Annotated in this window: 65 protein-coding genes and 1 pseudogene (2 of these 66 running past the window's edge); 38 read left to right on the top strand and 28 right to left on the bottom strand. The window is 59.2% G+C overall.

Translation table 11 applies throughout. The features are described from left to right. The 3 genes in view from H8F22_RS12335 to H8F22_RS12325 are tightly spaced (at most 59 nt apart) and all read left to right on the top strand, a layout consistent with a single transcriptional unit that may run on beyond the window. Positions 1-175: the 3' portion of an AzlC family ABC transporter permease gene (locus H8F22_RS12335; protein ID WP_194940216.1), read on the top strand. The gene continues 527 nt to the left of window position 1, outside the view; 175 of the gene's 702 nt are visible here — the last part of the coding sequence; the start codon falls outside the window, past its left edge; its stop codon occupies positions 173-175. After that, positions 175-486, top strand: coding sequence for an AzlD domain-containing protein (locus H8F22_RS12330; protein WP_178129422.1), 312 nt, complete (start codon positions 175-177; stop codon positions 484-486). Before H8F22_RS12335 ends, H8F22_RS12330 begins: the two co-directional genes overlap by 1 nt. A 59-nt stretch (positions 487-545) precedes the next feature. Then, positions 546-698, top strand: a complete 153-nt coding sequence (locus H8F22_RS12325) for a hypothetical protein (RefSeq protein WP_194940215.1) — start codon at positions 546-548, stop codon at positions 696-698. 171 nt (positions 699-869) lie between these two features. On the opposite strand, the gene H8F22_RS12320 is transcribed toward H8F22_RS12325, so the two are convergent. The 3 genes from H8F22_RS12320 to H8F22_RS12310 form a co-directional block, all read right to left on the bottom strand. Next, a complete protein-coding gene (locus H8F22_RS12320) occupies positions 870-1097 on the bottom strand; it encodes a DUF6555 family protein (RefSeq protein ID WP_027923615.1) in 228 nt (75 codons plus the stop codon). Between the two features lie 187 nt (positions 1098-1284). Continuing rightward, positions 1285-1557: a hypothetical protein gene (locus tag H8F22_RS12315; RefSeq protein WP_194940214.1), complete on the bottom strand. Its 273-nt coding sequence runs from the start codon at positions 1555-1557 to the stop codon at positions 1285-1287. 271 nt (positions 1558-1828) lie between these two features. Next, a complete protein-coding gene (locus H8F22_RS12310; protein ID WP_194940213.1) occupies positions 1829-2515 on the bottom strand; it encodes an SOS response-associated peptidase in 687 nt (228 codons plus the stop codon). 210 nt (positions 2516-2725) lie between these two features. Between H8F22_RS12310 and H8F22_RS12305 the strand changes: the two genes are divergently transcribed. Next, positions 2726-3625: a polysaccharide deacetylase family protein gene (locus H8F22_RS12305; protein WP_194940212.1), complete on the top strand. Its 900-nt coding sequence runs from the start codon at positions 2726-2728 to the stop codon at positions 3623-3625. Between the two features lie 119 nt (positions 3626-3744). Then, positions 3745-3987, top strand: coding sequence for a DUF1652 domain-containing protein (locus H8F22_RS12300; RefSeq protein ID WP_194940211.1), 243 nt, complete (start codon positions 3745-3747; stop codon positions 3985-3987). 3 nt (positions 3988-3990) lie between these two features. Here the strand turns inward: H8F22_RS12300 and H8F22_RS12295 are convergent, their stop codons facing one another. After that, positions 3991-4875 (bottom strand): LysR family transcriptional regulator, encoded by an 885-nt coding sequence (locus H8F22_RS12295; protein ID WP_194940210.1) that lies wholly within the window; start codon positions 4873-4875, stop codon positions 3991-3993. 127 nt (positions 4876-5002) lie between these two features. Between H8F22_RS12295 and H8F22_RS12290 the strand changes: the two genes are divergently transcribed. The 8 genes from H8F22_RS12290 (at position 5003) to H8F22_RS12255 (ending at position 12505) form a co-directional block, all read left to right on the top strand. Next, complete coding sequence (locus H8F22_RS12290) at positions 5003-6151, top strand: muconate cycloisomerase family protein (protein WP_027923621.1); 1149 nt, start codon at positions 5003-5005, stop codon at positions 6149-6151. Positions 6152-6160: 9 nt separating this feature from the next. Further along, positions 6161-6451 carry a muconolactone Delta-isomerase gene (gene catC / locus H8F22_RS12285; RefSeq protein ID WP_027923622.1) on the top strand — a complete coding sequence of 97 codons (291 nt, stop codon included), beginning with the start codon at positions 6161-6163 and terminating at the stop codon, positions 6449-6451. 51 nt (positions 6452-6502) lie between these two features. Next, positions 6503-7432 carry a catechol 1,2-dioxygenase gene (gene catA, locus H8F22_RS12280; protein ID WP_027923623.1) on the top strand — a complete coding sequence of 310 codons (930 nt, stop codon included), beginning with the start codon at positions 6503-6505 and terminating at the stop codon, positions 7430-7432. A gap of 191 nt (positions 7433-7623) precedes the next feature. Continuing rightward, complete coding sequence (locus tag H8F22_RS12275; protein WP_027923624.1) at positions 7624-8577, top strand: AraC family transcriptional regulator; 954 nt, start codon at positions 7624-7626, stop codon at positions 8575-8577. A gap of 174 nt (positions 8578-8751) precedes the next feature. Then, positions 8752-10116 (top strand): benzoate 1,2-dioxygenase large subunit, encoded by a 1365-nt coding sequence (gene benA / locus H8F22_RS12270; RefSeq protein ID WP_194940209.1) that lies wholly within the window; start codon positions 8752-8754, stop codon positions 10114-10116. Then, positions 10113-10601 (top strand): benzoate 1,2-dioxygenase small subunit, encoded by a 489-nt coding sequence (gene benB / locus H8F22_RS12265; RefSeq protein WP_027923626.1) that lies wholly within the window; start codon positions 10113-10115, stop codon positions 10599-10601. The genes benA and benB overlap by 4 nt, the downstream gene beginning before the upstream one ends. Before the next feature lie 10 nt (positions 10602-10611). After that, on the top strand, positions 10612-11625 hold the full coding sequence (gene benC / locus H8F22_RS12260; RefSeq protein ID WP_027923627.1) for a benzoate 1,2-dioxygenase electron transfer component BenC: 1014 nt from the start codon (positions 10612-10614) through the stop codon (positions 11623-11625). Positions 11626-11731: 106 nt separating this feature from the next. Continuing rightward, positions 11732-12505 (top strand): 1,6-dihydroxycyclohexa-2,4-diene-1-carboxylate dehydrogenase, encoded by a 774-nt coding sequence (locus H8F22_RS12255; RefSeq protein ID WP_027923628.1) that lies wholly within the window; start codon positions 11732-11734, stop codon positions 12503-12505. Positions 12506-12545: 40 nt separating this feature from the next. Here the strand turns inward: H8F22_RS12255 and H8F22_RS12250 are convergent, their stop codons facing one another. Continuing rightward, positions 12546-12908 (bottom strand): NUDIX hydrolase, encoded by a 363-nt coding sequence (locus H8F22_RS12250; protein WP_027923629.1) that lies wholly within the window; start codon positions 12906-12908, stop codon positions 12546-12548. A gap of 210 nt (positions 12909-13118) precedes the next feature. On the opposite strand from H8F22_RS12250, the gene H8F22_RS32600 reads away from it, so the two are divergent. Beyond that, the gene (locus H8F22_RS32600) at positions 13119-13316 is read left to right on the top strand and encodes an SPOR domain-containing protein (protein WP_027923630.1); all 198 of its coding nucleotides are present in this window, start codon (positions 13119-13121) and stop codon (positions 13314-13316) included. A 117-nt stretch (positions 13317-13433) separates the two neighbouring features. Further along, on the top strand, positions 13434-13781 hold the full coding sequence (locus tag H8F22_RS12245; RefSeq protein ID WP_027923631.1) for a hypothetical protein: 348 nt from the start codon (positions 13434-13436) through the stop codon (positions 13779-13781). A gap of 5 nt (positions 13782-13786) precedes the next feature. Here the strand turns inward: H8F22_RS12245 and osmE are convergent, their stop codons facing one another. Next, positions 13787-14137: an osmotically-inducible lipoprotein OsmE gene (gene osmE, locus H8F22_RS12240; RefSeq protein WP_194940208.1), complete on the bottom strand. Its 351-nt coding sequence runs from the start codon at positions 14135-14137 to the stop codon at positions 13787-13789. Positions 14138-14150: 13 nt separating this feature from the next. Then, positions 14151-14390 (bottom strand): hypothetical protein, encoded by a 240-nt coding sequence (locus H8F22_RS12235; RefSeq protein ID WP_027923633.1) that lies wholly within the window; start codon positions 14388-14390, stop codon positions 14151-14153. Between the two features lie 179 nt (positions 14391-14569). Between H8F22_RS12235 and H8F22_RS12230 the strand changes: the two genes are divergently transcribed. Together H8F22_RS12230 and H8F22_RS12225 are read left to right on the top strand one after the other, a co-directional pair. Further along, a complete protein-coding gene (locus H8F22_RS12230; protein WP_027923634.1) occupies positions 14570-14788 on the top strand; it encodes a hypothetical protein in 219 nt (72 codons plus the stop codon). 71 nt (positions 14789-14859) lie between these two features. Then, entirely contained in the window at positions 14860-15195 is a 336-nt protein-coding gene (locus H8F22_RS12225) for a hypothetical protein (RefSeq protein ID WP_027923635.1), read from the top strand. Between the two features lie 18 nt (positions 15196-15213). On the opposite strand, the gene H8F22_RS12220 is transcribed toward H8F22_RS12225, so the two are convergent. From H8F22_RS12220 to H8F22_RS12210, 3 genes are all read right to left on the bottom strand, one after another. Continuing rightward, the gene (locus H8F22_RS12220; RefSeq protein ID WP_027923636.1) at positions 15214-15447 is read right to left on the bottom strand and encodes a DUF6555 family protein; all 234 of its coding nucleotides are present in this window, start codon (positions 15445-15447) and stop codon (positions 15214-15216) included. Positions 15448-15563: 116 nt separating this feature from the next. Continuing rightward, complete coding sequence (locus H8F22_RS12215) at positions 15564-15764, bottom strand: hypothetical protein (RefSeq protein WP_027923637.1); 201 nt, start codon at positions 15762-15764, stop codon at positions 15564-15566. A 124-nt stretch (positions 15765-15888) separates the two neighbouring features. Then, a complete protein-coding gene (locus tag H8F22_RS12210) occupies positions 15889-16155 on the bottom strand; it encodes a FecR/PupR family sigma factor regulator (RefSeq protein WP_027923638.1) in 267 nt (88 codons plus the stop codon). Between the two features lie 347 nt (positions 16156-16502). Here H8F22_RS12210 and H8F22_RS12205 point away from each other — a divergent pair, with 347 nt between their 5' ends. Next, positions 16503-17693, top strand: coding sequence for an MFS transporter (locus H8F22_RS12205; RefSeq protein ID WP_194940207.1), 1191 nt, complete (start codon positions 16503-16505; stop codon positions 17691-17693). Positions 17694-17762: 69 nt separating this feature from the next. Here H8F22_RS12205 and H8F22_RS32595 read toward each other — a convergent pair. Both H8F22_RS32595 and H8F22_RS12200 read right to left on the bottom strand, forming a co-directional pair. Next, a pseudogene (locus H8F22_RS32595) lies at positions 17763-17936 on the bottom strand (DUF6691 family protein); the annotation flags it as partial. Between the two features lie 201 nt (positions 17937-18137). After that, the gene (locus tag H8F22_RS12200; RefSeq protein ID WP_027923640.1) at positions 18138-18368 is read right to left on the bottom strand and encodes a hypothetical protein; all 231 of its coding nucleotides are present in this window, start codon (positions 18366-18368) and stop codon (positions 18138-18140) included. 175 nt (positions 18369-18543) lie between these two features. Here H8F22_RS12200 and H8F22_RS12195 point away from each other — a divergent pair, with 175 nt between their 5' ends. Further along, the gene (locus tag H8F22_RS12195) at positions 18544-20205 is read left to right on the top strand and encodes a SulP family inorganic anion transporter (protein WP_194940206.1); all 1662 of its coding nucleotides are present in this window, start codon (positions 18544-18546) and stop codon (positions 20203-20205) included. Positions 20206-20226: 21 nt separating this feature from the next. Here H8F22_RS12195 and H8F22_RS12190 read toward each other — a convergent pair whose 3' ends face one another. Both H8F22_RS12190 and H8F22_RS12185 read right to left on the bottom strand, forming a co-directional pair. Next, a complete protein-coding gene (locus H8F22_RS12190; RefSeq protein WP_027923642.1) occupies positions 20227-20415 on the bottom strand; it encodes a ribbon-helix-helix protein, CopG family in 189 nt (62 codons plus the stop codon). A gap of 93 nt (positions 20416-20508) precedes the next feature. Continuing rightward, positions 20509-20721, bottom strand: coding sequence for a hypothetical protein (locus tag H8F22_RS12185; RefSeq protein WP_027923643.1), 213 nt, complete (start codon positions 20719-20721; stop codon positions 20509-20511). A gap of 268 nt (positions 20722-20989) precedes the next feature. On the opposite strand from H8F22_RS12185, the gene H8F22_RS12180 reads away from it, so the two are divergent. The 10 genes from H8F22_RS12180 to H8F22_RS12135 all read left to right on the top strand — a co-directional run bounded on the left by H8F22_RS12180 (position 20990) and on the right by H8F22_RS12135 (position 33028). Then, entirely contained in the window at positions 20990-21433 is a 444-nt protein-coding gene (locus H8F22_RS12180) for a CopD family copper resistance protein (protein WP_027923644.1), read from the top strand. Between the two features lie 117 nt (positions 21434-21550). Next, positions 21551-22897 carry an oxygen-independent coproporphyrinogen III oxidase gene (locus H8F22_RS12175; RefSeq protein ID WP_059182794.1) on the top strand — a complete coding sequence of 449 codons (1347 nt, stop codon included), beginning with the start codon at positions 21551-21553 and terminating at the stop codon, positions 22895-22897. Positions 22898-22919: 22 nt separating this feature from the next. Next, positions 22920-24308, top strand: coding sequence for an oxygen-independent coproporphyrinogen III oxidase (gene hemN / locus H8F22_RS12170; protein WP_027923646.1), 1389 nt, complete (start codon positions 22920-22922; stop codon positions 24306-24308). Between the two features lie 110 nt (positions 24309-24418). Beyond that, positions 24419-26599 (top strand): transcriptional regulator NosR, encoded by a 2181-nt coding sequence (gene nosR, locus H8F22_RS12165; protein ID WP_228758759.1) that lies wholly within the window; start codon positions 24419-24421, stop codon positions 26597-26599. A gap of 53 nt (positions 26600-26652) precedes the next feature. Further along, entirely contained in the window at positions 26653-28575 is a 1923-nt protein-coding gene (nosZ, locus tag H8F22_RS12160) for a TAT-dependent nitrous-oxide reductase (protein ID WP_371258948.1), read from the top strand. 27 nt (positions 28576-28602) lie between these two features. Then, positions 28603-29892, top strand: coding sequence for a nitrous oxide reductase family maturation protein NosD (locus H8F22_RS12155; RefSeq protein WP_059182796.1), 1290 nt, complete (start codon positions 28603-28605; stop codon positions 29890-29892). Further along, entirely contained in the window at positions 29889-30812 is a 924-nt protein-coding gene (locus H8F22_RS12150) for an ABC transporter ATP-binding protein (protein ID WP_027923650.1), read from the top strand. Before H8F22_RS12155 ends, H8F22_RS12150 begins: the two co-directional genes overlap by 4 nt. Continuing rightward, a complete protein-coding gene (locus tag H8F22_RS12145) occupies positions 30809-31639 on the top strand; it encodes an ABC transporter permease (RefSeq protein ID WP_027923651.1) in 831 nt (276 codons plus the stop codon). Before H8F22_RS12150 ends, H8F22_RS12145 begins: the two co-directional genes overlap by 4 nt. 33 nt (positions 31640-31672) lie before the next feature. Beyond that, positions 31673-32176, top strand: coding sequence for a nitrous oxide reductase accessory protein NosL (locus H8F22_RS12140; RefSeq protein WP_027923652.1), 504 nt, complete (start codon positions 31673-31675; stop codon positions 32174-32176). Between the two features lie 108 nt (positions 32177-32284). After that, positions 32285-33028: an SDR family NAD(P)-dependent oxidoreductase gene (locus tag H8F22_RS12135; protein WP_027923653.1), complete on the top strand. Its 744-nt coding sequence runs from the start codon at positions 32285-32287 to the stop codon at positions 33026-33028. Between the two features lie 184 nt (positions 33029-33212). On the opposite strand, the gene H8F22_RS12130 is transcribed toward H8F22_RS12135, so the two are convergent. The 11 genes from H8F22_RS12130 to H8F22_RS12080 form a co-directional block, all read right to left on the bottom strand. Further along, positions 33213-34706, bottom strand: a complete 1494-nt coding sequence (locus H8F22_RS12130) for a cytochrome D1 domain-containing protein (protein WP_059182798.1) — start codon at positions 34704-34706, stop codon at positions 33213-33215. Continuing rightward, positions 34703-35542 carry a uroporphyrinogen-III C-methyltransferase gene (cobA, locus tag H8F22_RS12125; protein WP_059182799.1) on the bottom strand — a complete coding sequence of 280 codons (840 nt, stop codon included), beginning with the start codon at positions 35540-35542 and terminating at the stop codon, positions 34703-34705. The genes H8F22_RS12130 and cobA overlap by 4 nt, the downstream gene beginning before the upstream one ends. A 70-nt stretch (positions 35543-35612) precedes the next feature. Beyond that, positions 35613-36791 carry a heme d1 biosynthesis radical SAM protein NirJ gene (nirJ, locus tag H8F22_RS12120; protein WP_194940205.1) on the bottom strand — a complete coding sequence of 393 codons (1179 nt, stop codon included), beginning with the start codon at positions 36789-36791 and terminating at the stop codon, positions 35613-35615. A 26-nt stretch (positions 36792-36817) separates the two neighbouring features. Further along, positions 36818-37321: a siroheme decarboxylase subunit beta gene (gene ahbB / locus H8F22_RS12115; protein ID WP_059182801.1), complete on the bottom strand. Its 504-nt coding sequence runs from the start codon at positions 37319-37321 to the stop codon at positions 36818-36820. Beyond that, the gene (locus H8F22_RS12110; protein WP_027923658.1) at positions 37296-37739 is read right to left on the bottom strand and encodes an Lrp/AsnC family transcriptional regulator; all 444 of its coding nucleotides are present in this window, start codon (positions 37737-37739) and stop codon (positions 37296-37298) included. The genes ahbB (H8F22_RS12115) and H8F22_RS12110 overlap by 26 nt, the downstream gene beginning before the upstream one ends. Beyond that, positions 37732-38247, bottom strand: a complete 516-nt coding sequence (gene ahbB / locus H8F22_RS12105; protein ID WP_194940204.1) for a siroheme decarboxylase subunit beta — start codon at positions 38245-38247, stop codon at positions 37732-37734. Before ahbB (H8F22_RS12105) ends, H8F22_RS12110 begins: the two co-directional genes overlap by 8 nt. Then, positions 38244-38702 carry an Lrp/AsnC family transcriptional regulator gene (locus H8F22_RS12100; protein ID WP_059182802.1) on the bottom strand — a complete coding sequence of 153 codons (459 nt, stop codon included), beginning with the start codon at positions 38700-38702 and terminating at the stop codon, positions 38244-38246. The genes ahbB (H8F22_RS12105) and H8F22_RS12100 overlap by 4 nt, the downstream gene beginning before the upstream one ends. A gap of 1 nt (position 38703) precedes the next feature. Next, positions 38704-39882: a cytochrome D1 domain-containing protein gene (locus H8F22_RS12095; protein WP_059182803.1), complete on the bottom strand. Its 1179-nt coding sequence runs from the start codon at positions 39880-39882 to the stop codon at positions 38704-38706. Then, positions 39879-40202: a c-type cytochrome gene (locus H8F22_RS12090; protein WP_059182804.1), complete on the bottom strand. Its 324-nt coding sequence runs from the start codon at positions 40200-40202 to the stop codon at positions 39879-39881. The genes H8F22_RS12095 and H8F22_RS12090 overlap by 4 nt, the downstream gene beginning before the upstream one ends. Before the next feature lie 19 nt (positions 40203-40221). Then, positions 40222-40536, bottom strand: coding sequence for a c-type cytochrome (locus H8F22_RS12085; RefSeq protein WP_027923663.1), 315 nt, complete (start codon positions 40534-40536; stop codon positions 40222-40224). A 24-nt stretch (positions 40537-40560) separates the two neighbouring features. Continuing rightward, positions 40561-42252 carry a nitrite reductase gene (locus tag H8F22_RS12080; protein ID WP_194940203.1) on the bottom strand — a complete coding sequence of 564 codons (1692 nt, stop codon included), beginning with the start codon at positions 42250-42252 and terminating at the stop codon, positions 40561-40563. A 198-nt stretch (positions 42253-42450) separates the two neighbouring features. Between H8F22_RS12080 and H8F22_RS12075 the strand changes: the two genes are divergently transcribed. The 6 genes from H8F22_RS12075 to H8F22_RS12050 all read left to right on the top strand — a co-directional run bounded on the left by H8F22_RS12075 (position 42451) and on the right by H8F22_RS12050 (position 48045). After that, positions 42451-43254: a CbbQ/NirQ/NorQ/GpvN family protein gene (locus H8F22_RS12075; protein ID WP_027923665.1), complete on the top strand. Its 804-nt coding sequence runs from the start codon at positions 42451-42453 to the stop codon at positions 43252-43254. Beyond that, positions 43238-43825 (top strand): cytochrome c oxidase subunit 3 family protein, encoded by a 588-nt coding sequence (locus tag H8F22_RS12070; RefSeq protein WP_027923666.1) that lies wholly within the window; start codon positions 43238-43240, stop codon positions 43823-43825. The genes H8F22_RS12075 and H8F22_RS12070 overlap by 17 nt, the downstream gene beginning before the upstream one ends. Before the next feature lie 10 nt (positions 43826-43835). Next, positions 43836-44093, top strand: a complete 258-nt coding sequence (locus H8F22_RS12065; RefSeq protein ID WP_059182807.1) for a cytochrome C oxidase subunit IV family protein — start codon at positions 43836-43838, stop codon at positions 44091-44093. A gap of 159 nt (positions 44094-44252) precedes the next feature. After that, entirely contained in the window at positions 44253-44693 is a 441-nt protein-coding gene (locus H8F22_RS12060; RefSeq protein WP_010460184.1) for a c-type cytochrome, read from the top strand. 3 nt (positions 44694-44696) lie between these two features. Then, entirely contained in the window at positions 44697-46124 is a 1428-nt protein-coding gene (locus H8F22_RS12055; protein WP_027923669.1) for a cbb3-type cytochrome c oxidase subunit I, read from the top strand. A gap of 79 nt (positions 46125-46203) precedes the next feature. Beyond that, a complete protein-coding gene (locus tag H8F22_RS12050; RefSeq protein ID WP_059183086.1) occupies positions 46204-48045 on the top strand; it encodes a nitric oxide reductase activation protein NorD in 1842 nt (613 codons plus the stop codon). Positions 48046-48060: 15 nt separating this feature from the next. Here the strand turns inward: H8F22_RS12050 and H8F22_RS12045 are convergent, their stop codons facing one another. Further along, positions 48061-48261, bottom strand: coding sequence for a hypothetical protein (locus H8F22_RS12045; protein ID WP_027923671.1), 201 nt, complete (start codon positions 48259-48261; stop codon positions 48061-48063). Further along, positions 48258-48941 (bottom strand): Crp/Fnr family transcriptional regulator, encoded by a 684-nt coding sequence (locus tag H8F22_RS12040; protein WP_059182808.1) that lies wholly within the window; start codon positions 48939-48941, stop codon positions 48258-48260. The genes H8F22_RS12045 and H8F22_RS12040 overlap by 4 nt, the downstream gene beginning before the upstream one ends. Positions 48942-49425: 484 nt before the next feature. Here H8F22_RS12040 and H8F22_RS12035 point away from each other — a divergent pair, with 484 nt between their 5' ends. Continuing rightward, the gene (locus tag H8F22_RS12035; RefSeq protein WP_059182809.1) at positions 49426-50616 is read left to right on the top strand and encodes an NnrS family protein; all 1191 of its coding nucleotides are present in this window, start codon (positions 49426-49428) and stop codon (positions 50614-50616) included. A 28-nt stretch (positions 50617-50644) separates the two neighbouring features. Then, complete coding sequence (locus tag H8F22_RS12030) at positions 50645-51082, top strand: CopD family copper resistance protein (protein ID WP_027923674.1); 438 nt, start codon at positions 50645-50647, stop codon at positions 51080-51082. Positions 51083-51218: 136 nt separating this feature from the next. Here H8F22_RS12030 and ytfE read toward each other — a convergent pair whose 3' ends face one another. After that, positions 51219-51893 (bottom strand): iron-sulfur cluster repair protein YtfE, encoded by a 675-nt coding sequence (ytfE, locus tag H8F22_RS12025; RefSeq protein WP_059182810.1) that lies wholly within the window; start codon positions 51891-51893, stop codon positions 51219-51221. 155 nt (positions 51894-52048) lie between these two features. On the opposite strand from ytfE, the gene norR reads away from it, so the two are divergent. Beyond that, a protein-coding gene (norR, locus tag H8F22_RS12020; RefSeq protein ID WP_059182811.1) for a nitric oxide reductase transcriptional regulator NorR crosses the window boundary here: on the top strand, positions 52049-53145 show its 5' portion. It continues 433 nt past the right edge of the window; only the first 1097 of its 1530 coding nucleotides appear in the window; the start codon lies at positions 52049-52051; its stop codon lies off the right edge, out of view.

Raw genomic sequence — 53145 nt, 5'->3', positions numbered from 1 at the left:
CTTGATTACGCCGGTGGTGCGCAACGCGCCCACGGTAGTGTGCGTCGCGGTGTCGCTGTTCTGTTCGGTGTTGTTCAGCTACTGGCAATGGGGCTCGGCGCTTGTACTGTCCGGGTTGGCGGGTATGACCGCCGGTTTTATCTGCAACAAACTCTACCTGGGGCGAACAGCATGATGGTGTGGGCGGTGATTGTCGGAATGGGTGTGCTGGTGTTTCTCAACCGCTACGTGTTTCTCGAACCCCGGTTGCCGGTGCGCTTGAGCAGCAATGCCCGGCAGTTCCTCGGGTTTGCCGTGCCCGGCATGTTGACCGCGATCTGCGGGCCGATTGTGTTCATGCCCGACAAGCAGCTGAATCTGCAGTGGGACAACCCGTACCTGATCAGTTCGCTGGTGGCGGTGGGGCTGGTGCTTTACACCCGTAACACCTTGCTCAGCATGCTCTTGAGCATGGGGTTTTTCTTTTTGCTGCGTTGGTGGCTCTGAGTCGAACGCTCAAATGTGTTCTACGCTTAATGGGTCCCTTCACTGGAAGAGAGGTGCGCATGGCCAACGATCAAAAACATCCGGATTTTGACGATGAGGATGAACCCACGGAGGAAGAGATCAAGCGGCAGGAACGTTCGCGGCAGGACTGGAAACATGACGACAGTCGGGAGCTGTCAGACCGCGACCAAGAGCGTCCGCTGAAGCCCTGACCCCATGCACCACAACCTTTGTAGCAGCTGACGAGCAGCGCGAGGCTGCGAAGCAGTCGTAAATCCTGCTGACGCGGTCTATCTGAAACACCGCATGCGTCGATTTTACGACGGCTGCGCAGCCGGACGCAGGCTTCGCCAGCTACAGGGTTGTGTTTTTGCTTGGATAAGTTAGATCGCCTCGTTCCAGCGTATTTGGGTAATGCCCAGTTGCGTGGCGGTCAACCGCGCGGCGTCGAGGGTGGCGTGTGCAGCGATCTTTCGCCCAGACTGCGGATAGGCATGGGCGGACGCCGAATGAATCGCGTCGACATCCGAAAACTGTTCGGCCAGTTTGAAGAAGTGCCGACGAACGCCTTCAAACAAGTAGTGCACGGCGTAAGGGACGAGCTCGCTCATGTCTTGCTCCTGAGTTCAGCCTGGGCTGGGGCTCAGCAGTTGAATGGAGAATTCAGGGAGATCTGCGTTACAAGCGGTGTGCAGAAATACAAAGCTGAAAAGAAGGAGGCCCGCAGGCCTCTACTACTGTGAGTGCAACGAAGTCCGGTTCGTTCAGTTCTTGTGCTGAACGGCACCGGGCATCATTTTAAAGGTCTTCCAACGACGGAAAGTCCGGGTGGGAAGCCCGATAACCCAATTTCCTGTCGATCCATGCATTCAGCTCGTTGACCATGACCGGCGGGGTGCCGGCGTAGGTGGCGAGGGTCGAACGCAGGATGTTGTTGATATTGGGGATAGAACGCAGGTTCCGGGTCTTTATGTATTGCCCGATAAAGCAGTCAAGTTGATAGCGTTCTGTCATGGACAGGTACACACACTCCAGGCTGCTGACTTGATTAATTACAAGATCGTCGCGCAACTTAGTTCTCTGCAATGCTTGTTGATTTTATAAGGATTTCCTTCTTTGTTGACTTTTTGGTCAACTTGGCGATGCCATTGGAAATGCGGCGCGCATCCTAACTTTAGTGTTACGGAATGTATGTACGATAAAGACATTGTCGGACAAGCGGTTGAGGGCTGATTTCAAATACACGCAGCATGTGTTTCTGATATGAAACAGTCTGTGTAACGTTCATGCGTTGAAGTCATTGAACGATAACTTTCCTGTCTATACAGGACTGTTCAACTGATCAGTCCTGAACAAGCTGGTCAATCAACGTGCGAGACTGGTTTCTGACGTTACCGACCGCCTTGTCGACCCTGTACCACTCAAACATTTCACTGGGTTCCCCTTGCAGCAGCACCATCTGTTCGGCGCGTTCTTTGGGCGTGGCCGGGTCGAGCCATTCGCGCGCCAGTTCCGGCGACAACACCACCGGCCGCCGGTCATGAATGTCGAGCATGCCACCGACGCTGTCCGCGGTGATGATGACAAAACCGTCGTCGCTGCGTGGTTCATTGCCAGCGCCCGGGAACTGGCCAATGGCGGCGCAGTAACTCGGTGCGCCGTCCTGTCGACGAATCAGCCATGGCAGTCGCGTCGAATCACCCGCGTCGACCCATTCGAACCAATTGTCGATCGGTACAATCGCCCGGTGTGGCCAGATCGCCCGAAAGAATGGACCGTGCGCGACTTTTTCAACCCGCGCGTTGATCGGCGCCGCGCGATCCTTGGCCCAGTGCGGGCGCCAACCCCAGCGCACCGGATCGGCGTGCAGCCCGTCCGGCTCAAGATGGAGCAGGGCGAGTTGAGTGGTGGGTGCCGCGTTATAGCGGGCCAAGGGCTCATCCCCGACGTGATTGATCATTGCGTCGGGAATGCTCAACACGGCAACGAAATCGTGAATGCCACGGTACTGCGACAGACGTCCACACATCGGCTGAACCTGCGGTTGGAAAGCGCTGACGGGAATGTTCAGCTTAGCTTTCGGATCACCCGTGCGTTGGGGGGACGGGTCGCGGAACCAAACACTGTGTACCCTGATCAAACCTCGGCCCGCGTCACTGACGGGGCGGCGAAGGAAGAGCGGGCGAAGGATTTTTGCCATTCATAGTGTTGACCGTCAGGGTCTGGCCCAAGGCAAAACATGAAGCAGCTGTTCAACATATTCTGCGTACTCGCCATTGCCACCGGGCTGGCAGGCTGCATTTCGGCCCCCATCGCACTGACCCCGCAGACGGAACACCGTCTACAGGCCCAGGCGCCGATTCGTTTTCTGCTGACTTTCGACGATGGCCCCAGCGCGTCGAGTTTCTGGAACCCTACCGCTACGGTGCTCGACAGCCTGAAGGACAATCCACTGCAACCCGACATCAAAGCGGTGTTTTTCGTGCAGACCGGTGCGCCGCGCGCCGGCGACAGTGATATCGGGCGCGAGCTGATGCATCGCGAACACGCAGAAGGGCAGGTGCTGGGATTTCACACCGCAACCCACTGGCACACCAATCACCGTTCGCTGAGCCCGGAAGAACTGGAGCAGTCGCTGAGCAAAGGCAGTGCCGACATCGCGGCGATTACCGGTGCGCCGCCGACCCTGGTCCGCCCGCCATTCTGGAACTACGACAAACGCGTCTTCGCGGCGTATCAGCAGCACGGCATGCATGTGCTGCTGACTGATTTGAGTGCCAACGACGGCAAGATCTGGGGCTTCAACGCCAGCCCCCGGCGTCGCTCTCATATGCTGCGTTCAATGTCTGAAGTGCGTGAGCGCATCGCGCAGGGCGAGTTGCCGACCGTGGATGGGGTGATTCCGGTGGTGGTGACCTTCCACGACCTCAACCGCTACACCGCCCGGCATGCCCGGGAATACCTGCAAATCCTGATCGACAGCGCCAAGGCCACCGGCGTGCCATTGGCGCAAAAACCATTTTACGATGATCACGACGCCGTGCTGCGCGCGGCCATGGCGCGCACCGTCAAGGACAGTTCCCAGCCAGTGGAGCTGCCAGGGTTCTGGAACTGGTTCTGGGACCGGAATTCCCATTAAAACCTCGCCAATATGCGAGGCAGGTATCACTTTCAGTGAGCATTGGCTGGGGCGGAAAGTAAAAAGACCATCTATCCTGAACAGGTTGATTTAGACCAACCGCCACGGAGGCGACAGCGATGGTTCCCATTTCAGTCCTTTGCAACATTGTGAAGTCTGGCTTCGAGCCACTTTCCTGCGATTGCACGGAGAGTGCCGACGGACTGCTGTGCATTAAGGTGTTCGAGCCAGCCACCGGGTGCATTCACTTATTGATCAATGGCGTGTCTACCGCTGAATTGACCACAGTGCGCGAAATCTCCGACCTGGTGGGCGAACTGCGTACCGAGATTAGAGCCGGCCGCCGGGCGTTTGCCGGCTGACGGTCAGGCCCGGGGTTGCAGCTCTTCGATCATTTTCAAACAATGATTCAACCCGGGTGACACATCACCCACCCTCCGACTGAGAATAATCGGCGAGGTGGCGTTGTCTTCCAGCAGCGGGGTAAAGCCAATGTCGTCGCGGTGCAGCAATTGCACCGAGGCCGGCACCAGCGTGACGCCGATCCCGGCCCCTACCAGACCGATGGCCGTTTGCAGTTCGTTGGTCCATTGCGCCACGTGAATGCTCACGCCATAGGACTCGAACAGTGCAATCACATGGTCGGCATAGCTCGGGCGCGGATTGCCGGGGTACAGCACAAATGGTTCCTTCGCCAATTCGCGCAGGCTGATCGGCCCGGCCAGCAGGGGATGCCCGGCGGGCAGGGCGGCGACCAGCCGATCTTCGGTCAGCACCGTTTGAATGATCGCCGGGTCGTCGATGCGTATTCGCCCGAAGCCAATATCGATCCGCCCGGCCTTGAGCGCCTGCACTTGTTGCAGCGTGGTCATTTCCGACAGCCCCAGTTCAAGCTCCAGAGGCTCGCCGCTGCGCAGACGGCGGATCAGTTCCGGCAGTACGCCGTACAGGGTCGAAGGCGCGAAGCCGATGCCCAGCCAGGTCTTTTCCCCCAGGCCGATTCGCCGCGTGTTGTCGCAAACCTTGTTCAGTTGTTCGAGCAGGGCGGCGGAGTGTTCATGGAAAAACCGCCCGGCCTCCGTCAGCTTCAGCGGCCGGCCACGCTCCAGCAACAACACCCCGAGTTCGTCTTCCAGTTGCTGGATCTGCCGGCTCAAGGGCGGTTGGGCGATGTGCAGCAGCTCGGCGGCGCGGGTGAAATTGAGGGTTTGAGCCAACACCTGAAAATACCGCAGATGACGCAGTTCCATGGGGCCTCCGAACGTCGGTCGTTTGCATACCTTAAAGGTATCAAGTCAGACCAATTCTATATTGGCATCGCAAAAAAAGCCGTACGAGAATCGGTTCCAGAACTTTAAGAACCTGATGGGTATCGACATGCGTGCAACAGCCATTGAATCGATCGAGACGATCATCGTCGATCTGCCGACCATCCGCCCGCACAAGCTGGCGATGCACACCATGCAGAATCAGACCCTGGTGATCATTCGTGTGCGCTGCGCCGATGGCATCGAAGGGATCGGTGAATCCACCACCATCGGTGGCCTGGCCTATGGCAATGAAAGCCCGGACAGCATCAAGACCAACATCGACAAACACTTTGCGCCGCTGCTGATCGGCCAGGACAGCGGCAATGTGAACGCCGCCATGCTGCGTCTGGAACGCAGCATCCGCGGCAATACCTTTGCCAAGTCCGGAATCGAAACCGCGTTGCTCGACGCTCAGGGCAAGCGCCTCGGCCTGCCGGTCAGCGAGTTGCTCGGCGGGCGTGTTCGCGATGCCTTGCCGGTGGCCTGGACCCTGGCCAGCGGCGACACCGACAAAGACATAGCCGAAGCGGAAAAAATGCTCGACCTGCGTCGTCATCGGATCTTCAAACTGAAAATCGGCGCCGGTGAAGTCAACCGCGACCTGGCCCACGTTATTGCGATCAAAAAAGCCCTGGGTGACCGCGCCAGTGTGCGGGTCGACGTCAATCAGGCCTGGGATGAAGCGGTCGCATTGCGCGCTTGCCGAATCCTTGGCACCAACGGCATCGACCTGATCGAACAGCCGATCTCGCGCAACAACCGCGCCGGCATGGCGCGCCTGAATGCGATGAGCCCGGCGCCGATCATGGCCGACGAATCCATCGAATGCGTGGAAGACGCCTTCAATCTGGCACGCGAAGGCGCTGCGTCGGTGTTTGCCTTGAAGATCGCCAAGAACGGTGGCCCGCGCGCTGTGTTGCGCACTGCCGCGATTGCCGAAGCCGCTGGCATCGCCCTGTACGGCGGCACGATGCTCGAAGGCGGGCTCGGCACGATGGCCTCGGCCCATGCCTTTATCACCCTGAACAAACTGGCTTGGGACACTGAACTGTTTGGCCCTTTGCTGCTGACCGAAGACATTCTCAGCGAGCCGCTGGTGTATCGCGATTTTGAACTGCATGTTCCGCAAACACCGGGCCTGGGCCTGAGCCTCGATGAAGAACGCCTGGCGTTTTTCCGTCGTGACAAAACATCCACTTCCGTTCATCAAGCCTGAGGAGAGATCATGCTATTCCACGTCAAAATGACCGTGAATCTACCGGTCGACATGAACCCCGAAGCCGCCGCCAAGCTGAAGTCTGACGAGAAAGCCCTGGCCCAGCGCCTGCAAGAGCAGGGCACGTGGCGCCACCTGTGGCGCATCGCCGGGCACTATGCCAACTACAGCGTTTTCGATGTCGACAGCGTCCAGCAATTGCACGACCTGCTGATGCAACTGCCGCTGTTTCCCTACATGGCGATCGAGATCGACGCGATGTGCCGGCATCCGTCTTCCATCCGCGAGGATGACCGCTGAACCCAGCCTGTTCAGTTCGCTACGCTAATAATTACAAGATGAGGATCCACCATGAACGTCAAGATTTCCCACACTGCCAGCGCACAGAAGTTTCTCGAAGACGCCAGCGGCCTGCTCAACGACGCCGGCAACCCGCGCGTCAAAGCCCTGATCTACCGCATTCTGCGAGATTCGGTGAACATCATCGAAGACCTGGCGGTGACCCCGGAAGAATTCTGGAAAGCCGTCAACTACCTCAACGTGCTGGGCGCGCGTCAGGAAGCCGGGTTGCTGGTGGCCGGCTTGGGTCTGGAGCATTACCTCGACCTGCTGATGGACGCCGAAGACGAGCAGGCGGGCAAATCCGGCGGCACGCCACGGACCATCGAAGGCCCGCTGTACGTAGCCGGCGCGCCGCTGTCCGAAGGCGAAGCGCGACTCGATGATGGCCTCGATCCGGGTGTGACGCTGTTCATGCAAGGGCGCGTGTTCAACACCGCCGGCGAACCGCTGGCTGGCGCCGTGGTGGACGTTTGGCACGCCAACACTGGCGGCACTTACTCGTACTTCGATACCACGCAATCGGAGTTCAACCTGCGCCGCCGTATCGTCACCGATGCCGAAGGTCGCTACCGTTTCCGCAGCATCGTGCCGTCGGGTTACGGCTGCCCGCCGGACGGTCCGACCCAGCAATTGCTTGATCAACTGGGCCGTCACGGCCAGCGTCCGGCGCACGTGCATTTCTTCATCTCGGCACCGGATCATCGTCACCTGACCACCCAGATCAACCTCGATGGTGATCAGTACCTGCATGACGATTTCGCCTACGCCACCCGCGACGAGTTGATCGCCCACATCAGCTTCAGCGACGATCAACAACGCGCCGCGGCGCATGGTGTGAGCGGGCGGTTTGCTGAAATCGAATTTGATTTCACGCTACAGTCGACCGCCCAACCCGAAGAGCAACAACGCCACGAACGGGTTCGCGCGCTGGAAGATTGATAGCGCGATCAAACCTGTGGGAGCGAGCCTGCTCGCGAAAGCGGAGTGTCAGTCAACGTCGATGTTGAAGCTGACGCCGCCTTCGCGAGCAGGCTCGCTCCCACTGGGGTTTTCAGTCTGCCGACACAATGTTATGCGCGCTGTTCTAGAATGGAACTGACACCGCCAATAACAACAACGAGAGTGACCCGATGATGCACGCGCAACTGTTGAGTCAGCGCAGCAGAATATTCGACCATGCCGACCCTTACGCGGTGTCGGGTTACGTCAATCAGCACGTCGGCAACCATTGTATCCTGATGCCCAATGTCGGCCGGCCGCTGGCCAGCCTCGATCACCGCAAATTCGCCAGCCTGGACCTGTGCCGCATCAGCTACGGCGCCAGCGTGCGGGTGACCTCCGGCGCACTCGACAGCATCTATCACCTGCAAGTGCTGCTGCGGGGCAACTGCCTGTCGCGCGGGCGGGGTCAGGAACATTACTTTGCGCCCGGTGAGTTGCTGCTGATCAACCCCGATGAACCGGTTGACCTGACCTATTCCGACGATTGCGAAAAATTCATCCTCAAGGTTCCGACTCGGTTGTTTGAATCGGTGTGCGATGAACAGCGCTGGCGGTATCCGGGGCAGGGCGTGCGATTCCTGGAGAGTCGTTATCAACTCGATGAGCTGGAGGGTTTCGTCAGCTTGCTCGCGATGATTTGCCAGGAAGCCGAGGCCACCGAGCAGATTCCGCGTGTGCAGGAGCACTATGCACAGATCATCGTCAGCAAAATGCTCAGCCTGATGAAAACCAACGTCATTCGCACAAGTCTGGGTTCGCCCGCTTTCGAGGTGATTGCCGACTACATCGCACGCAACCTCAAGCACGACATCGACAGTGAGGAACTGGCACGCCAGGCGCGAATGAGCCTGCGTTCGCTGTACGGGTTGTTCGAACGCAATGCGGGAACGTCGCCACAAAACTACATCCGGCAGAAAAAACTAGAGCGCATCAACCTGTGCCTCAGCGACCCGACGTGCAACGTGCGCAACGTCACGGAAGTGGCCATGGATTATGGCTTCCTGCACCTGGGGCGGTTCTCCGACAGCTACCGCAAACTGTTCGGCGAATTGCCCTCCGACACCCTCAAACGCCGCCATTGACCGACCACACCTCCCCGTAGCCGCTGCTACACGCAGCCTCGCAGGCTCGACAGCTGCTACAGGTTCCGCGACAACTGCAGTAAACGGATAAACGTCTGCACCCAGCGGATAGTCCGCCTCATCCCTCCGTCCTAGCATGGCCCTGCCTGAATAAAAACAATGGAGGCGGCGGCCATGTCCCTGCGACCCGAATACCTTCACTCCCTGCTTGAAGACGACAAGGAAACCGGCATCTACCGCTGCAAGCGCGAGATGTTCACCGACCCACGGCTGTTCGACCTGGAGATGCAACACATCTTCGAAGGCAACTGGCTGTACCTGGCGCACGAAAGCCAGATCCCCAATGTCAACGATTTCTACACCACCACCATGGGGCGCCAGTCGATCTTCATCGCGCGCAACAAGGACGGTGTGCTCAACGCCTTTATCAACGCCTGCAGCCATCGCGGCGCGACGCTGTGCCGGCACAAGACCGGCAACAAAAGCTCCTACACCTGCCCCTTCCACGGCTGGACCTTCAACAACTCCGGCAAGCTGCTCAAGGTCAAGGATCCGGCCGCGGCCGGTTACCCGGCGAGCTTCAACTGCGAAGGCTCCCATGACCTGACCAAAGTTGCGCGATTCGAGTCCTATCGCGGCTTCCTGTTCGGCAGCCTCAAGGCCGATGTGGTGCCTTTGGTTGAACACCTTGGCGAGTCGGCCAAAATCATCGACATGATCGTCGACCAGTCCGCCGATGGCCTGGAGGTACTGCGCGGGTCTTCGAGCTACATCTACGAAGGCAACTGGAAACTCACCGCCGAAAACGGCGCCGACGGTTACCACGTCAGCTCGGTGCACTGGAACTACGCGGCCACCCAGAACCAGCGCAAACAACGCGATGCCGGCGACAGCAACCCGACCATGAGCGCCGGCACCTGGGCCAAGCAGGGCGGTGGTTTTTATTCTTTCGACAAAGGCCACATGCTGCTCTGGACGCGCTGGTCCAACCCCGAAGATCGCCCGCTGTACGAGCGGCGCGACGAACTGGCCCGGGATTTCGGCAAGGCTCGCGCCGACTGGATGATCGAGAACTCCCGCAACCTGTGCCTGTACCCGAACGTGTACCTGATGGACCAGTTCAGCTCGCAAATCCGCATCGCCCGGCCGATCTCGGTCAACCGCACGGAAATCACCATTTACTGCATCGCCCCCAAAGGCGAAAGCGACCACGCCCGTTCCAGCCGAATTCGTCAATACGAGGATTTCTTCAACGTCAGCGGCATGGCCACCCCGGACGATCTGGAAGAGTTTCGTTCGTGCCAGACCAGCTATCAGGGCAGCGTCACCACCTGGAATGACATGTCCCGGGGCGCCGAACACTGGATCGAGGGCGCTGACGAGGCGGCCAAGGAAATCGACCTGCACCCGCTGCTCAGCGGCGTGCGCACCGAGGACGAAGGCCTGTTCGTGCTGCAACACAAATACTGGCAGCAGACGATGCTCAAGGCACTGGCCGCCGAACAGTCCGAATTGATTGCCGTGGAGGCCGTGCAATGACCATCACCTATGACGCCGTGCGTGATTTTCTGTACCGCGAAGCACGCTACCTCGACGACAAGCAATGGGATGACTGGCTGGAATTGTACGCCGCCGATGCGTCCTTCTGGATGCCGTCCTGGGACGACAACGACGAGTTGACCGAAGACCCGCAGCGGGAAATCTCGCTGATCTGGTACGGCAACCGCACGGGGCTGGAAGACCGCATCTTCCGTATCAAGACCGAGCGTTCCAGCGCGAGCATTCCGGACACCCGCACCTCACACAACCTCAGCAACATCGAGCTGCTCGAACAGGCGGACGGTCTGTGCAAGGTGCGCTTTAACTGGCACACCCTGAGCTTTCGCTACAAGACCGTTGACAGCTATTTCGGCAGCAGTTTCTACACCCTTGATGTGCGCGGTGAAAACCCGCTGATCAAGGCCAAGAAAGTGATCCTGAAGAACGATTACGTTCGCCAGGTCATCGATGTCTACCACTTGTGAGGCGGCTGTCATGACGCATTCCATTGCATTCAATTTTGAAGACGGTGTCACCCGGTTCATCGACGCCAATGCCGGTGAAACAGTGGCCGATGCCGCGTACCGCCAGGGCATCAATATCCCGCTGGACTGCCGCGACGGCGCGTGCGGCACCTGCAAATGCTTCGCCGAGGCCGGTCGTTATGACTTGGGCGAGGAGTACATCGAAGACGCTCTCAGCGCGGAAGAAGCCGAGCAGGGTTTTGTCCTGACTTGCCAGATGCGTGCCCAGAGCGATTGCGTGGTGCGGGTGCCGGCGTCCTCGGAGGTTTGCCGCACGCGGCAGGTGAGTTATGACGCGACGATCAGCGCGGTGCGCCAGTTGTCTGACAGCACCATCGCGCTGTCGATCAAGGGTGAAGCGTTGAGCACCCTGGCGTTTCTGCCGGGGCAATATGTGAACCTCGGGGTTCCGGGCAGCGAGCAGACCCGCGCCTATTCGTTCAGCTCGTTGCAGCGCGACGGCGAAGTCAGTTTCCTGATCCGCAATGTGCCCGGCGGCTTGATGAGCAGCTTTTTGACTGGCATGGCGAAGGCGGGCGACCGCATGAACCTGGCCGGGCCGCTGGGCAGCTTCTATCTGCGCGATATTCGCCGTCCGTTGTTGCTGCTGGCCGGTGGCACGGGGCTGGCGCCGTTCACCGCGATGCTGGAAAAAATTGCCGAGCAGGGCAGCGAACATCCGCTGCATTTGATCTACGGCGTGACCAACGATTTCGACCTGGTGGAACTCGATCGCCTCGAAACCTTCGCCGCACGCATCCCGAACTTCAGCTTCAGCGCCTGTGTGGCCAACCCCGACAGCCAGTATCCACTCAAGGGCTACGTGACCCAGCACATCGAGCCGCGGCATTTGAACGAGGGTGACGTCGACGTCTACCTGTGCGGCCCGCCGCCGATGGTCGAGGCGGTCAGCCAGTTCATCCGTGAGCAAGGCGTCCAGCCTGCGAATTTCTACTACGAAAAATTCGCCGCCAGCGCGGCTTGAGTAGTACACGCGAAGGGGGCGGGACATTCAACGGGGATGTCGCCTGTTAGACCGCTATCGCGAGCAGGCTCGCTCCTGCAGGTCAGGTTTTTTTCACGAGGTGGGTATGAACAGATTTCACGAAAAAGTGGTGCTGATTACCGGGGCTGCGCAAGGCATCGGGCGGCGGGTGGCTGAGCGCATGGCCGCTGAGGGGGCGCGGTTGATTCTGGTCGACCGCTCCGAGCAGGTGTTTGAGGTGCAGCAGCAGTTGGGCCAACGTAATCAGGTGCTGGCCCTGACCGCCGACCTTGAGCAATACAGTGAGTGCAGCCGGGTGATGCGCACCGCCATTGAACGTTTCGGGCGTCTCGACGTGTTGGTCAACAACGTCGGCGGCACGATCTGGACCAAGCCGTTCGAGCACTATGCCGAGGAGCAGATCGAAGCCGAAGTCCGCCGCTCGCTGTTCCCGACGTTGTGGTGCTGTCATGCGGCGCTGCCGTTCATGCTGGAGCAGGGCAGTGGCGCCATCGTCAACGTCTCGTCCATCGCCACGCGCAGTATCAATCGCGTGCCGTATGGCGCGGCGAAGGGCGGGGTGAACGCACTGACCGCTTGCCTGGCCTTCGAAACTGCCGGCCGCGGGGTGCGGGTCAATGCAACCGCACCCGGTGGCACCGAAGCGCCGCCCCGGGTCATTGCGCGCAACACTGCCGAGCAAAGTCCTGAGGAAAAAGTCTGGTATCAGCAGATCGTCGACCAGACGCTCGACAGCAGTTTGATGAAGCGCTACGGCACGCTGGATGAGCAGGCAGGCGCTATCCTGTTTCTGGCCAGCGACGAAGCGTCGTACATCACCGGCATGATCATGCCGGTCGGTGGCGGCGACCAGGGCTGACGCTCACTGAGAACAACCCGTACCTACGTCAAGCAGTCGCTTACAGGCGCCGCCGAAACGCCTTGACGATCTGGCGCGTGGCGTCGCTGGTGCTCAGGTTGTCGACCGTCTCCAGCGGGTGCCAGATGCAGTCGATGATTTCGTTTTGGGGCCGGGCCTGCTCAAGGTTCGGCACCGACGCTTCGTAGACATGGTGGCGGGTGCCGCCCGATTCCAGCTCCATGAGGTACAGCAGGTTGTCGGCGCCCAGGCCGGTTTCTTCTTGAAGCTCACGCAACGCGGCGCCCGCCGTGGTTTCACCGGGTTCGACTTTTCCGCCGGGCAAGCTCCAGCGACACCTGGTTTTGCGCACCAGGAGAACATGTCGGTCCAGTTCGCAAATGACCGTTGCACGTACTTTCATCGGTTACCTAACAATTGCGTGTCATAAAAACGTAATAAAAATGCAACATTCGGGCCGTGATCTCTATTTCAGGTGTTAGAGCGATGTTCTCAGCGAAAAGTGCAATTGAACGCTGGATTACTGACGCGACGTCTGGTCGGCACTTGGGCAAAGGTCGGGTGTAAGGTATTGCAGGCAATCGTCGGTTCCACTACCGAACAGGAGGTGACCATGAGTGTTCCGATACTGAATAAAATGCACATGAACGGTTATGACGTACTGAGCGTAAACAACGGCCCCTGGCGGGTTTGCACCCAAGGTGACCGCTTGGGGTCTTTCAGCAGCAGAGAGGAAGCGCTGGCCTATGCTGCATCGCTTCCCGCCTATAGAGCGAGGACGGTTCGCCCGTTAGCTCAGCAGTCAGAATGACGACACCCTTGAAGCCCCGGAATGCCGGGGCTTTTTTGTTTCAGAAGCGAAGTGCAGAGGATTTTAAACGCGACATTGGAGTGATAGGGTGGCCGTTTTCAATTCAAGGAGGAACCCATGTTGAAAGGGCGCTGGATGTCTCTGGCCTTGGTGTCTGCAATAAGTTGGGCTTGCGCAAGCCCGGCTCAAGCCCAGGCGTTGGGCGAAATTAAAACCAACCCGCAGGTCTGCGAAGCGTTCCGTGTATTGGCCGGATCGATCATGCAGTCTCGTCAAAACGGCGAATCGAAAGCCAGTTTGCTCGCCATAAAATCGGGCAATCCCGACCACGACACGTTGGGGGCAATGTTGATCAACGAAGCGTACAGCCAGCCCGTTCGCGATTCTCAAGCGCAGAAAAGCCAGGCAATCAACACCTTCGCCGATAAATGGCGGGATACCTGCAACAAGCCTGTTGCCGGCTAGGCCGCTCAGTAGCCTCCGCCACCGCTTGAGTGTGAGGGTTCCCTGGCTTTCTGTTGAACGTGACTCCATTGCGCGCAAGTCATGAAGCTTTTGTGGTCGACCTTGCCGTTGCCATCGAAGCTGACGTTGTACGGCTGATGCTGGTCCGCGTGCGTCAATGTGTAGTCAAAACAACTGCCAGGCTGCACCGTGCGGTCGGTGATCGAGACCGGTTGACCGCCGATCTGCTGCACTTGATCCTTGCTCATCCCGGTCTGGACTTTGGTGACCAAGGGCTGGGTACCGTAAATATATTCCTCGGTGCTGCAGCCACCCACCGCCAGCAGGACTGCCAGGGTGAACAGCGACTTGTTCATGACAGTGCTCCCGTTAGTGAGCCTTCTTCCGACTGATCACCTTGGCTTTCACTTCCTCGGCATAGCCCGCCAGGCGTGCTTCATCGCCCTGAAACAACGCGCATAACTTGAGAACGGCTTGCGCATCCACCTCATTACCCGCCTGGCGTAGCTGTTGCTCAATGCGCAGCAACTCGACCGCCGACCACCTCAAATCTGACGCAACGCTTTGCAGGTCACGGCGAAGTGCGTTTTCATCTTCGTTAAGCCACATGACGACCTCCAGCAATCTCTCGATAAGAAAGAGTAGTTCCATTTAGAACGGCGTAACGTTTGTTCGTCAGATTCCCGCGGGATAGAAGGTGCGTCCGTTGGTCGGGAAGTTGAGGGCGAGTGACCTTCGCGGTTGTCGTACGAAGGTCAATGAACTTCGTCAGGACGGGGCCACACTCTATGAGCAATACCGATGACTTCAAATTTCATGCCCATGAGTTGATTGTTGACCTGGATACCGCCACCACAGAGATGATGAAGCTGATTTCAGCGCATCAACTGAGCGGCCCGGAGTGGGAGCGGGTCACGCAATGGCAGCATGAAGCCTATGAGCGGTGGATGGCTTATCTCAACGAAAGAACCTATCCAGAGCCTCCAGGAAACAATGCTCCACATTGAGTTGTATTCAATAGATGGATGTCCGGCCGGCGAAGCGTTACATTTCGCGTTTTACGGGATAAGGATGCGTCATGCGGATGTGGATTGGGGGAGTAACGCTGGCGATGCTGGCAGGTTGTTCGTTGCCGGCGTCTGTGGTGCCGGGTGAACCCAACGTCAGCAAATACAGCGACAAGCCGCCCAAAGAACTGGCGGCGTGTATTTTGCCGGCGTGGCAGAAAGAAATTCCGAAAACCACCCAGGTCGGCATTTCCAATGGCTATCGGCTGAATGCGCCGAGCATCATCACGGCGGATGAAATTCTCGATATCGTCAAGTACAAGGACGGCAGTCGGGTTTCGCTGTATCAGGGGCCACCTTGGGCCAAGTCCGGCGCCATGCGCAAAGCCGTGAAGGATTGTCTGTAAAGAGGCACACCGGCCTTTTCAACTGGGTAATTCTTCCCAGCTGACATCGATCAGGCCGCCTGCTTGCGCGTGACTTCGAAGTGCCTCGTCGTTTTGTTGATCGTGATTTTGCCCATATGAAAGTCCCAGCCCTGAATGCAGGCAAGCGTAATACCATGCGTCTGCGTGACTCATGTGCGTGTCTGGCTGTACGAAAACGTGCCGGTCATCGTTGAAACGGTAGGTGATTTGAAAATAGCGAGTGTGAGTCATCCGATTCTCCAGGTGCTACCGCTACGACATTAATGGCGTAGTGCCAGTTCCTTTGGATTTCGGACATCTGTCTGCATGAGCAAAAGGCAGAATGTGTACCGGTCATCGGACGCGGTTTACTGATGGTTGTCCCGACCCGCGTTGCGCCGCTCACTGCCTGAAGGATTGCCGAGGTTGATCAGTCTTCTTTCTACCAGAATGTTTTCGAGCGCCTGGCGCGCGACGGGGTCCAGTTGGTGTTCTCGCTCCTTGAGCTCCAACAGGATCGGGCTCGACCAGGCGCGATAGGTTTTTTCGACACTGCGAATGGACGGCATTTATCTCTCCTTGATCAGGGGCCCCCACCTATGAGCGGGGGCGTTTGATTGCGTAGAGACCCTAGTTGAGGAAAGCGGTTTTCGCCAACAGATTGCACTGCAATGGTGCGACCGTTTCAGCGCATCACATTTTGTGCGCGCCGTTCTGCTGCGTCGATCTATCAGTCAGCAGCTTTTTCGAGGTGTTTTGATGGTTTGGCAACTGGTCGCTGAGGTCCCAGATTTCCAGCATTTTTGCGTATTCAAAGGCGTGGCGAGGATCCATCTGAATCCACTCCTTAAAGGCCAGTTTTTCCTCCTGCGTGCAGGTGTTTTCTTGTAAACGCATACACCAATGAGCGGCTTGGCTGAGGATGGCTTCGTCCATGTCGCAAGAGCTGGGTGGATTCATTGACTGCTACCTGTTTGGCCGGATAACGCACCTTACGAGGCCGTTTGGGAAAAAAACGTCAAAAAGAAGTCGAGTTGATTTCAATGCTTCGCGGTGTACAACCACACCGATACACACAAACCGCTATTGTTCAGCACGAATAGGGCGCAGGGGAGAAGGTATGGGAGGACACTTGGCGGGGACTGAGGAGGGGAACTGACGACAACGCTCTGGTTCTTGGTGACCAGGCAACGAAGTGGATTGGGGATTTTCAGAAAACCGTTTTAATCGATGCATTTGGGCTATTAATTAGAGGATCTTTGATTTTCGCAGTCTCTCTTCAGTGCTGATGGGCAAAGGACGAAACGATGAGTAGCGAAAGTCCAGGTACTAAAGCTGAGCCTATTCGTATTCCGCGCACGATCTGGGCGCTGGGCTTTGTCAGCCTGTTCATGGATCTATCCTCTGAACTGGTACACAGCTTGCTCCCTGTATTTTTGGTGACGACATTGGGTGCGAGTGCATTGACCGTCGGCGTGATCGAGGGGATTGCAGAGTCGACCGCGATGCTGGTCAAGGTATTCTCTGGCGCTATCAGCGACTTTATGGGGCGGCGCAAAGGGTTGCTGCTGCTTGGATACGGTTTAGCGGCTCTGAGCAAACCACTTTTTCCTCTTGCGCATTCGGTTGAAGTCGTCTTTATCGCACGTTTTCTGGATCGAATCGGCAAAGGCATTCGTGGTGCACCCCGAGATGCCTTGGTTGCAGATGTGTCGCCTGCAGAAATCCGGGGTGCCTGCTTTGGGCTGCGACAGTCGATGGATACCGTGGGTGCTGTTCTTGGCCCCATTCTGGCCATCCTGCTTATGCTATGGCTTGCAGATATCCAGCGTGTGCTGTGGTTTGCAGTGATCCCCGCAACAGTAGCGGTGGTGCTCATTGTCGCTGGAGTAAAAGAATCTACCCAGGCCTCCAGCACACATAGATTCCGTTCTCCAATTCATTGGAGCGTCCTTCACGACTTCTCCTCCGGATATTGGTGGGTCGTCATTATTGGGGGGGTGTTTACACTTGCCCGTTTCAGCGAGGCGTTTCTGGTCTTGCGGGCGCAGCAGATGGGACTGTCGGTCACCTGGGTACCGCTGGTGATGGTGATCATGGCACTTTTTTATGCGTTGTCCGCTTACCCGGCCGGCTGGCTGTCCGATCGTGTCAGTCGCACGAAGCTGCTCTGTGTGGGCATGGGGTTACTCGTCCTGGCGGATCTTGTGCTTGCTCAGTCCAGTTCAGTGATCACGATGATGTTGGGTGTCGCGCTGTGGGGACTCCATATGGGATTTAGCCAAGGCATTCTTGCCTCGCTGGTAGCTGATAAATCACCCAGAGAACTCAAGGGAACCGCCTTCGGCATTTTCAATCTGGTCAGCGGTGTCTGTATGTTGATGGCCAGTGTAATAGCGGGCGGGTTATGGCAAAGCGTTGGATCGGACAGCACATTCCTCATGGGGGCAGTGATTGCCTTCACAGCGCTACTCCTGCTGTTACTCAAGAAACAATAACGCCTCAGGCGAACAGGTACTCAAGAAACAATAACGCCTCAGGCGAACAGGGTTGGCTCCTGGATAAAATCAACTGGATTTATTCTCGGAAATTGGAACCGGTGACTCTGGGCGTCTTTGTCGTTCAAGCCTTTCGAACAGCCCCATACCAGCCAACATGGCCATGACAAACACCACGCCCTTGAGAATGCCTGAGCCCATCAATCCCAACGCGGGGCCAGGACAAATCCCTGCCAATCCCCAACGGGGCTTGGGATCCCTCTCTAGCCTTCATCATGGTGGGCCGGCCATCGGGCGCAACAGCCCGCCGACGATGCCGCTGATGCCGGCTGCGCCCCCAACTGATCGATGGCACAGAGCGGCTAGACCCAAGTGCTCTGCTTTGACTGACTAGCTACTCGATCTTCACCGATATGATCATGTCTGCATGGCGCAATCCAAGGGCTAAAAGTGGATTTCCGCGGTTTTGAGACCCAGGTCTCGAAGCTCAGCGATCAAGTCATCCAGATGCCCGAAAGTCTCGACTTCTTCGTTGTCATCAACCAAGAAATAACTTCTCCCTGCGTCCTTCTTGAAGAACACAATCCACTCCTTGGGGTTAGTCGGGTTTGCGATTACATGGGTGTCAAAAGTCACGCCTTCGGCATGTTTGTCTTTCACATTTTTACGATTCATGTCAGTTACCACGCTACGCGCGTTCTTAAATTCTGTATTGGCAGTGCATGCCCGGCCAGCTCCATCTGAGCTTTCACTGTAAAAAATTACCAGCCGCACGAGGCGGTTGATCAAGGGCATTTAAATTATCACTGGATGTTAATATTATGCACATGCATCCACTGAGGATCTAGCCATGATTGCGATTGCTGAGGCATGGAAGGCGGGGTTGTTGGGGCGAGGACACTGGCTTCGCAACCTAGTGTCCGGTGTGATCGTCGGGGTCGTTGCGCTCCCCCTGGCAATGGCGTTTGCCATTGCGTCTGGCGTCAAACCTGAGCAAGGCATCTACACCGCAATCGTTGGTGGTCTGCTGGTTTCACTCTTTGGGGGAAGCAGCTTGCAGATTGCCGGGCCGACAGGTGCGTTCATCGTGATTCTGGCGGGAGTCACGGCCAAGCATGGCGTTGACGGATTGCAAATCGCCACGATGATGGCGGGGGCCATGTTGTTATTGCTGGGGATGGCACGGCTCGGTTCAGTCATCAAGTTTATCCCTGACCCGGTGATTGTCGGATTCACCGCGGGCATTGGCGTGATTATCTGGGTCGGGCAGTGGAGAGACTTTTTCGGTTTACCGGCTGTCAGTGGAGAGCACTTCCATGACAAGTTCTGGCATTTGCTCCAGGCCCTGCCGGATCTTCATGTCGCCACCACTCTGCTGGCGGTGATTAGCCTTTTCCTGGTCATTACTGCCTCTAAAATTCCCGGACTCAAACGGGTACCTGGCCCGCTAATCGCAATGGCGGTAGCGACAGCGATACAGTCAATCGTTCATTTCGAGGGGGTAGCCACAATTGGCAGCGCATTTGGGGGCATACCTCAAGGCCTTCCAGCGTTGAGCCTGCCTGAAGTTACAATGTCTCGCGTCATCGATTTGATTGGTCCGGCATTCGCTATCGCCATGCTTGGAGCAATCGAATCGCTGTTGTCCGCAGTGGTGGCCGATGGCATGGCGGGCACCAAGCACGATTCCAATCAGGAATTGATCGGTCAGGGAGTGGCTAATTTGGTCTCGCCATTATTTGGCGGCTTCGCCGCTACCGGAGCCATTGCCCGTACTGCAACCAATATCCGCAACGGCGGTACGAGCCCTCTGGCCGGCGTTATGCACGCGGTCACCTTGGTGCTTATTATTCTGTTCCTCGCACCACTAGCCTCAAACATCCCCCTGTGCGCGCTGGCCGCGATTCTTTTCGTGGTCGCGTACAACATGAGCGAGTTGAAGCACTTCAAACGCATGGTCCAGCGGGCCCCACGCGCAGACGTTGCTATCCTGCTCATCACCTTCAGTCTCACTGTGTTTAGTGATCTGGTGATCGCCGTGAATATCGGCGTTATTCTCGCCATGTTGCACTTCATGCGTCGAATGGCCTCATCTGTAGAGGTGCAACAGGTCGTCGAGCACGAGCTAGAACACGAGTTGAGGGCCAACGGGCATGTTCGCCTGCCTCCAGGGACACTGATTTATACAATTGAAGGGCCATTGTTCTTTGGCGCGGCTGAGACCTTCGAGCGTGTCCTGGCACAGACCCATACCGACCCGCGCCTGCTGATTATCCGCTTGAAGCGCGTACCGTTTATGGATATCACTGGATTGCAGGTGCTGGAGGAGGTCATCCAGCAACTGCACAAGCGGAATATCGTCGTGAAACTCTGCGAGGCGAACGCGAAAGTGCTCAACAAGCTTGATAGGGTGGGTATCTTGCAAGAAATCGGCATGGAGCATTACCACGCCGACTTCAACACCGCGCTGGATAAAGCTTTCACTCTCGCAGAGGGTAAGTCGATCCTCTAGCAGCTAACTGCCTGTATTGGGTTATGACTTGGTGCCGGTGGCATGCTTGCTCTTGGTCGAATAGCTGGCACCGTGGGTGTCCAGGTAGTCACGAATCAGTTGACGGACAACCTGCGAAGACGTCAGGTCTTGTGCTGCACAGAGTTCCTCGAACGCTTTTTTCTTGACGGGATCAATGAGCACAGTGAGGCGCGCAGTCTTACTTTCCATGGTGTATTCAATCACTCAAGTCGCTAGATGTTAATCAAATTGTAATGGCCTTGTCCGGTGCTGTCACTGTGCTGCCCGCGCCCTGGACTTTTCTCATGAGAAAATATTTGGCTCTCGCTGTGGGCACTGGCTTGGACGCGTGGCGAAATCCGCCATGCCAAGAGGGGGGCGTTCCCGTGGGTCGTCCGGACGCAGACCGTCGCCGATGTTGTCAAGGCCCAGGGCAAACCGGGTGTGCTTATTGATGAAGTCCTGGTTCACCGTGCCGCTTTCAATGATGTAGTTGGCGATGTGGTTTGCGTTCATCAGCCCGCGATAATGGGGAATCTCCAGCCGAACCTGCGTTCATACCAGGTCACGATGTTTAGACAGGCCTCCAATCAGGTTTTTCTATCGAGCAACGGTGAAATGGTCGCTCCTGTACGCTGATCATGATGAAGCACGGTGAGTGTGGGGTTTGTGGCTTTCTTGATCGATGTCAACCACATGGATCGGACGGCTCTGTAGTCTCCAGAGACCGACATCCCGTACGTTTGTGCCGTAACGGGTTGCCTTGACTCAAGGCGAAACCTCCATGATCTATCCGCTGTTTCTGACGTTGCACCTGTTTGCCGCCCTGATCTTTATCGGCACTGTGTTCTTCGAAGTGCTGTTCCTTGAAAGCATCCGCAAACAGCTACCTGCCAGGGTCATGCTGCTGGTCGAGCAGGGCATCGGCCGGCGAGCGCGCTCGCTGATGCCGTGGGTGCTACTGGTATTGTTTGGTGCGGGGCTTGGCATGGTCGGGCTGCGCTATCTGCCAGTCCTGGCCTCACCATTGGCTTCCTCGTTCGGCACATTGCTGGCCATAAAAATCGCGGTGGCCGTCAGCGTACTGCTGCACTTCCTGGTGGCCATGTTTTTGTTCAAAAGTGGCCGAATGAGCCCGCGATACCTGCAGTTCATCCACGGCAGCCTGTTCTGTCACATGGTCGTTATCGTGCTGCTGGCCAAGGGAATGTTCTATCTGACCTGGTGAACGGCTTTGAACGGTGGCCTGTTCTTCCAAGACGTTGCTTGTGCTTGATGCAAATCAAGGCGTATTGATCGTCTACCCCCGACACTGATGATCCGCAGCCAGCCTCTGAGATCCGTCATGCTCGATTTTTTTCACAACCCCGGCGAGCCGATCGCCCGGTGCGATCAGGGCGTACTCGACCCCAACTGTCATGCCGACACGCAAAAATTCCATGAGGGTATCGGCTCACTGGATCTGCTTCGCGCGTTGCGCGTCAGCCGCCAGAAACGACGTCCGCTGTCCCTGAACGTGCAGTTGCCCTCCAGTCTCAAGCTTTCCCTCTGTTCCCCTCGCGATAGCGCCAACGAGCACCAGGGTATTGAGCCGTACCTCCAGCATCTGGAGCAGGAGATCGACCTCGTCAGTTGCCACCTGGACGCGCAGCAACGGGTAGAACAGTTTCATCTGGGCGGTGGAACACTCTCCACTGCTCACATAGAGCGGCTGATGAGTCATCTGCGTAGCCGTTTCAACTTTCTCGTACATGAGTGCGGTGACTACAGCGTCGAGGTGGACCTCTATCAAACTGATTGGGCCACCATGGGCGTGCTGCGCGACCAGGGTTTCAACCATGTCAGTATCGGCGTTCCGGATTTTGACAGCGACTGTGAAAGGTCGGTGGCCTGTTACCAGAACCCGGCGCCGATCCAGTCGCTCATCGATGCCGCGCGCACCTTTGGCTATCGATCGATAAACGTCGACCTGGGTTTTGGTCACGCGTGGCAGACACCTGAAAGCTTCGCGCTGAAACTGGCGACGATTATCGAACTGGAGCCGGACAGGTTGATGGTGTTTGACTATTCCCGTCCACCAAGACGCTATCGGCCAGTGAGCGCTGATACCGCCAGAGCGCTGTGCAGTCAGGACGCTAAAGGCGCGATGCGTCAGATCTGCTTTGAACAGCTAATTTGCGCGGGTTATCACTACATCGGGCTGGGCCAGTTTGTCCGACCCGACGATGATCTGGCGATTGCTCAGGAACGAGGCCGTTTACGCCGCAGTTGCGAGGGTTTCACCCGCCACGGGTATTGCGATCATATCGGTTTCGGTTTGGGTGCCATCAGCCAGATTGACGATTTGTATACGCAAAATAGCGACGGCATTGACCGTTATCAGCAGCAACTGGACAGGGGGCAATTGCCGACGTGCCGTGGCTGGCGCTTCGAGGCGGGGGAGCAAATCAGGCAGATGGTCATGGAGCGGCTGGCGTGTGATCTGGAACTGGATATCCGCGCCATCGAAAGACGTTATGGGCTGGCTTTTTCCAGGTATTTCTCGTCGGTCTGGCCATTGCTGGAGCAATTGAGTCGAGATGGGTTGATTGAGTTGTCGGACCGTTTCATCAGCATTCTTCCCGCCGGTCGGCCGGAAGTGGATGCCATCTGCAACCTGTTTGAAAAGGATTTGGACGGGGCGAGGCATTAACCCATTTGCGAGTTGATTGATCATGAAGCCTACCTTTGATTTCAATCGCGCCTTGGTCGAAAAGTATGACCGCCCGGGGCCGCGCTATACGTCTTACCCCACCGCGCCGCAGTTCCATCAGGCCTTTGCCGTTGACGACTATCAGAGTGCAGCCCGCGAGAGCAACCAGGCGAGCGCGTCGAAACCGCTGTCGGTGTATATCCACATTCCGTTTTGCAAAAGTCTTTGTTACTACTGCGCCTGCAACAAAATCATTACCCAGAAAACCCATCGCGCCGTCGAGTACCTTCGGTACCTCAAGCTTGAGATTGCGATGCAGGCGGCCTTGTTCGATAGCACCCGTAAACTCACTCAACTGCACCTGGGCGGCGGCACGCCTACGTATTTAACCAGCGAACAGCTCGCGGAGCTGATGGATTGCCTGCACCAGGCGTTCAACATGGATGACAGCGATGACCATGAATTTTCCATCGAAGTCGACCCGCGCACCATCAGCACCAAACAAATTCAGTCGCTGCGCCAGTTGGGCTTCAATCGCCTGAGCTTCGGTGTTCAGGATTTCGACCCCGACGTGCAGGCCGCGGTCAATCGCCAGCAAAGTGAAGAGCAGATTTATGCGCTGGTTGCTGCGGCACGCGAGGCGCAATTCAAGTCGATCAGCGTCGACCTGATCTACGGCCTGCCCCTGCAAACCGTGCAGAGTTTCGACGTCACCCTCAGCAAGATCATCGCGCTGCGTCCGGACCGGATTGCCGCCTACAGCTACGCGCATCTGCCGGAAATGGTTCGTGCACAACGGTTGATTCGTCCCGCCGACATGCCGCCGCCGGAGCGCAAGCTGGAATTGCTTGAACTGACCATCCGCCGTCTGACCGCGGCCGGTTACGTCTATATCGGCATGGATCATTTCGCCTTGCCGGACGACGAGCTGTCGCTGGCCCGCGCCAATGGCACCCTGCAGCGTAACTTCCAGGGCTACTCCACCCACGCCGACTGCGACTTGATCGGCCTCGGCGTGTCCTCGATCGGCAAGGTCGGCGACAGCTATAGCCAGAGCGTCAAGGAGCTGTCCCAGTACTACGCGCGTCTGGACCAAGGCCTGCTACCGGTGCATCGCGGTTACCGCTTGAGCGCAGACGACTTGCTGCGCCGCGAAGTGATCAGCGACCTGATGTGCCATGGCCGTATTACGTTTAGCCGCTATGAAAAGCGTCATTACATTCGCTTCACCGAGTACTTTGCCGATGCCTTGGCCCAACTGGAGGAACATGTTCGCGACGGACTGCTGCAGATCCACTGCGACGAACTGGTGCTGTCACCACAGGGGCACTTGATGATGCGCAGTGCCGCGATGGCGTTTGACGCCTATCTGGGTAGTGAGCAAAAAGGCCTGTTTTCACGCACGGTTTGAGTCATTGGCGCCTGTCCTCATGGGCTAATTTCTCAAGTTGATTTCAATCAAGGGCAGGGGGCGCAACGCTCCCTAACATGACCGAAAGCCCTTTTGAAATCAGCGAGCCCATGACAATCCATCCGCCTTCGATACACGGCAACCTGCGCGCCCGGGGCGTCGGGCTGGTGGTCATGCTAATGCTGATGCTCGCCACCTTTGAGGCGGTGCAAGCCAAGCAATACGGCGACATCGAGCAGCAGCGCATCGAGAAAACTTTCCCTCAGACCGATTCCGTTTCCGCCCCCGAAGGCCGGTTCAAGGTGCGCACGCTGTCCGCCGCCGGCAAGGTGCTCGGCTATGTGTTCCAGAGTCTGGACGTGGTGGACATTCCTGCCTACTCGGGCAAGCCGATCAATACCCAGGTGATCCTCGACACTGCTGGTGCGATTCAGGATGCCTATGTGCTGGAGCACCATGAGCCCATTCTGCTGATCGGCATTCCTGAGGCAAAACTTCACGACTTCAGCGCCAGGTACAAGGGCATCAAGGTCAGCCAGCGGGTGGTCGTCGGCCATTCCAGCGACCCGAAGGCCGTCACCGTCGATGCGATTGCCGGGGCTACCGTCACGGCGATGGTGGTCAACGAGGTCATCATGCGCGCCGCCCACGAAGTGGCCGTATCGCTCAAGCTGATCGAGGACACGGGCGGTGTGGCACGCATGCCTGCCACCGTGCGCCAGGACTTTTTCGAACCCACCACTTGGGAACAACTGACCGGCAACGGCGCGATCCGCCGCTTGAACCTGACCCGTGGCCAGGTCGACGCCGCCTTCAAGGGCACCGACGCCGAAGGCGTGGAAAACGCCGCCGCCGATCAGGTGGATGAGACCTTTATCGAGCTCTACACCGCGGACCTGAATCCGCCGACCATCGGCCGTGCGCTGCTGGGCGACAATCAATATCGCTTACTTATGCAGGACCTCAAACCCGGCGAGCAGGCCATTGTGGTGCTGGGTCGTGGGCTTTTTTCCTATAAAGGCTCGGGGTATGTGCGTGGCGGGATTTTCGATCGGGTGCAATTGCGCCAGTTCGGCAACGTCATCAGTTTTCGCGACATGGACCATCAGCGGCTCTCCGACGTCTTTGCCAAGGGCATGCCGGAATTCACCGAAATGTCGATTTTCATTGTGCGCGAGCCGGCCCGGTTCGACCCGGGATCGCCCTGGTCCCTGGAATTGCTGGTGCGTCGTCAAACCGGGCCGCTCAGTGGCACGTTCAGCAGCTTCGAACTGCCTTATCAACTGCCCGAGCCGTACCTTGAGAGGCCACTGCCCAGCGCCGAAGAATTGGCCGCCCTTGAGGAAGCCGGTCGGCCGATGTGGCTGACCATCTGGTACCAGAAATCCTTTCAGATCACCGTGCTCGGCGGCGCATTACTGCTGCTGATGGCGATCCTGTTCCTGCAGGACTCCTTCACGCGTCGGCCACGTTTTCTGCACTGGCTGCGCCGAGGTTACCTGGTCTTTACCGTGGTGTTTCTCGGCTGGTATGCGCTGGGGCAACTGTCGGTGGTCAATGTGCTGACCTTCGCCCATGCGCTGTTCGATCACTTTCGCTGGGAGCTGTTTCTCACCGACCCGCTGATCTTCATGCTCTGGGTCTTCACCGCTGCGAGCATTCTGCTGTGGGGGCGGGGCGTATTCTGCGGCTGGTTGTGCCCGTTCGGTGCCTTGCAGGAGCTGATCAACGAAGCCGCGCGCAAGCTGAGAATCCCCCAATACGAATTGCCTTTCGCGGTGCATGAACGGCTGTGGGCCATCAAATACATCATTTTGCTGCTGCTGTTCGGCCTCTCCCTTGAGTCGATGTCCACCGCCGAATTGTTCGCCGAGGTGGAACCGTTCAAGACCGCCATCACCCTCAAGTTCGACCGCCAATGGTGGTTCGTCCTCTACGCGGGGGCACTGCTGGTCATCAATCTCTTCACCCGCAAATTCTATTGCCGCTACATCTGCCCGTTGGGTGCCGCGCTGGCAATTCCGAGCAAATTTCGCCTGTTCGACTGGCTCAAACGCCGCAAGGACTGCGGCACACCCTGCCAGCTGTGCGCCAAGGAGTGCGAGATCCAGGCGATTCATCCCGATGGCCGAATCAATGCCAACGAGTGCCACTACTGCCTCGATTGCCAGATGACTTACCACAACGAGAACAAATGCCCGCCGCTGATCAACAAGCGCAAGAAGCGCGGCAAACCGGCACCCACCGCTGTGCAACTGATACCTGTCGTGGAAGTGAACGCTCTGGAATGAACCCCGCGGGCACCTGTACGCAGTGACCGTTTTTATCCCTTCAAGGAATACACCTGATGAATGACACAGAGTCCAAAAAAGCCACTGAAGCGCCGGAATCGACCGGCCTCAGTCGTCGCGGTTTCCTGGGCACCAGTGCGGTGACCGGTGCGGTACTGGCCGGTGCCACGGCCATCGGTGGTGCGGTGTTCACCCGTGAGACCTGGGCGGCAGCGGCCAAGGACGCGCAACTCAAAACCCACGTCGGGCCGGGCGAACTGGACCAGTACTACGGTTTCTGGAGTGGCGGTCATCAGGGTGAAGTGCGGATCATGGGCATTCCGTCGATGCGCGAGCTGTTGCGTGTACCGGTGTTCAACGTCGACTCCGCCACCGGCTGGGGCCTGACCAACGAAAGCAAACGGATCATGGGCGACAGCGCGCATTTCCGGAACGGCGACTGCCATCACCCGCATTTGTCCATGACTGACGGCAAGTACGACGGCAAGTACCTGTTCATCAACGACAAGGCCAACAGCCGCGTTGCGCGTATCCGTCTGGACATCATGAAGTGCGACAAGATGCTCACCGTGCCCAATGTGCAGGCCGTTCACGGGCTGCGCCTGCAAAAAGTGCCGCACACAAAATACGTGTTCGCCAATGCCGAATTCGTGATTCCACACCCCAATGACGGCAGTACCTTCGACCTGCAGGACAAGAACAGCTACACGATGTTTAACGCCATCGATGCCGAGAAAATGGAGATGGCCTTCCAGGTCATTGTCGATGGCAACCTGGACAACACCGACGCCGACTACACCGGCAAATACGCGGCGTCCACCTGCTACAACTCGGAGAAGGCCTACGACCTGGGCGGCATGATGCGCAACGAGCGCGACTGGGTGGTGGTGTTCAACATCCCGCGCATCGAAGCGGCGATCAAGGCTGGCAAGTTCATCACCCTGGACGGCTCGAAAGTGCCGGTGGTCGACGGTCGTAAAAACGAAGGCAAGGACAGCACGTTCACCCGCTACATCCCGGTGCCGAAGAACCCCCACGGGATCAATATGACGCCCGATGGCAAGTACTTCATTGCCGCGGGCAAACTTTCGCCCACCTGCACGATCATCGCCACCGCGAAGCTGGATGATCTGTTCGACGACAAATTGAAGGACCCGCGCGATGCGGTGGTCGGCGAACCGGAACTGGGGCTGGGCCCGCTTCACACCACCTACGACGGCCGCGGCAATGCCTATACCACGCTGTTTATCGACAGCCAGGTGGTGAAGTGGAACGTGGACGAGGCCATTCGCGCGTACACCGGCGAGAAGGTCAACTACATCAAGCAGAAACTCGACGTGCAATACCAGCCGGGCCACAACCATGCCTCGCTGACCGAAACCAGAGACGCCGATGGCCAATGGCTGATGGTGCTCAGCAAGTTCTCCAAGGACCGTTTCCTGCCGACCGGCCCGCTGCACCCGGAAAACGATCAGTTGATCGATATCTCCGGCGAGGAAATGAAGCTGGTGCATGACGGCCCGGCCTTTGCCGAACCCCACGACTGCGTCATGGCCCGCCGCGACCAGATTAAGACCAAGAAGATCTGGGACCGCAACGACCCGTTTTTCGCCGAGACGGTGGCGATCGCCGCCAAAGACGGGATCAAGCTGGAGACCGACAACAAGGTCATCCGCGACGGCAACAAAGTCCGCGTCTACATGACCTCGATGGCCCCGGCCTACGGTTTGCCGGAGTTCACCGTCAAACAAGGCAACGAGGTCACGGTGACCATCACCAACATCGACCAGATTGAAGACGTGACCCACGGCTTCGTGATGACCAACCATGGCGTGAGCATGGAAATCAGCCCGCAGCAGACCTCGTCGATCACCTTCATCGCCGACAAGGCCGGCCTGCACTGGTACTACTGCAGCTGGTTCTGCCATGCGCTGCACATGGAAATGGTCGGCCGCATGAAGGTCGAGAAGGCCTGAGCGTTGCCCATCGACAGGAGCGAAGCAATGACTGATAGCAAGGGAAACCCGGTGACGGTCATTGCATTTGCGCTCCTGCTGATGTCCGGCAGCGCGCTGGCGGTGCAACCCATCACCTCGTTGCCGCTGCGGGTGGACGCCAATCAACGCTGGCACCTGCCGGCGGGGGGATACCGGGGCTCGTTCAGTGTCGATGAACCGATGCAGATTCTCTGCGAGCCCGGCGCGGTATTTCAGGGGGAGGGGCAGGGCAACGGTGTGATCATCAGCGCGCCGGATGTCGCCATCGAAGGCTGCACCTTTCTAAACTGGGGACACGACCTCACCGCCATGAATGCGGCGGTGTTTATCCAGCCCAAAGCCCATGGCGCAGTGATCAAAGGCAATCGCCTGCAAGGCCAGGGTTTCGGTATCTGGGTCGACGGTACGCAGGACGTGAGCCTGATCGACAACCGCATTCAGGGTGATCCGACAATGCGCTCGCAAGATCGCGGCAACGGCATTCACCTGTATGCCGTGCATGGCGCCAAGGTCATTGGCAACCAGGTGCGCGACACCCGCGACGGCATCTACATCGACACCTCCAACGGCAACTTGCTGCAGGGCAATACCCTGGAAGACCTGCGCTACGGCGTGCATTACATGTTCGCCAACGATAACCAACTGATCGGCAACACCACCCGCCGCACCCGCACCGGCTACGCCTTGATGCAAAGCCGCAAGCTCACGGTGATCGGCAATCGCTCCGAACAGGATCAGAACTACGGGATCCTGATGAACTACATCACCTATTCAACCTTGCGTGACAACTTCGTCACTGACGTGCGCGACGGCTCGACCGGCGACAGCATGATCAGCGGCGCCGAGGGCAAGGCGCTGTTCATCTACAACTCGCTGTTCAACAGCATCGAACACAACCACTTCGAGCACAGCGCCGTGGGTATCCATCTCACCGCCGGCTCGGAAGACAACCGCATCGCCGACAACGCGTTTGTCGGAAACCAGCGACAGGTCAAGTACGTCGCCACCCGCTTGCAGGAATGGTCGGCGGATGGCCGCGGCAATTACTGGAGCGATTACCTGGGCTGGGACCGCAACAACGATGGCCTCGGCGATATCGCCTACGAACCCAATGACAACGTCGACCGCCTGCTTTGGCTGTACCCGCAGGTGCGGCTGCTGATGAATAGCCCTGGGATCGAGTTGCTGCGCTGGGTGCAACGGGCCTTTCCGGTGATGAAATCGCCGGGGGTGCTGGACAGCCATCCGCTGATGAAGTCATCCACTCAACCCCTGAACCAGGAGCCCAACTCATGAACGTCATCGACATCGAAGGCGTCAGCCAGCGCTATGGGCATGCCACCGTGTTGCATCAGCTCAACCTCAGCCTGGCGGAAGGTGAAGTGCTGGGTTTGTTCGGTCATAACGGCGCGGGCAAGACCACCAGCATGAAACTGGTGCTGGGCCTGCTCCAGCCCAGCGAAGGGCAGGTCCGGGTGTTCGGTCGCTTGCCCTGCGATCCCCACGTGCGGCGCCTGCTCGGTTATCTGCCGGAAAACGTGACGTTTTACCCGCAGTTGAGCGGTGTTGAGACCTTGCGCCATTTCGCGCGTCTCAAAGGCGCCGCGTCCGCCCAAGTGGACGCACTGCTGGAGGAAGTCGGCCTGGCCAGTGCGGCGCATCGGCGGGTCAAGACCTACTCCAAGGGCATGCGTCAACGCCTCGGGCTGGCGCAAGCGCTGCTTGGTGAGCCGCGTTTGTTGTTGCTTGACGAACCAACAGTCGGCCTCGATCCCATCGCCACTCAGGACTTGTATCGGTTGCTTGATCGCCTGCGCAGCCAAGGCACCAGCATCATTCTGTGTTCCCACGTCTTGCCCGGTGTCGAGGCGCACATCAACCGCGCCGCGATTCTGACCCAGGGGCGTCTGCTGGCACTGGGCAGTCTACGCAGTTTGCGCGAGGAAGCCGGGTTGCCGACGCTGATTCGCGCCAACGGCCTCAAGCACGCAGGGCCCTTGCAGCAACGCTGGAACAACGCCGGGCACATCACCGAGCGGTGGGGTGTCGAAGGCCTTGAAGTGGCCACACTCCATGGCAGCAAGCTCGGGCTGTTGCGCCAGCTGCTCAATGAAGACGAACCGGCCGACGTGGAAATCCATCAACCGTCGCTGGAAGATATTTACCGCTACTACATGAGCCGGGCCGATGCGCCGCCAATCGGGGAGGCCGTATGAACGCTGTCTGGAACATGGCCCGCAAGGAATTCAGTGACGGTTTGCGCAATCGCTGGTTGTTGGCAATCAGTGTGTTGTTCGCGGTGCTGGCCATCGGCATCGCCTGGCTGGGCGCGGCGGCCTCCGGGCAATTGGGTTTTACCTCGGTGCCCGCCACCATTGCCAGCCTCGCCAGTCTGGCAACGTTTTTGATGCCGTTGATTGCGTTGCTGTTGGCTTATGACGCCATCGTCGGCGAGGACGAGAGTGGCACGTTGCTGCTATTGCTGACGTACCCCTTGGGTCGCGGGCAGATTCTGCTCGGCAAGTTTGTCGGCCACGGGTTGATCCTGGCGCTGGCGACGCTGATCGGTTTCGGCTGCGCCATGCTGGCCATCGCCGTGCTGGTGGACGATGTCGAACTGAGCCTGCTGCTCTGGGCCTTTGGCCGGTTCATGGCGTCGTCGATGTTGTTGGGTTGGGGGTTTCTGGGGCTGGCCTATGTGCTGAGCAGTGTGTCGGCCGAGAAATCCACGGCGGCCGGGCTGGCGCTGGGCGTGTGGTTCTTCTTCGTGCTGGTGTTCGACCTGGCACTGCTGGCGCTGTTGGTACTCAGCGAAGGGCAGTTCAACCCGAAAGTGCTGCCCTGGTTGCTGCTGCTCAATCCCGCTGACATCTATCGCCTGATCAACCTCTCCGGCTTTGAGCCCGGCGCCAGTACCGCGGGTGTGCTGACGCTGGGCAGCGATTTGCCGATGCCGGGCTCGATGCTCTGGCTATGCCTGTCGCTGTGGGTGGCGGTGCCATTGGGTTCGGCCTGGTTGTTGTTTCGTCGCCGGGCGACATGAGTTTTCACTTTGATAGTTTTGGAGCAGTTGACGATGAGTACGTTTTATCTGACGACGATGCGCGCGGTGGCGGGGCTGATGATGTGCCTCCTGCTGACGGCCTGTGACAACCCAGTGCAAGCCACTTACAGCGACACCGCCGCAGCCTTTCATCCCAGTGATGAATGCCATGTCTGCGGGATGATCATCAACGGATTCCCCGGGCCCAAGGGCGAAGTTGTCGAGCGGGCCGGGGTCAGGAAGTTCTGCTCCACGGCGGAAATGATCGGCTGGTGGTTGCAGCCGGAAAATCATCATGGCGATGCAAAACTGTATGTCCATGACATGGGCCGCAGCCCGTGGAACGCGCCGGATGACGCCCACCTGATCGATGCCAAAGATGCGTTTTACGTGGTCGGCACCCAACTCAAAGGTGCCATGGGCGTGGTGCTGGCGTCGTTCTCAAGTCGCGAGGCCGCTGAAAAGCTTGCCGCTGAACAGGGCGGTCGCTTGCTGCGCTTCAGCGAGATCACTCCGGCGCTGCTGCAGCAACACTAACATCGTTTGAAAAGCCTGATCGCCGTCAAGTCGTTTTTTCGTCTCCTGCTCAAAGATAGGGCTCGCTACGTCCCCAGTGCTGGCATCCGTGATGCCCAGGAGAACATGATGAAAACCGAGTTTCAAGATCGTTTGGCGGTGGTCACGGGTGCCAGCTCCGGGATCGGCCTGGCGCTGTGCGCCGCCCTGTTACCCCGTGGCGTCAAGGTGCTGGCGATGTCACGGAGCCTCGGTGAATTGCCGGCCTTGCAGCAGATCTACGGCGAGCGGTTGCAGTGGTTTTCCGGGGACGTCACGAGTCAGCACGACCTGAGTGAACTGGCCGAGCGCGCTGCGGCGATGGGCCCCGTGGACTATTTGGTGCCTAACGCGGGTGTCGCCGAGATGGCCGACAGCCTGGATATGCAGGCCTTCCAGCGTCAGTGGGCGGTCAACGGCGCCGGGGCGTTGAACACCCTGGCGGCGTTGCGGGGTGAATTGGCGAACCCGGCTTCGGTGGTGTTTGTCGGGAGCTTCCTGACCGGTTCGAGCTTTCCGGGGTTGGCTGCGTGCATTGCCAGCAAGGCCGCGCTCGCCGCTCAGGCACGCACGCTGGCGGTGGAGTTCGCCAGTTTTGATGTGCGCATCAATCTGGTCTCGCCGGGACCAACCGCCACCTCGATGTGGGACAACCTGGGGTTGAGCGAGGGGGAACTTGACGATGTTGCCGACACGCTTGGTAAACGTCTGTTGCCGGGGCATTTTCTTGATGCGGCGGCGGTGGCCAATGTGATTGTTTTTCAGCTGTCGCAGGGGGCTCGGGGTGTTTACGGCCAGGACTGGAAAGTCGATAACGGATACACCTTGGGTTAAAGGGCGAAGACAAACCTGTGGCGAGGGAGCTTGCTCCCGCTCGGCTGCGTAGCAGTCGTAAAACCAGCGCCTGCGTTTAATCTGAATGTACCCAGTGACGGTTTGTAGGGACGCTGCGCGCCCCAGCGGGAGCAAGCTCCCTCGCCACAAGTGCGATGTATATTTCGGTATTGGGGCACAAGGCCTAATGCGAAGTCCCCTCGGCAAACTCAATCTTGTTCCCCACGTTGTACTTGCCCGAAGGCTTGTTCATCGGAATGCGTTTGATCTCCTGGAGGGTGTTGCTGTCGTAGACGATCAGCGCGCCATCGGTGGCCCAGATGCTCAGCAACAGGTAGCGGCCGTCGTGGGTGAACTCAACGTGAGCGGCAGTTTTTCCGGGCATCGGACGCAAGGTGTGGGCAATCTCCAGCGTCTGTTTGTCGATCAAGTGGATCGCATCGTTATCGGGCCCGAAGAACACGTCGGTCCAGGCATACCGCGAGTTGACATGACTGCGCATGAAAAATCCCGGCCCCAAGGTCGGGATTTCCTTGATCAGTTTCCAGGTCTTGAAGTCGATGACCGAGATCAGCCCCTTGCTGATATTCGGCGTGGCGAACACCCACTCGCCGTTACGTTTCCAATAGGTCCCCGAGCCCAAATGCGGCATGCCCGGCAGCGGTAGGTCGGTGACCACCTGGCCGCTGTCGAGGTCGATCACCTGACCGCCCTGGGCCTTGCGCGACGTGGCCAGCAGCTGTTTGTAATCCGGCGAAAAGGAAAAATCATCGAGAAAATCCCCGGCAGGAATCCGCCGGGGTTCGAAATCCGGTGTGCCCGCCCAGGACAGCTCCCAGACTTCCTTCACGTCCTTGAGTGCGACGATGAAACTGTCGCGCGGCGGGGCGGAGTAAACCGCGCTGACCCGTGACGCGGTACCGTTCTGACCGATGGTCGGGATGGTTTTTACCAGCGACAGATCGCGGGCATCAAGCACCACCAGGTTGCCGGGCAAATAGTTGCCCACCAGCACCCAGCGTCCATCCTTGCTCACCGCCAGATTGCGGGTGTTAAGGCCGGCGCGGACCTCGGCGATCAGCTTCAGGTTGTGCAAGTCATACAGACTGATCCAGCCGTCACGGGAGGCGAAGTAGACGAAGCGCCCGTCGGGCGAGAACTTCGGTCCGCCGTGCACGGCGAAGTGCGAAGCGAACCGCGCGAGCACCTCAAAGCGGTCACCGTCGAGGATGTCGATGTGATGGTCGCCGGCTTCCACCACCACGAACAGGTTCAGCGGGTCGGCGCCGTGCTGGGGCGTGGAGGGCAGTTTGCTGAGGTCCGCGAGCAGCGAGTGACTGTCGAGAATATCGTCATTGCTCCAGGTGGGCGGGGTGGCGGGCGGTTGCTGAAGGTAATCCACCAGCGCGTCGACCTGCGCGGGGCTGAACACGTTGGCATAGCCGGCCATCTGGCTCGCGGGGCGGCCATTCTGGATCACGCTGCGAATTTCATTGGGTTTGATCCGGCTGAGACTCTCCGGCAACAACGCCGGCCCTGCGCCGCCGAGACGGTTGATGCCGTGACAGCTCTGGCAATGCTGCTGATAGAGTTGCTCCGCGTGTTCAAGTGCCGGCACTGCTGCGCCGGCCTGGGCCGCACTGACCCCTAACAGGTGAGCAAGGACCATGCGCCTCATATCGCCACCTTGGCGCGACGTAGCAGGGCTTGGGTCGGGTAGAGTCGCGCCGGGTATTCCAGCTGTTCTGCGTCAAACAGATCGACCACTGAGCCGATTACCGTCAGTGTCGGAATACCCGGTGGACAATCCAGCGCGAGGGTCGGCAATTGGTGCAGCTTGCCGCGGGCGACGTGCTGGTCGGGTCGCGTGCCGTTGCTGATCAGCGCCGCCGGTGTGTCGGCCGACAGCCCGGCTTCGATCAAGCGTTGAGCGATGATCACCAGGTTCGACAAGCCCATGTAAAACACCAGCGTCTGGCTACTGTCGGCGAGGCTGCTCCAGGGCAACGACAACTCGCCATCGCGTTGCAAATGGCCAGTGATGAACCGGCAGGAATTGACCAGGTCGCGGTGGGTCAAGGGGATTCCCGCGTAAGCGCTGCAACCGGAAGCGGCGGTAATGCCCGGTACCACCTGGCAGTCGACACCGCGTTGCAGTAGATACTCCAGCTCCTCGGCGCCGCGACCAAAGATGAAGGGGTCGCCTCCCTTGAGCCGGATCACGCGTTGCCCTTGGTGGGCGAGGTCGGCCAGCAGTTCGTTGATCTGTTCCTGGGGCAGGCTGTGGCAACCGCTGGCCTTGCCGACGTAATGACGGGCGCAGGCGAGGGGAATCAGAGTCAGCAGCTCGGGGCTGATCAGCCGGTCGTACACCACGGCGTCGGCCTGCATCAACAGGCTCCAGGCGCGCAGGGTCAGCAGGCGTGGGTCGCCGGGGCCGGCGCCGACCAGGGCGACTTCACCGGGTCTGAACGGGGACTCAAGTGTGGCCGGTATCGCAATCGATGGAGGCATGGGGCGTCCTTGGTGCTTCATCAGGTTGGCCGGCCCCAGCCTTTGTCAGGTGGTTGGCCGGACGGGCTATTCAGTGGGTAATGCAAGGGATGTTCGTTGACGGCGTAACACCGATTTCGTCATCGCTGAGGTGGCAGCCGGGGTCCTGGCCCCACAAATCACCCTCGGCCCAGGCGCGGGTGCGGGTGTTGCCGTTGCAGATGGGCAACCAGCGGCATTGCGCGCAGCGGCCGCCGACGGCACGGGGATGTTCGCGCAGGCGCGATAGCAGGGCATCCGGCTGATCCAGCCACAACGTGCGGAACGGCGTGCGCCGGACATTGCCTACCGAGTGCTGCCACCAGTAGGTGTCCGGGTGCACTTCGCCGGTGTTGTCGATGTTGGCGATGCCGCTGCCCGACGCGTTACCGCCCCAGGCGCGGAGCATGTTTTCCAGGCGCGGGTAATGTTCGGGTAGGCCCAGGCTTACCCATTGCAGCAGCAGAATGGCGTCGGCATCGTTGTTGCCGCTGACAAAATCAGTGTCGAGACCCTGTTGGATGTCTGCCCAAGCGCGCTCAAAGATCAACGTCATCGCCTCGCGGCTCATTTGCTGGTGCGCGTCGAGTTTGCGACTGCGTTTACCGCGACCGCTGTAGTTGAGGTGTGACAGGTAAAACTTTTGCACGTTGTACTCGCGCATCAGCGCCAGTAACTGGGGCAATTGCCGATGGTTTTCCTGGGTCAGGGTGGTGCGCAGGCCGACGCGAATGCCTTGTTCGCGACAGAGCCGGATCGCCCGCATGGAACGGGCGAAGCTGCCTTTGAGTTGGCGGAAGGCGTCATGGGTGGCTTCCAGTCCATCGATGCTGATGCCGACGTAATCGAAATTCGCTGCGCTGATCTGTTCGATGTTGTGCTCGTCGATCAGCGTGCCGTTGGTGGACAAGGCCACATAGAAACCTTTGGCCCGGGCGTAGGCGCTGAGCACAAACAGATCCTCGCGCAACAGCGGCTCGCCGCCGGAAAGAATCAGCACCTTCACCCCGGCATCGTGCAGGTCGTCGATCACGGTCAGCGCGGCGGCGGTATCCAGTTCGTCGCGAAAAACACTGTCGGCCGAGGTGGCGTAGCAGTGTTTGCAGGTCAGGTTGCAGCGCCTGAGCAGGTTCCAGATAACCACGGGCGGACGGTGAGTGCCCGGTGGGCTGGTTCTGGGCGCAGGCGCCTGGCCGGCCAGCGCACGCAGGTATTGGCTGATCCTCAACATGCAACTCTCCTTGAGTCGGGGCGTGTTCAGCGTAAAACGGGTGGCAAGCGCAAGCCGGTTTTCTTCAGGATGCGGCTGCTCACCAGCATCTCGTCGGCAACACAGGCCTCGCCCAACAAGTAGCGCAGGTGCTCGCGGTAGCTGTTGATCTCATCGCGGCTGCGGCCATGCACCATGGCGAACAGGTTGTAGCGCCATCCGGTTCGGCGCGGGCGGCGATAGCAGTGGCTGACGAAAGGCTGCGCGCCGATCAGTGCGCCGAGGCGCGGTATGTCGGTGTCTCGCACATCCCAGACCGTCATGCCGTTGTGGCGATAGCCCAGTCGGTAGTGATTGGGTACGGCGGCAATGCGCCGAATCGCGCCCTCGGCCTGCAAGCGCTTAAGCAGGTCCAGGGTGGATTGGATGCTTAATTCCAATTGTTCGGCGAGCCACGCCCACGGGTCATCCAGCAACGGCAGACCGGCCTGGGTCAATGCAATCAGACGCTGGGCGAGGGTGTCTTCAGACCGGGAAATACAGACCGACATGGTAGGTCTCCTCTTTAGGCAGGTTGAGCAGGGACAGGCCGGTCAGGGTTTCGATGCGCTGCAGTGTCTCGGCGATGCCTTCTTCGGTCGCGCAGCCAAGTACGAACCACATGTTCCAGGCGTGTTCGCGTCGGTAGTTGTGCGCCACTTCCGGCAGGCCATTGAGCTGTTCGGCGACGTCATCGAAACGTTCTTCCGGCACCGCCAACGCGGCGAGGGTGAAGGCGCCGCCCAGCCGTTCAATGTCGAACATCGGGCCGAAGCGTGTGAGCACGCCATCAGCGAGCAGGGTGTGCAATCGGTCGAGGAGTTCAGTGCTGCTGCTCTGCAGTTCGGCCGCCAATACTCGCCAGGGGTGGCGCACCAGCGGCAAGCCCAATTGCAAACGGTTGATCAGCCGGCGGTCGAGGTCATCCATGGGTCGGTGCTCCGGTGCGCGAGGGCGCAAAACGGCCGCCGCACTGCTTGAAAACCTGGGTGCTGAACAGCAGTTGGTGGGGCAAGTCGCTGAGCAAATGTTCTTCCAGCAGCGCCTGGATGTGCGCCTCCACCTGATCACGTAGCCGCCCGTGCACCATGCAAAACAGGTTGAACCGCCATTGCGGCAAACGCCGGGGCCGTTGATAGCAGAGGTTAATGCCGGGGGCTCGCCCCAGGCGCTGGCCGACTTCGTCGATCAGCGCATCGGGAATATCCAGCACCAGCATGGCGTTGGCGGTAAAGCCCAGCGCTCGATGGTGCAGCACCAGGCCGATACGGCGAAAAAGCCCTTGCTCGCTCCATTCGCGCATTTGTTCGAGTACCTGGTTTTCGTCGGTGTTTATCCGTTCGGCGAGGGCCTGATAGGGGCGCGGCACCAGCGGCAACCCGCCCTCGAGGTGTCGTCGCAGCGCCAGCGCTTGTTGCGGGCTCAAACCTGGCTTCATGGGTGTTCTCCCAGGGCAAAGCCCAGGTCGATGCAATAGGCGGTCAACATCGGCAGGTCCAGCGGCATGAGGCCGGTGTCGTTCTCAAGCGCTTTGAGCACGCGGTCGATGTGTTGGCGATCAGGGCCTGTCAACACAAACCACAGGTTGTAAAAATGCTCCCGTGCGTAGTTGTGATTGACCTCCGGGTACTGACTAACGCGCTCGGCCACCTGTTGCAGGTGTTCGGCGGGCACGGCGAGGGCGGCGAGGGTGCTGGCCCCGGCACGGCTGTGTTCAAACACCGGGCCGATGCGTGAAAGGGTGCCGGCCTGATCCATTTCTTCCAGGCAGGCCATCACCTGGGATTCGCGGCAGCCGAGAATTCTTGCCATCTCTTTGTACGGTGACGGGCACAGTGGCATGCCGTGCTGGAAGCGGTCGATGAGTTGGCGGCTGAGTCGTTCAAGGTCCATTTCAATACCCCATTTTCTGCGCGCGACTGCTGAAGAAGATGCCGCTCGGTGCTCTGGCGGGCAGGGTGCTCAGCAGCTGCAGACGGTACGGATCCCAGACCTGGATCTGATCACCGTCGCGTAATGACAGCCACAATTGGTCGCCGCGTGCGGTGAATTCCATGTGCAGCACCGCTGGCCCGGGGCGCAGGTCGGCGACCACAGCGTGGGTTTCGGTGTCGATAACCTGAACCCGATCGTTGTCCGGGTAGGCGAAGTTGACCCACAGCTGCCGACCGTCCGGGCGCGACGTGACGAACACCGGTTGGCCGGCCACCGGAATCACAGCGGTCTGCTGCCAGGTGCGTGAATCCATCACCAACACTTGATGCCGGCCGACGGCGGGCACGAAGGCCTGGTTGTCAGCGACAGCCCAGCCTTCCAGGTGCGGCATCTTGTAGACCGGGAGTTTCGCCTGGCCGCGTCCGTAGTCGCCGAGTACACGCTGCACGCCGCGCTCCGGGTGCCAGAGGTCGAGTTGGGCCATGCCGTCTTCACCGAACAGGCCGGCCATGTAGTAGCGCCCATCGGGAGTAATCAGGGCGTCATAGGGTTGCTGGCCGATACCGGTGAAGCGGCTGATCTGCGGCGTGCTGCCCTGACTGAAATCGGCGGTCCAGATCTCGCCGGTATCGAACAGGCTGAAGACAAAACGTTGCCCCGGCGCGTCGACCAGCCCGACCACCCGTGAGCGTTTGCTGCCATCGACCAGGGGCGTAGCTGGAATATCGGCCACCAGTTGCAGGGTGTCGGCATCGAACACCTTGACCCCGCCGGGCACGTAGTTGGACACGGCAATCAGCTTGCCGTCCTGACTGATGGCGCCACCAATGCTGTTGCCGCCCTGGATGACGCGATGGTCGATACGCCAGGTCAGCAAGTCGATTTTGCTCAATCCGCCGTCGCGCCCGAACACATAGGCATAGCGCTGGTCACGGGAGAACACCACCGAGGCATGGGACAGGTCGCCAAAACCCTCGAGTCGGGCCAGCGCGGTGTGGGTGTCGCTTTCGATGATTTGTACGCTTGCGGTGGCGCGCTCCACGACCAGGCCCAAGTCGCCGGTGCCACGCAATGGTGGCTGAACGCAAGCGGACAACAACAGCCCGGTCGCCGCTGACAGCAGGATTGAACGGATCATGGTGCGGGATATCCCTGGAGAAGTAGATCGACCAGCCATCGGATGTCGCCGGGGCTGAGCAGCGGAGCCCAACCGGGCATCGCGGTGCCGGGCCGACCTTGGGCGACGGTGGTAATCAGGCTGTCTCTGGATTTGCCGGCCAGCGCTACGCGCGTCAGTTCGGGGCCTAGCCCGCCAGTCAGGTGCAGTCCATGGCAGGCGCCGCAGTCCTGGGTCAGCAAGTGTTCGAGTTGTGCCTGACGCTGGGCGTCCGGCGCCGCAACCGCGGTTGCGCAAATGAGGAGGAGGGCCGTCAGCATCACAGCGTGTCGATACACCATCAAGACGCCCTCCAGGCGGTTATTTGAGTGTCAGTACCCAAGTCGCGAGAATTTTCGCTTCTTCTTCAGTCACCGGGTTGGCCGGCATGGGCATCGGCCCCCAGTTGCCTTGTGTACCGTTCTTGATGTGGCTCGCGAGGGTGTCCACGGCTCCGGGTACGCCAGCGTTCTTGGCCGCTACATCCTTGAGCGCAGGGCCGACAATCTTGGTGTCGATGGAATGACAGGCTGCGCAGGGTTTGCTCTTGAACAGCTCCAGCGCGTCTTGGGCCATGACCGGTTGCACACTCAGCGCAGCGGTCAGGGCGAACAGTGAAAACAGAGTATTTTTCATGGTGTTTCCTTGCATTGATGGAGCTCAATAGATGTCGTGTTGGGTGTTGTAGACGTTGAACTTCCCGGTGGGTGTGATCAGTCGTTTGTCCTTGATGACTGACTTGAGCTTCAGTGTTTTGTCGTCGATCACCACCAGCGCCGACTCGTCTGCCTGGCCACTCCACACGGAGAACCAGACCTCATCGCCGGCCTTGTTGTATTCCGGTTGCACGACGCGCATGGCGCCTTGCTTGATGCCCGCATATTCAGCGATGGGCAGCACGGTGTAGCCAGCGTCGAGTTTGTCGATGTCGAACACCGCCACCGATTGGCTGAGCCTGGCGTCCGGGTTGAGGGGGGTGTCGACGTACAGGTGACGAGAGTCGGGGTGGGTTTTGATAAACAGCGATCCGCCGCCCTGTCCCTTGAGCGAGGCGACCTGCTTCCAGGCGTATTGCGGGTGTTTGGTCGGGTCGGTGCCGATCAGCGAGATACCGTCATCACCCAGATGGCTGGTGGCCCAGACCGGGCCATAGGTCGGGTGGTTGAAGTTGGCGCCGCGACCCGGGTGCGGGGTTTTGCCGACGTCCACCAGCGCGGTCAACTTGCGCTCCTTGGAGTCGATCACGGCGACCTTGTTGGAGTTGTTGGCGGCGGTCATGAAGTAGCGGTGTGTGCTGTCCCAACCGCCGTCATGCAGGAAGGGCGCAGCATCGATGTAGGTGACAGTGAGGTTTTTGATGTCCTGGTAATTGACCAGCATCACCTTGCCGGTTTCCTTGACGTTGACGATGAACTCCGGCCATTCGTGGGAGGCGATGATCGCCGCGACCCGAGGCTCCGGGTGGTATTCCTGTTTGTCGACGGTCATGCCGCGGGTCGAAACGATCTGCTTCGGCTCCAGGGTTTCGCCATCCATGATGGTGAATTGCGGCGGCCAATAAGAACCGGCGATGGTGTATTTGTCTTCGTAGCCTTTGAACTTTGAGGTCTCGACCGAGCGTGCCTCGATGCCCACTTTGACTTCGGCGACCTTGGTCGGCTCCACCGGCCAGAGGTCGATCATGTCGATCCGGGCGTCTCGGCCAATCACCAACAGATAGCGACCCGAAGCAGAAATGCGCGAGATGTGCACCGCGTAACCGGTCTCTATCAGCTTGACGATCTTCTTGCTGTCACCGTCGATCAGGGCGATCTTGCCGTCATCGCGCAACGTCACCGAAAACAGGTTCGGCAGGTTGAGTTTGCTCAGCTGCTTCTTCGGACGATCTTCGGGTTTGACCAACACTTTCCAGGTTTTCAGCGTCTCGGCCATGCCCCATTCCGGTGGCGTCGGCGGCGTGTGCTGAATGAACTTGGCCATGACTGTGATCTGATCCTTTGTCAGCGCATTGGACGTCCCCCAGTTCGGCATGCCCGCCGGCGACCCATAGGTAATCAAGGCCTCCAGGTACGGCTGCCCGCGGTTCTGGGTAATGTCCGGCGTCAGCGGTTTGCCCGTGGCCCCTTTGCGCAAAACGCCGTGGCAGCCTGCGCAGCGCTGGAAGTAGATGTCCTTGGATGAGTCGAACTCGGCCTGGCTCATGTCGGGAGCGCCGGCGGTTTTGACCATGGGCGGATTGGCCGCAGCGGCGGCGGGCTCGTCAGCGCTGGCGGCATGACTCACCGCCAGGGCCGGTGACGAACACAATGTGGCGAGGGTCAGGGCAAACATTTTTCTGTTGCTGATCAGCATTCCATTTCTCCTCAGGCAAGACCTTTGCGATGTGCTGAAACGGCAGCGCAGCACGCAGGTTCTCAGTGCCGTGCAAGGCTATGCCCGAGCAGGCCATTGTTCGCTTGACGACGATCAAGTTTGTCGGCCATCTCACTTGCCAGGTTGTCGCAGGGGACCGTAGCGTGTTCCTTGAATCCGCTTTTGGAACAGGCAGCCATGGACCGTATCCAGCCTTGCGAACACCCGACCGAACCCTTCTACCAACCGCTCAATAATGAGGAGGTGCTGTTCGAACAAGCCTGGCGTCACGGCATGCCAGTACTGATCAAGGGGCCGACGGGCTGCGGCAAAACCCGTTTCGTCCAGCACATGGCCCATCGGCTGAAACTGCCGCTGTACACCGTGGCTTGTCATGACGATCTGAGCGCGGCCGACCTGATCGGCCGCCACCTGATCGGTGCCCAGGGCACCTGGTGGCAGGACGGACCGCTGACCCGCGCGGTGCGTGAAGGCGGCATCTGTTACCTCGACGAAGTGGTCGAGGCGCGTCAGGACACCGTGGTGGTGTTGCATCCATTGGCCGATGATCGTCGTGAACTGTTCCTGGAACGCACCGGCGAAGTGCTGAAGGCGCCGCCGTCCTTCATGCTGGTGGTCTCCTACAACCCCGGTTACCAGAACCTGCTCAAAGGCATGAAACCCAGCACCCGCCAGCGTTTCGTGGCGATGCGTTTCGGCTATCCACCGGTGGCCGACGAGGAACGTATCGTGGCCCGGGAAGCCCAGGTGGACAACGCGCTGGCGGCGCAAGTGGTGCGGTTGGGCCAGGCGCTGCGCCGGCTCGATCAACATGATCTGGAAGAGGTCGCCTCAACGCGGCTGCTGATTTTTACCGCGCGCATGATCCGCTCCGGCATGAGCCCGCGTGAGGCCTGCATGGCCTGCCTGGCCGAGCCGCTGAGCGACGATCCGTTGACCGTTGCCGCGCTGATGGACGTGGTTGATGTCCACTTCGGCTGAGTCCACGGGCGTCTTGCGCCGTCACTTGCCGGGCGATCTGGCGATGTGGTTTTTCATTCTGGCCGAGCTGTCGGTGTTCGCCATCCTGATCCTGGCGTTCGCCGTGACCCAAGCGATCAAGCCGCAGATGTTCAGTGAAAGCCGCCTGTTGCTGAACACCTCAACCGGGTTGGCGATGACCCTGAGCCTGCTCACTGCGGGGCTGTTCGCCGCGCTGGCGCAAGCGCAAGTCAGGCGCTCGCGGCCGCGTCACAGTGCGGTCTTCCTGCTGATGGCGTTACTCGTCGCCAGTGTTTACGTGGTGCTGAAACTCACGGAATACCGGCACTTGCTCGCCTCGGGGCTGGGCATGGAGCACAACACCTTTTTCACCCTCTACTGGATCCTCACCGGTTTTCATTTTCTCCACGTACTGCTCGGCATGGTCATTCTCGGGTGGCTCGCGGAGCGCTGTCGCCGTGGCTTGTATGACGCCAGCAAGCGCAGCGGTTTTGAATCCGGCGTGCTCTATTGGCACATGGTCGATCTGATCTGGGTCATGCTGTTTCCGCTGGTCTACGTGCTGAGTTGACGAGGTTTTCATGTCTGTTTCCAGGGTATTGCTCGTCTGTTGGGCGGCGCTTGCCACGTTAAGTGTGTGCACTGTCGTCCTGGCGCACGTTGGCGCGACATCGCTGCTGTCGATGGCCATCTTGCTGGTGGCGGTCGGCAAGGCCTGGCTGATCACCGACGGCTTCATGGAGATGCGCCACGCACCGCGACTGTGGCGGCGGTTGATGTTGAGCTGGGCGCTGGTGTTGGCGACGGTGGTAGGCCTGACACTGGTGTCGTTCCGTTAACCAATCCCTGTAGCAGCAGGCTTCGCCAGCTGCTACAGGGACCGAGTAGGGCTCAAGTGTAATACCCGACCAAAACCATCTGACTTTCTTGATCGCCATCAAGCAGGTTTCAACCCTTCGCTTCCTATCATGGACGGGCCAAGCAAAGAGGAAGCGACCATGTCAGAGACCTTCACCAAAGGCATGGCCAGGAACATCTATTTCGGGGGAAGCATCTTCTTCTTCCTGATATTCCTGGCCTTGACCTATCACACGGAACAGACCTTTCCAGCCCGCAGTAATGAGGCGCAACTCACCGAATCCGTGGTGCGCGGAAAGTTGGTCTGGGAGCAAAACAACTGCATCGGCTGCCACACGCTGCTGGGCGAGGGCGCCTACTTTGCGCCTGAGCTGGGCAATGTGTTCCAGCGGCGCGGTGGGGAAGCGGGCTTCAAACCCTTTCTGCATGCCTGGATGAAAATGCAGCCATTGGGCGTACCCGGCCGGCGCGCGATGCCGCAATTCAAGTTGAGCGACCAGGAGGTGGATGACATCGCCGAGTTCCTCAAATGGAGCTCGAACATCAACACCAATGGCTGGCCGCCAAACAAGGAGGGCTAAGCGATGAGCGTTGCCAATCCACATCTGAAATTCGCCTCGCAAGCCGTGGCCAAACCGTACTTCGTGTTCGCCCTGATCCTGTTTCTCGGTCAGGTGTTGTTCGGTTTGATCATGGGTCTGCAATACGTGATAGGGGACTTTCTGTTCCCGATCATCCCCTTCAACGTGGCGCGGATGGTGCACACCAACCTGCTGATCGTCTGGCTGCTGTTCGGCTTCATGGGCGCCGCCTACTACCTGATTCCGGAAGAGGCCGATCGCGAACTGCACAGCCCTAAACTGGCGATCATTCTGTTCTGGGTATTCGCCGCCGCGGGTGTGCTGACGATCCTGGGCTATCTGCTGGTGCCGTATGCCGGCCTGGCCAGGCTGACCCACAACGAACTGCTGCCGACCATGGGCCGGGAGTTCCTGGAGCAACCGACCATCACCAAGATGGGCATTGTGGTGGTGTGCCTGGGCTTCCTCTACAACATCGGCATGACCCTGCTCAAAGGTCGCAAGACCACCGTCAGCATGGTGATGATGACCGGGTTGATCGGGCTCGCGGTGTTCTTCCTGTTCTCCTTCTATAACCCCGGCAACCTGGCCCGCGACAAGTTCTACTGGTGGTGGGTGGTGCATCTTTGGGTGGAAGGCGTGTGGGAACTGATCATGGGTTCGATGCTCGCGTTCGTCCTGATCAAGATCACCGGGGTAGACCGGGAAGTCGTGGAGAAATGGCTGTATGTGATCATCGCCATGGCGCTGATTACCGGGATCATCGGCACCGGTCACCACTTCTTCTGGATTGGTGCGCCTGAGGTCTGGTTGTGGGTCGGTTCAATTTTCTCGGCACTCGAACCGCTGCCGTTCCTGGCCATGGTGATCTTCGCCTTCAGCATGGTGAAGAACCGCCGCCGGCAACACCCGAACCGCGCCGCCACCCTGTGGGCCAAGGGAACCGTCGTCACAGCGTTCTTCGGTGCTGGCGTCTGGGGCTTTTTACATACCCTGGCACCGGTCAACTTCTACACCCACGGTTCGCAACTGACGGCGGCGCACGGCCACCTGGCTTTCTACGGTGCTTACGCGATGATCGTGATGACCTTGATCAGCTACGCCATGCCACGACTGCGCGGGTTGGGTGAAGCAGGCGATGAGCGCTCGCAGACCTTCGAAATCTGGGGCTTCTGGTTGATGACCCTGTCGATGGTGATGATCACGCTGTTCCTCACCGCAGCCGGTGTCGTTCAGGTTTACCTGCAACGCTGGCAGGTCGATGGTGTCGCGTTGCCCTTCATGGCCACGGTCGAACATCTGCAGGTGCTGTTCTGGGCCCGTTTTGGCGCCGGTCTTGGTTTCCTTGCGGGACTGCTCTGTTACCTGTTCAGCTTCAAGCAACGTGGCCGCGCAGCGTTGCGCGCCCCGGCGGCCGTGGTGCCTTCATGAGCCGCTGGCACGGCTAGAAAAGGTCGGCCCGGCTGATACAGCGGGCCGTTTTTTTGCTTTACAAAAAAGGGCAATGATCATGGCCTTTACCGTCGAACTGGAAGAGTGGGTCGGCAGCGTCTGGCATCGCTTCATCACCCGGCGCGCCAGCCCGGACTTCCCCGAGGCACGCGTCGAACTGGCCAGCCAGCAACGTCCGCTGGCGCTGCTGTTTCGCGCCATGGGCGGCGCCAGTGGCATCGGTGTCGAAGCCGCCAGTGACCGCGATCTGCTGTTGCGGCGCAATGTGCTGCAGCAGATCGCCGGTACCTGCAAGCAAGTGCCCCTGGCGTGGTGCGACGCGAGCAACCTTCGTCTGCCGTCGAGCCTCGCGGTGTTTCCCGAAATCGCACTGAACGAGGAACTCTATCGTTGGCTCGCCTTGCTGGCGGCACAGGCCGGCCAAATGCGGCACTGGGGCCGGGACAATCAACGCTGGACGCAACTGCTGTTACGGCGTTATCCCGCGTTGCGTACCCGGTACAAACGCCTGGTCGATGCTCACCTGCAATTGCGCCCGGATCCGGCCACATTGAGTCGTGGCGAAGCGGCCCTGGAACGGGCGTTATGCCAGGCGCTGCGCGAGCCCGGCAGTGTCGAACATTTTCCCCGCAGCGAACGGGCCGCGTGGCCGTTGCCGCTGTGGTTGTACCCGCCGCAAAACCTCGCGAGCCCGCAGGCTGCCGACCTGGGGGAGGAGTCCGAAGAATCGTTGACGACCCCTCCCGGTGAGCAAAAGGGCGCAAGCAAACGCGCCAAGCGGATCGATGAAAGCACCCGCGATGGCGGGTTGTTAATCGTGCGTCTGGAGAACCTGTTCAGCTGGACCGAACACGTGGACCTGGATCGCTGGTCGGACGACAGTGAGGACCCGGACGCGGCCAAAGTCGCCGAGGATCTCGACGAGTTGAGCCTGTCGCGCACCCGTCTGCGCAAGGGCGGCGGCCTCAAGCTGCACCTGGATTTACCGCCGGCCGATGTCGACGATATTCCCCTGGGCGAGGGCATCAAGTTGCCGGAGTGGGACTATCGCAAACAGCAGATGCAAGACGCCTTCGTCAATCTGCAAATGATGGTGCCCCGGGACTGCGAGGCGCAGCCACTGCCGCCACGGCTGAAAGCTTCGGCGCACCGTCTGCGGCGCCAGTTCGAGCATCTGCGCAATGACCGCCAATGGTTACGCCAGCAACCCCAAGGGTCTGAACTGGATATGCAGGCCTGGCTGGATTTTCACGTTGAACGCGAGCATGGCCAGTGTGCGGAACGCGGTTTATTCATGGAACAACGGCAGACACGCCGTGACCTGGCGTGCCTGTTGCTGGCCGATGTGTCGATGTCCACCGACGCGCACTTGAACGATGAGCATCGGGTGATTGATGTCATCCGCGACAGCTTGCTGCTGTTCGGTGAGACCCTGTCGGTGCTCGGTGATGATTTCGCCCTGTACGGGTTTTCCTCGTTGCGCCGTCATCAAGTGCGGATGCAGGAACTCAAGTCTTTCACCCAGCGTTATGACGACAGCACCCGCGGTCGTATTCAAGGGCTAAAACCGGGTTATTACACGCGCATGGGCGCCGCCATCCGCCAGGCCACCCAACTGCTGGGCAAGAGCAAGCGCCGCAGCAAACTGTTGCTATTGCTCACGGATGGCAAACCGAACGATCTGGACTTGTACGAGGGACGTTACGGCGTTGAAGACACCCGCGAAGCGGTGCTGGAGGCGCGGCGCAAGGGGTTGACGCCGTTTTGCATCACGATTGATCACGAGGCCGGGGATTACCTGCCTTACATGTTCGGCGCCAATGGCTACACCTTGATCCGTCAGCCCGAGCAATTACCCCTGCGATTGCCGCAGCTGTACCGCCAGTTGACCCAACCTTGAGGGGGGCACGCAGCATCAACTGCTGCCGCGTGGCAGCCAGAAAAACATCGTCACGCAGAAGATCGTCAGGCCGATGCAGAACCACGTGAATCGGCGCAGCCGACGTTGCGCCGCGTGTGCGGCCAATACCGGCAGGGGCATGCCGCACTGGAGGCACTCGGTTTCTTGTGCGGGGTTGGCGCGTTGGCAATACAGACAGACGGGCAGGGCACTCACTCGAACTGTTCCAGGCGCAGACGATCGAGAATGGCGATCTGGCGGCCGTCCTGGGTGATGATGTTTTCATCGATCAGGCGACGGATGATCCGCGAAAAGGTTTCCGGCTGGATCGACAGGTGCCCGGCAATCAGTTGCTTGGCCATTGGCAGTTCGAATTGGCTGCCAACGGTTTGCTGGCGCACCAGTTGCGTCAGCAGATAACGCACGACCCGGTGGGTAGCGTTTTTCAATGACAGGGTTTCGATTTCGTTGACCCGTTGATGCAAGCGAACGCACAGCTTGCCGAGCAGCGCAAAGGTCAGTCGGCTGTTACTTTGCAGCAGGCGCATATAGGTGTTGTTGGATAACCGATAGAGCTGAGTGGGGCAGATCGCTTCGGCCGAGGCCACATAGTTCGGGGTGTCCATCAGCATCATCGCTTCGGCGAAGGTTTGCCGGTCACCAATGACCTCAAACACTTTCTCCTGCCCGTCGGGCGTCAGGCGATAGATTTTCACCGCGCCGGCAATCACGAAATAGAACGAGTCTGCCGGCTCGCCCTGACGGAACAACGGTTCGCCTTTGTCGATGCTCAGCAAGTGGCTGGTACTCATCAACTCATCCAGCTGTTCTTCGTTCAACGGCTCGAACAAGTGATGGCTGCGCAGAATCTGGTGATGGACGCGATGAAGCACCATAAAAATTCATCCTGAGGTTTGAGGAGGGGATGGCGATCAAGTCAAACGAGGCCCAGCGAGACACCGCTGGCCAACGCCAGCACCGAGGTCAGCACCACAAACCAGGCCAATGGCTGGATGACTTTTTTCATGACGACTCCTGGGGTTCGAGAAGGATCAAGTTTTCCTTGATTTCTGAACCATTGAGCAAGACGCGGGCCATGCCTGGAGTCCGTTGTTTACTGGGGTTGTCAGATAGGAGGGTAAAAACGACTATGGGGTTTAGGGTTCAAATAACCCTTAAATGGTCATTTCTACCCTGAACCCCATCCCGCAGGGAGCAGGTCCTCTCACCACAGGGGGCGAATGAACATCAGGGCACGGCCCTTGCACACTTGATCTGCGACAAAGGCAATTAATCGTCAATACCCGATGATTGCCCCCGGACTTGCCTTGACGCGTGTGGGTTGGCGTCAGGTCAGCAGCAAGGTAAAGGAGTAGCTTTATGCAAGTGCTTGACCGCCGTAAAGCGATGGCTATCGCGCCGCTGTTGCGTTTGGCCTTTCGGCCATTTTTCCTCGCCGGCTGCCTGCTGGCGGTGCTGGTCATTCCACTCTGGCTGTTCGCCTTCAGTGGTGAGCTTTCCGGCTGGCAGCCGGCGGGTGGCTGGCTGGGCTGGCATCGACACGAATTGCTGTTCGGATTCGGCTTGGCGATCATCGCCGGCTTTCTGCTGACGGCGGTGCAGACCTGGACCGGTCGCCCCGGCATCAGCGGGCAACCACTGGCCATGTTGGCGCTGCTGTGGTTATTGGCGCGCGTGGCCTGGCTGGTCAATGCACCGTTGCCGGTGCTCGCGGTGCTGGAACTGGCGTTCCCGCTGGCGGTGGCTGCGCTCATGGGATTCACCTTGTGGAAGGTGCGGCAGAAACGTAACTACCCCATTGCGGTGGTGTTGCTGCTGTTAGCGGCGGCCGATGGGTTGTCCCTGTATGGTCTGGTCGAAGGTCATGAAGGCTGGCAGCGTCAAGGCGTGTTGACGGGTCTGTGGCTGGTGGCGGCAATGATGGGTTTGATCGGTGGGCGCGTCATTCCGTTCTTCATCCAGCGCGGCCTCGGCAAGGTCGAGGGCGTTACCCCTTGGCCGTGGCTGGATTGGCTGCTGCTGATTGGCTCACCGCTGGTGGCGTTGCTCTATGCCGCGGGACCTGCGCTTGTCCCCGATTTCTGGGTGGGCCTGTTGTTCGCGGTGTTGGCCGCAGGGCATCTGGTGCGCCTGGTGCGCTGGCATGATCGCGCCCTCTGGCATGTGCCGTTGTTGTGGTCGTTGTACCTGGCTTATGCCTGGTTGGCGGTGGCCTGTCTCGGGATGGCGCTGTGGCATTTCGGTGTGCCGATCAATTCGAGTCTGGCGGTGCATTGCCTGACCATTGGTGCCATGGGTGGCCTGGTGCTGGCGATGATTGCACGGGTCAGCCTGGGGCATACCGGCCGCGCGCTGGAGCCGCCGTCGGGCATGACCCTGGCGTTCATTCTGCTCAACCTGGCCTGTCTGAGCCGGGTCGTGTTGATCCTGTTTTTCCCCTTGCCGGCGTTGTGGCTGGCGGGTCTGTGTTGGGTGCTGGCGTTTGCGCTATACGCCTGGCGCTATGGGCCGATGCTATTGCAGTCCCGAGTGGACGGCCATCCGGGCTAAGCACGTTAACTGATGGAGGCTGCCGGTGATGTATCCCTTTTTACTGGTCACCCACTTGCTGGCGGCGATTGCCTTCATCGGCACGCTGTTTTTCGAGGTGGTGATCTGGCACAACGCCCGCCAGCAGGTGGCAGTTAGCGCGCAAACGAGCGCCGATCAAGCGATTGCAGTGCGTTCGCGCAAGGTGCTGCATGGCGTGGTGTTGCTGTTGTATGGCGCCGGTATCAGCCTGGCGTGGCAACACCGGGGTGTATTGAGTCAGCCGCTGGCGAGCAGTTTTGGTACGTTGCTGAGCCTGAAGATCATCCTGGCCCTGAGCATCATCGGCCATTACTTTCTGCTGGCGTACTGGCTGAAAAGCGCACGTCTGACCACGACCCGCGCCACTTGGATTCGCCGCAGCATCCTCGCGCACATGGTGTTGATCGTGATCCTGGCCAAGGCCATGTTCTATTGGCACGGTTGATCGCGCGGGAGAACCCGTAACCCTGTAATGGCGCCATTGGCGAGCCGGCTCGCTTCCACATTGGGATACCGTTCCCCTGTGGGAGCGAGCCTGCTCGCGAATGCTGTGTCACTGGTTTTGTATGACCAGCAATCGATCAATGGCGAGGTTTAAGTGCGTTGACGAACAACACGTTGTTTTCCAGATGGATGTGTTGCATCAGGTCATCACGAAACTCCAGCAGCCCGCGATACAGGGCACGCCAGGTGTTACAGGCATCGGCCGGCGGGGTGATGTTGTTGGTCAGCGCAAGCAGCCTTTCCAATGCTTCGCCATGTTGATCATGTTCAAAGCGCAGCACTTGGATCGGCGGTGCGGCCTGAGGGCCGATGCCTTGTTGCAGCATCGGGAACAGCACTTGTTCTTCCTTGAGCATGTGGCCTTCAAGTTCTTGTTGCATGTCGGTCAGGAGATCGGCCAGGCCGTTGGGGCAACTGCTGCGGGCACCATGGACCTGCTCGACGCGGCGGGCCAGACGAATCAGTTCCGGCAGTTGTTCGCGATGGCGTGCGTGGTAGCGCGCCAGAAGATGGGCGATCAACAGCTCCGAGGGTTCGTTGCGCCAGTCGTACTGGGTTTCGCCGGTGTCTTGCAGCTGGTGCAGCGCATCGGCAATCAGAGCCGGATCGAGGCCTTTGCCAGCGGCCGCTTCAAGCAGGCTTTTATGCCCGCCACAACAGAAGTCCAGTTTGAAGGTGTGGAAAATCCGCGTGGCGCCGGGAATGTTGCACGCCAGTTGGCCGAGGCTTTGTTCCAATAGAGTCAGGCTCATCAGGGGTTCCTTGTTTGAATTTCAACGGTTCCCCAGGCTCATTGCATCCGGCATGCCATATTTAACGTATTGAAAAATATGGCTTAATTTTTATTTGTGGTGATAGACACCCGGACGCTTTAGGGTGAATCCAACCATAGAGGGTAATAACTACCATGCTGCGTGAAAGTCTGGCGGCCGACCTGATTGTCGAGTTGCCCAATGCTGTGCGGTTGCAACGTTTGGTCCAGACCCTGCGCGAGTACTTCAACAGTGGCGCCGTGGGATTGCTGCGTCTGGATGACGACAGCCTCAGGCCGGTCGCGACGGTGGGGCTGGTGCATGAAGCGTTGGGCCGCCGGTTTGTCATCGCTCAGCATCCGCGGCTGGCGGCAATCATGGCGTCGCGCGAACCCACCTGGTTCGAGCCCGACAGTCGGCTGCCGGATCCCTATGACGGCTTGCTCGACAATCACGCCGGCGAACCGATGCCAGTGCACGACTGCATGGGCGTGAGCCTGTATGTGGAAGGTCGGATCTGGGGGGCGATCACCCTCGATGCGCTGCATGCCGGGACCTTCGACAGCCGTGCGCGGGAGGAACTCAAGCGTTGCACCTTGCAGATCGAAGCCGCCGTGCGAGTCACCCGACTGGAACAGGAAAACCGCAGCCTGCGCTTGTCCCGCAGCGATATTCAAGACGTACGCAGGCCGGCGGACGAAGGCGAAATCCTCGGGCAAAGTGAAGTGCTGCACCAGTTGCTCAATGAACTGGATGTACTGGCCGATTCCGAGCTGCCGGTGTTGCTGCTGGGCGAGACCGGCGTCGGCAAAGAGCTGTTCGCCCGGCGCTTGCATCGTCTGTCGCGTCGCAGTCATAAGCCGCTGGTGCAGGTCAACTGCGCGGCTTTGCCGGAGTCTCTGGCGGAAAGTGAATTGTTCGGCCATGTCAAAGGCGCGTTTTCCGGCGCCACCAGTGACCGTGCCGGACGTTTCGATGCGGCCAACGGCGGCACGCTGTTTCTCGATGAAGTCGGTGAATTGCCATTGGCCGTGCAAGCGAAGCTGCTGCGCACCCTGCAGAATGGCGAGATCCAGCGCCTCGGCGCCGACAAGCCGTTGCACGTCGATGTGCGCATCATCGCTGCGACTAACCGGCACCTGCCGGACAGCATCCGCGATGGCTTGTTTCGGGCGGATCTGTATCACCGGCTCTCGGTCTATCCGGTGCCGATTCCGCCGTTGCGCGAGCGGGGTAACGATGTGTTGATGCT

Origin of the sequence: Pseudomonas mucoides (assembly GCF_015461845.1) — a bacterium.
In the GTDB taxonomy this organism is placed as follows: domain Bacteria; phylum Pseudomonadota; class Gammaproteobacteria; order Pseudomonadales; family Pseudomonadaceae; genus Aquipseudomonas; species Aquipseudomonas mucoides.
The sequence above is the reverse complement of the archived record's forward strand: the minus strand, read 5'-3'. Positions and strand labels throughout refer to the sequence as shown.

What these genes read in the sequence shown, in the direction of transcription:
- H8F22_RS12330 (WP_178129422.1), top strand. Translation starts at nt 175, where the DNA reads ATGGTGTGGGCGGTGATTGTCGGAATGGGTGTGCTGGTGTTTCTCAAC.
- H8F22_RS12325 (WP_194940215.1), top strand. Translation starts at nt 546, where the DNA reads ATGGCCAACGATCAAAAACATCCGGATTTTGACGATGAGGATGAACCC.
- H8F22_RS12320 (WP_027923615.1), bottom strand. Translation starts at nt 1,097, where the DNA reads ATGAGCGAGCTCGTCCCTTACGCCGTGCACTACTTGTTTGAAGGCGTT.
- H8F22_RS12310 (WP_194940213.1), bottom strand. Translation starts at nt 2,515, where the DNA reads ATGTGTGGACGTCTGTCGCAGTACCGTGGCATTCACGATTTCGTTGCC.
- H8F22_RS12305 (WP_194940212.1), top strand. Translation starts at nt 2,726, where the DNA reads ATGAAGCAGCTGTTCAACATATTCTGCGTACTCGCCATTGCCACCGGG.
- H8F22_RS12300 (WP_194940211.1), top strand. Translation starts at nt 3,745, where the DNA reads ATGGTTCCCATTTCAGTCCTTTGCAACATTGTGAAGTCTGGCTTCGAG.
- H8F22_RS12295 (WP_194940210.1), bottom strand. Translation starts at nt 4,875, where the DNA reads ATGGAACTGCGTCATCTGCGGTATTTTCAGGTGTTGGCTCAAACCCTC.
- H8F22_RS12290 (WP_027923621.1), top strand. Translation starts at nt 5,003, where the DNA reads ATGCGTGCAACAGCCATTGAATCGATCGAGACGATCATCGTCGATCTG.
- catC (WP_027923622.1), top strand. Translation starts at nt 6,161, where the DNA reads ATGCTATTCCACGTCAAAATGACCGTGAATCTACCGGTCGACATGAAC.
- catA (WP_027923623.1), top strand. Translation starts at nt 6,503, where the DNA reads ATGAACGTCAAGATTTCCCACACTGCCAGCGCACAGAAGTTTCTCGAA.
- H8F22_RS12275 (WP_027923624.1), top strand. Translation starts at nt 7,624, where the DNA reads ATGATGCACGCGCAACTGTTGAGTCAGCGCAGCAGAATATTCGACCAT.
- benA (WP_194940209.1), top strand. Translation starts at nt 8,752, where the DNA reads ATGTCCCTGCGACCCGAATACCTTCACTCCCTGCTTGAAGACGACAAG.
- benB (WP_027923626.1), top strand. Translation starts at nt 10,113, where the DNA reads ATGACCATCACCTATGACGCCGTGCGTGATTTTCTGTACCGCGAAGCA.
- benC (WP_027923627.1), top strand. Translation starts at nt 10,612, where the DNA reads ATGACGCATTCCATTGCATTCAATTTTGAAGACGGTGTCACCCGGTTC.
- H8F22_RS12255 (WP_027923628.1), top strand. Translation starts at nt 11,732, where the DNA reads ATGAACAGATTTCACGAAAAAGTGGTGCTGATTACCGGGGCTGCGCAA.
- H8F22_RS12250 (WP_027923629.1), bottom strand. Translation starts at nt 12,908, where the DNA reads ATGAAAGTACGTGCAACGGTCATTTGCGAACTGGACCGACATGTTCTC.
- H8F22_RS32600 (WP_027923630.1), top strand. Translation starts at nt 13,119, where the DNA reads ATGAGTGTTCCGATACTGAATAAAATGCACATGAACGGTTATGACGTA.
- H8F22_RS12245 (WP_027923631.1), top strand. Translation starts at nt 13,434, where the DNA reads ATGTTGAAAGGGCGCTGGATGTCTCTGGCCTTGGTGTCTGCAATAAGT.
- osmE (WP_194940208.1), bottom strand. Translation starts at nt 14,137, where the DNA reads ATGAACAAGTCGCTGTTCACCCTGGCAGTCCTGCTGGCGGTGGGTGGC.
- H8F22_RS12235 (WP_027923633.1), bottom strand. Translation starts at nt 14,390, where the DNA reads ATGTGGCTTAACGAAGATGAAAACGCACTTCGCCGTGACCTGCAAAGC.
- H8F22_RS12230 (WP_027923634.1), top strand. Translation starts at nt 14,570, where the DNA reads ATGAGCAATACCGATGACTTCAAATTTCATGCCCATGAGTTGATTGTT.
- H8F22_RS12225 (WP_027923635.1), top strand. Translation starts at nt 14,860, where the DNA reads ATGCGGATGTGGATTGGGGGAGTAACGCTGGCGATGCTGGCAGGTTGT.
- H8F22_RS12220 (WP_027923636.1), bottom strand. Translation starts at nt 15,447, where the DNA reads ATGACTCACACTCGCTATTTTCAAATCACCTACCGTTTCAACGATGAC.
- H8F22_RS12215 (WP_027923637.1), bottom strand. Translation starts at nt 15,764, where the DNA reads ATGCCGTCCATTCGCAGTGTCGAAAAAACCTATCGCGCCTGGTCGAGC.
- H8F22_RS12210 (WP_027923638.1), bottom strand. Translation starts at nt 16,155, where the DNA reads ATGAATCCACCCAGCTCTTGCGACATGGACGAAGCCATCCTCAGCCAA.
- H8F22_RS12205 (WP_194940207.1), top strand. Translation starts at nt 16,503, where the DNA reads ATGAGTAGCGAAAGTCCAGGTACTAAAGCTGAGCCTATTCGTATTCCG.
- H8F22_RS12200 (WP_027923640.1), bottom strand. Translation starts at nt 18,368, where the DNA reads ATGAATCGTAAAAATGTGAAAGACAAACATGCCGAAGGCGTGACTTTT.
- H8F22_RS12195 (WP_194940206.1), top strand. Translation starts at nt 18,544, where the DNA reads ATGATTGCGATTGCTGAGGCATGGAAGGCGGGGTTGTTGGGGCGAGGA.
- H8F22_RS12190 (WP_027923642.1), bottom strand. Translation starts at nt 20,415, where the DNA reads ATGGAAAGTAAGACTGCGCGCCTCACTGTGCTCATTGATCCCGTCAAG.
- H8F22_RS12185 (WP_027923643.1), bottom strand. Translation starts at nt 20,721, where the DNA reads ATGAACGCAAACCACATCGCCAACTACATCATTGAAAGCGGCACGGTG.
- H8F22_RS12180 (WP_027923644.1), top strand. Translation starts at nt 20,990, where the DNA reads ATGATCTATCCGCTGTTTCTGACGTTGCACCTGTTTGCCGCCCTGATC.
- H8F22_RS12175 (WP_059182794.1), top strand. Translation starts at nt 21,551, where the DNA reads ATGCTCGATTTTTTTCACAACCCCGGCGAGCCGATCGCCCGGTGCGAT.
- hemN (WP_027923646.1), top strand. Translation starts at nt 22,920, where the DNA reads ATGAAGCCTACCTTTGATTTCAATCGCGCCTTGGTCGAAAAGTATGAC.
- nosR (WP_228758759.1), top strand. Translation starts at nt 24,419, where the DNA reads ATGACAATCCATCCGCCTTCGATACACGGCAACCTGCGCGCCCGGGGC.
- H8F22_RS12155 (WP_059182796.1), top strand. Translation starts at nt 28,603, where the DNA reads ATGACTGATAGCAAGGGAAACCCGGTGACGGTCATTGCATTTGCGCTC.
- H8F22_RS12150 (WP_027923650.1), top strand. Translation starts at nt 29,889, where the DNA reads ATGAACGTCATCGACATCGAAGGCGTCAGCCAGCGCTATGGGCATGCC.
- H8F22_RS12145 (WP_027923651.1), top strand. Translation starts at nt 30,809, where the DNA reads ATGAACGCTGTCTGGAACATGGCCCGCAAGGAATTCAGTGACGGTTTG.
- H8F22_RS12140 (WP_027923652.1), top strand. Translation starts at nt 31,673, where the DNA reads ATGAGTACGTTTTATCTGACGACGATGCGCGCGGTGGCGGGGCTGATG.
- H8F22_RS12135 (WP_027923653.1), top strand. Translation starts at nt 32,285, where the DNA reads ATGAAAACCGAGTTTCAAGATCGTTTGGCGGTGGTCACGGGTGCCAGC.
- H8F22_RS12130 (WP_059182798.1), bottom strand. Translation starts at nt 34,706, where the DNA reads ATGAGGCGCATGGTCCTTGCTCACCTGTTAGGGGTCAGTGCGGCCCAG.
- cobA (WP_059182799.1), bottom strand. Translation starts at nt 35,542, where the DNA reads ATGCCTCCATCGATTGCGATACCGGCCACACTTGAGTCCCCGTTCAGA.
- nirJ (WP_194940205.1), bottom strand. Translation starts at nt 36,791, where the DNA reads ATGTTGAGGATCAGCCAATACCTGCGTGCGCTGGCCGGCCAGGCGCCT.
- ahbB (WP_059182801.1), bottom strand. Translation starts at nt 37,321, where the DNA reads ATGTCGGTCTGTATTTCCCGGTCTGAAGACACCCTCGCCCAGCGTCTG.
- H8F22_RS12110 (WP_027923658.1), bottom strand. Translation starts at nt 37,739, where the DNA reads ATGGATGACCTCGACCGCCGGCTGATCAACCGTTTGCAATTGGGCTTG.
- ahbB (WP_194940204.1), bottom strand. Translation starts at nt 38,247, where the DNA reads ATGAAGCCAGGTTTGAGCCCGCAACAAGCGCTGGCGCTGCGACGACAC.
- H8F22_RS12100 (WP_059182802.1), bottom strand. Translation starts at nt 38,702, where the DNA reads ATGGACCTTGAACGACTCAGCCGCCAACTCATCGACCGCTTCCAGCAC.
- H8F22_RS12095 (WP_059182803.1), bottom strand. Translation starts at nt 39,882, where the DNA reads ATGATCCGTTCAATCCTGCTGTCAGCGGCGACCGGGCTGTTGTTGTCC.
- H8F22_RS12090 (WP_059182804.1), bottom strand. Translation starts at nt 40,202, where the DNA reads ATGGTGTATCGACACGCTGTGATGCTGACGGCCCTCCTCCTCATTTGC.
- H8F22_RS12085 (WP_027923663.1), bottom strand. Translation starts at nt 40,536, where the DNA reads ATGAAAAATACTCTGTTTTCACTGTTCGCCCTGACCGCTGCGCTGAGT.
- H8F22_RS12080 (WP_194940203.1), bottom strand. Translation starts at nt 42,252, where the DNA reads ATGCTGATCAGCAACAGAAAAATGTTTGCCCTGACCCTCGCCACATTG.
- H8F22_RS12075 (WP_027923665.1), top strand. Translation starts at nt 42,451, where the DNA reads ATGGACCGTATCCAGCCTTGCGAACACCCGACCGAACCCTTCTACCAA.
- H8F22_RS12070 (WP_027923666.1), top strand. Translation starts at nt 43,238, where the DNA reads ATGTCCACTTCGGCTGAGTCCACGGGCGTCTTGCGCCGTCACTTGCCG.
- H8F22_RS12065 (WP_059182807.1), top strand. Translation starts at nt 43,836, where the DNA reads ATGTCTGTTTCCAGGGTATTGCTCGTCTGTTGGGCGGCGCTTGCCACG.
- H8F22_RS12060 (WP_010460184.1), top strand. Translation starts at nt 44,253, where the DNA reads ATGTCAGAGACCTTCACCAAAGGCATGGCCAGGAACATCTATTTCGGG.
- H8F22_RS12055 (WP_027923669.1), top strand. Translation starts at nt 44,697, where the DNA reads ATGAGCGTTGCCAATCCACATCTGAAATTCGCCTCGCAAGCCGTGGCC.
- H8F22_RS12050 (WP_059183086.1), top strand. Translation starts at nt 46,204, where the DNA reads ATGGCCTTTACCGTCGAACTGGAAGAGTGGGTCGGCAGCGTCTGGCAT.
- H8F22_RS12040 (WP_059182808.1), bottom strand. Translation starts at nt 48,941, where the DNA reads ATGGTGCTTCATCGCGTCCATCACCAGATTCTGCGCAGCCATCACTTG.
- H8F22_RS12035 (WP_059182809.1), top strand. Translation starts at nt 49,426, where the DNA reads ATGCAAGTGCTTGACCGCCGTAAAGCGATGGCTATCGCGCCGCTGTTG.
- H8F22_RS12030 (WP_027923674.1), top strand. Translation starts at nt 50,645, where the DNA reads ATGTATCCCTTTTTACTGGTCACCCACTTGCTGGCGGCGATTGCCTTC.
- ytfE (WP_059182810.1), bottom strand. Translation starts at nt 51,893, where the DNA reads ATGAGCCTGACTCTATTGGAACAAAGCCTCGGCCAACTGGCGTGCAAC.